Origin of the sequence: Kocuria sp. PD6 (assembly GCF_031844145.1) — a bacterium.
GTDB classification, from domain to species: domain Bacteria; phylum Actinomycetota; class Actinomycetes; order Actinomycetales; family Micrococcaceae; genus Kocuria; species Kocuria marina.
This window is the reverse complement of record NZ_JAUZUS010000004.1, coordinates 115,344-173,014: the sequence shown is the minus strand read 5'-3', so window position 1 is coordinate 173,014 and position 57,671 is coordinate 115,344. Positions and strand designations below refer to the sequence as shown.

Sequence of the window (57,671 nt, the reverse complement as noted above, 5' to 3'; positions counted from 1 at the left end):
TGATCTCCATCCGATGCAGCTTCACTGCTCCACTCCCCTGCTGCGCGCGGCGGCCACCGCGTCCGCGATCTCGTCCTGTTCCGGCCCGGACAGCCCCCGGTGCCGCACGTGGTCGTAGAACTGGGCGCACAGCTCCTCGGCACCGGCGGCTTCCGCGACCCGCGCGCTGTACGCCTGCTGGGTCAGAGTCCGGCCGCCCTCGGGTTCCCAGCGCAGTTCCACCGTGCGGGGGAACCGCGTCCTGATCCGATCCATCGCGGATGCCGGGCGGTCACGATCCGTGAGGACCACCTGACACCAGGCACCCTCCGCCGAGGTGTGCGCCGGATCCCGTAGCAACTCGTCGAGTGTCCCCCGCAGGCACGCCAGATCCATGCGCACGGCGTGGTCCAAGCCGGTGACCTCACGGACCCCGGTCTCCTGGACGTCCACGAGCCACGCTCCCTTGGGGTGTCCGGCCTCGGAGAAGGAATAGGCCACGGGCGAGCCGCTGTAGCGCACGGCGTCCGCGACTCGCTGCCGGCGGTGGATGTGGCCGAGCGCCGTGTAGTCATGACGGGCGAAGACCTCCGCCGGGACGGTGCCGAGGCCCCCGGAATCGACGACGCGCTCCGAATCCGTGGGTTGCGCCCCCGTCACGAACGCGTGCGCCATGACGACGGACGGGATGTCGCCTCGTTCTTTCCTGTCCGCATCGATGCGCTCCATCACTGTGCCCAGCACGGCCTGGTGCGTGGGTGCACAGTCGAGCGACAGCGCGGCCGCGCGCGGTTCGATGTACGGGATGCCGTACACGGCCACCGTAAAAGCCCCCGACAGAGTGGCACCGCGCGGGTCGGGGGCGGGCGGCGCCGTCGCCCGGGCGACCGTGATCGTGGAGTCCGTCGACTGCGAGAGCAGGACCGGGACGTGGGCGTCCGGCACGCGGGTCAACAGGTGGACGCCGCCGTGGGACATGATGCCGGAGCCGAAACCCAACCGCGCCGGGGAGTCGTGGTTGCCGCTCGTGAGTATCACGTACGCGCCCGCCTCGCGGATCTGCGCCAGGGTGGTGCTGAGCAGCTCCACCACCTCCGTGCGGGGCTGGGCGCGGTCGTACACGTCCCCCGAGACCAGGACCGCGGAGACACCGTGGTGCCGCACCCACTCGACGATCTCGGCCATGGCCTGCGCCTGGATGTCCAGGATGTCGACGCCGTGGAAGGTACGCCCCAGGTGCCAGTCGGAGGTGTGCAAGATCAGCATGGGGTCAATGTAACCGCGGTCTCGGACACCCACAGCGACCTCCCGCACATGTGCAGGTCACACGGCGCAGGCCCCCTGACGGTGTGATCCGCCGCGGCCGCCACCGCTTCGCTAGGCCGGCGGCGCGCCACGTGGCGGATTGTTTCTACTCGCTAGTTCCCTCTTCCACGCCGTGACCAGGGGTCATGCATGCGCATGTTCTTCGTCGTCCACAAGCTACGGCCCGGCCATGGCCCGCGCCGTCTTGCGCCTCTATGCTCTGGGGGATGTCTGGTACGTCACACAACGGTGTGGCACGAGGGGGTTCACCGGGATGCATTCACCACGACTGATCGCCACGGCCGGCCGGGGAACGACCCTCGCCCTGCTCGCAGCGCTGCTACTCACCGGGTGCGGTAACGGCTCGCCCGGAGCGGGTGGGGGTAACAGCGCCGCGCCCACGGGAGTCACTTCCGCGGGGACGACGGCGCAGCCCACGTCCCCCGCGCCGGACGCCTCCCCCGCATCCCCGACGACGCCGCAGAGCGGGTCCCCGAGCGGGTCCGACAGCGCATTGCCCGATGACTGGCGTCCGGAGGAACCCACGGTGCTGGCCACGGGCCAGAAGGTCCCGGAGGACTACGAACCCGCCACCCTGGAGCATCCGGCCCGCAATGTTCCCAAGCCCGTGATGCCCGCGGAGGCCAGGGACGAAACCGAGGCCGGCGCGCAGGCGTTCCTGAACTATTGGCTAACCGCGCAATGGTACGCGTTTCAGACGGGGAACACCTCCTACGCTCGAGAGGTGACTTCTGAGACTTGTAGCAGGTGCACAGATCAATTTTCGAGAATTACGGACAGTTACGATTCCCAGAAATGGATGGCCGGGGGAAATGAGACGTCCGAATTTCTGCCAAACTCCTTCAGGCAGCGTCCAACAGGCGAGTACACGATACCGGTTGAAGCAACGAGTTCCGGAATTTTGGTAATCAACGACCATCAGGTCGTCAGCCGACAAATGCCATACGACAGCGCGGACGCCCTGGACGTGACGTTGATGTATGAAAGTGGCCGATGGATTTACATTACCGCCTCCCCCAGGGGATCGCTATGACAACCCATACTGGATATCAAGGATCCCTCGCGATAATATTTGCATTATTTCTACTCGCGCCGACTTATATAGGCGTCAATCAGGCCACCGCAGCCGAATCGGCTGACTCTTGGGGACAGGGCTATTTCGCAGGTTTCGAAAACACCACCGCCGATGCACACGGATCACTTATCCGCATGTCCTTGGAATCCCGGCGTAATGGCGCCACAGCACCGCCGCGAGGGATCCAAGCGGGGACGAGGGGCCAGCAGCCGGCCACGGCAGAAACTAGCGATTGGGATCCGGATACCGATCCCACGTTCCAGAAGGCGCTGCGTGATCGGCTCATGTCCAACGAGGATTCAATCTTCTTCAACGCCCGCCTGATGGACACCGCTAAGAACAAAACCGTCTACGGCCTCCAAGACCCCTGCACCGACCAACGTGGGGCAGCACTCACACGGTGCCGTACCACCCAAGAATGCACCGACGACACCGGGGCCGCCGGTGTGAACATGGACATCGTCATTGGCGGGGCCAATGACAGGACCCGCGCCGCGCGCGGTACCCAACTGTGCGTCAGCAACACCCAAGCCGATCAAGCCAGCGACGACGGGTACGTGCCGCTGCCGGTGTTCACCCTCCAGGACTTCCAACAACTGGCCGTCGCCCCCGCCGCCAGTCACGTCCAACCCGCCCCGGACACCTTGAAGAACATGCACACCAATGTTTATGCGCAGGCCCAACCCCAGACCTTCACCACGACCCTGGGTGGCTACCCTGTCCAGGTGAGGGCCTACCCCGTCCAATACACCTGGTATTACGGGGACGGCACCACCCTGGGCCCCACACCCCTGACCGGGGCACCCCTACCCGACGGTGCGTGGGATGAGCCCACCGACACTTCCCACGTCTACACGACCACCGGGGACTTCACCGTGACCCTGACAACCTCGTTCTACGGGGAATACAACATCGCCGACACCGGCTGGCAACCGGTCGCCGGCTACAACCACGTCACCTCACCCCCGGTGGCGCTGAGTGTGTGGCGGGCCACCGTGCACAACGTCGCCGATGACTGCCACACCAACCCCACCGGCATCGGCTGCCCCGGCGCCGACAAATAGCCGAGTCCAGGGAAGGCCCCCACGCTCTCGAGGCCGGACATGCCCGTTAGCCCTCACAATCTCCTGAGGCACCCGGCCGACTTGATCCGTCCCGTACCCGAGGCGCCCCCAGCCCGGGCAGGCTCCCATGCCGCCCGGACCTCTCGAACGGCCCCATGCCCGAGCTGCATCACCCCGCACCGTCCTTTGCCACCCTCATAGACTGACCCCATGACCTCACCGCGCACCCCCGAACTGTTGGAACAAGACCGCGGTCTGGACGCGGCGTCGTCGTGGTATCCGTCGCTCGTGAGGAGCGTGTTCCTCGCGCCGTGGCGCGCGACCGCGGCAGAACGACCCGGCGAGGGAACCCAGCTCCTCGCGCGCACCGCGGGGGCGCTGAACGAGGTGGCCCACTGGGCGAATGACGGTCAGGCCGCGGATCCCACGGCGTGCGCGTGGCTCGCGTACTTGCGCTGGGCCATGCGCAACGGTGCGAAGCTCCCCGGCGACGCACCGCACCCGCCCGACGACGACCTGGACCACGACTACCCCCTCCTCACCGCACCGGGTGAGCACGCCGGGGACGGTTTCACCGCCTTGTCCATGGGCCGCCTGGGCGAGGTCACTCGTCCGGTCCTGCCACGTGCGGACAGCGCCGAGATCCTGGCCCGCACGCTGCCCTATGGACTGGTGCCCCACATCGGGTGGAAGTCGCTCGTGGCCCTCGCCGTGGACTCGGCCGCGATCACCCACGGCAGCGCCGAGGCACAGACCGCGGCTGTTGGTGCGGCCCTGACCGTTCACGCGGCGGGCCGTGCGCGGGGCAGTGGGGCCTCACTGCAGGACGTGGTCGAGGAAACCGGCCGAGTGGTCGCACTCATGACCCGGCCCGCGCCCCTCACCCGGGAGTTGCTCGACCTGTGCGCGGACCGATCCGCCCGGGACTCCCTGTTCGATGGGATGACGGAACCCGCGGGAGCGTTCACGCGGGCCGTGGGGGACGGAACCGCGGCGTCGTCGGCCCTGGCACTGGGGCTCGCGGCGGTGCTGTGTGCCGAGGATGCGCCGCACGCGGATAACTCGGGGGACGACGTCGCTCAGCGGGCTCTCTCGCTGCTGTCCGGTCACCCGGCGGCGAACGACGCGGCACGTACCGTCGCGGTCAGTGTTGCTGCCGCGCGCTGGGGGCTCGGCGACGCCGCACACGGCGAGGACATCGGGGAGAGCGACAACGGCTCGGTCGGCGGCAACGGCGTCGCCGGCGACGACCGCATGGCCCGGCAGGACGCCGTGGCCGACGACAACAGCCGCACCACAAAAACGGACAGCGGCACGGACACATCCGGCACCGATCCCTCCGGAACCCGCGCGGCGACCCGCCGTGAACTGCTCGCCCTGGCCGATCGCTGGCTCACCCTGTGGCGGCCGCACGCCTGAGAACCACCCCGATCGGAGGCGCGTCGCGTCACAGGGTCGCGCGCTGCAGCCTGACCCCGTAGTGCGCCGTGAGTTCGGCCATGCTGCGCGCCCCACTGCGGCGCGCGAGATCGAGCACGATCCCGGCGCACGCGAGGGAGTCGCTGAGCGCATTGTGGTGCTCCGCGACCTCCGCCCCCGCCGCGCGGGACGCCGACGGCAAAGCGTAGGAACGCAGCGTGTAGGCCGCGCGGGCCAAGCGGAGAGTGCACGCGTAGTCCCACTTCCGAGCGGTTCCGCCGCACGCCCGGTTCGCCGCCTTGATCACGCCGGTGTCGAAGACGGCATTGTGTGCCACCAGAACCGAATCCGGATCCTCCGGGCTGATGTTCTCGCACATCCAGTCCCACAGCAGGTCGAACGTGGGCGCGTGGGCGACGTCCGCGGGCCGGATGCCGTGGATCCGGACGTTGCCGGGCTCGAACCCGTCGTGGCCGAGCGGCGGACGGATGAGTGAGTACCGGGTGTCCACCACCTGACCGTCCCGGACCCGTACCACCCCCAGGGCGCATGCGGACGCAGGGCTGCGATTGGCGGTCTCGAAATCTATGGCGGTGAAACTGACGGGCACCCGATCAGGGTAGGCAACGCCTCCGACATGGCATGTCGCTCACACGGAGGCCATGGCGCGGGTCTCGTACCACGCGTCCGCCTTCTCCACGGCCTGGCGGATCTGGGCGGTGTCGAGCTCATGGTGCAGCGCGTATGCCACGGCCTGCAGCGGGAAGATCCGGGAGTGCAACTGCGCGCGCAGATAGTTCTCCTCGTCCGTGGCCTGGCGCACGCTGGACCAGCCGAACCAGAGTCCCAGGGACGCGACGTCGTACGCGGGATCGCTCATGCTCGCGTGGTCCCAGTCGATCACGCCCACCAGGTGATCGTCCTGCCACAGCATGTTGGAGCCCATGAGGTCCCCGTGCACGAGCCGCGGCGGGACGTTGTCCAGGGCCACGAGGTCCTCGATCGCATTCATGGCGCGGTCCCGGTTCCGCGGGAGCAGCAGCGGCAGCACCTGGTCCAGCAGGACGTGGCGACGGCGGTGACCGCCCCAGTGCTGACCGGGCCGGTCCAGCCACGGTTCCGCCGCGCGCGCGTCCGCATCATGTACCTGCTCGAGGACCCTGCGCAGCTCCCGCGGGTCCGCGTGCCCCGGCGGGCGGGGGCTGCCCGGGATCCACGTCATCCCCACCGCGGTGTACCGCCCGTCCTGCAGCACGGGGGTCAGGGGGCGCGGCACGGCGAAGTCGAACTCCGGTAGCCGCGACAGCGCACGGGTACGCCTGCGCACGTTCTCCCCCGAGGTCGGGTTCTTGGCGATCCGAACGCTCATCACGTGCCCCGCGTTGACCACGATGTGCGCGGACCCGCCTGCGTGCAGCTCCCACTCGGAGCGATCCACGCGCACCCTGGCCTCCGCCAACACAGCCTCGACAGCCGGAGCGAAAGGTAGGTGTCCGCACGCGAAAGTCATGGGTCAGTCCTCTGGCTCCGGTTCCAGGGGGGACGCCACTGCTGCTTCCGGCCCGTCCTGCCGCGCGGTCCCACTCGAACCCGCGAGCAGCTGCAACAAGTGCGGCAACACGGCGGCCATGGCCTCCGCACGATGGCTGATCCTGTTTTTGTGCTCTGGGCTCAACTGCGCGCAGCTGAGGCCGTCCTGGCCGTCCGGGGCGAAGATCGGGTCGTAGCCGAACCCGTTCTCCCCCGCGGGTTCGCGCAGAATGTTCCCGGGCAGCTCACCCGTGACCACGTGCTCGGCGCCGTCCGGTGCGACGACCGCGGCGGCGCACAGGAAGGAGCCGCGGCGGTTCTCGGGGGCGATGTCCCCGAGCTGGGCGAGCAGCAGCTGGAGGTTGGCGGCGTCGTCGCCGTGGACCCCGCTCCACCGCGCGGAGAAGATGCCCGGGGCGCCGCCCATGACGTCCACGCTGAGTCCCGAGTCGTCCGCGAGCGCGATGAGTCCCGTCTCCGCGGCGGCAGTGCGCGCCTTGAGCAGCGCGTTCTCCTGGAACGTAACGCCCGTCTCGACGACGTCGCTCAGCCCGGCCGTGCGCGCGTCCACCACGATCCCGGGATCCGTCAGCCCCGCGTCGCGGAGCATGGCCTGCAGCTCGCGCACCTTGCCCGCGTTCTGTGTCGCGAGCACCACGCGGGCACCGCGTACGTCATCGGCCACGGGTGGCCTCCAGGGTCTCCCGCTGGATCTCGGCCAGCTGGGCGCACCCGGCCACGGCGAGGTCGAGCAGCACGTCCAGTTCGGCGCGCTTGAACGGTGCGCCCTCGGCCGTGCCCTGGACCTCCACGAAGTCCCCCGAGCCGGTCACGACGACGTTCATGTCGGTTTCCGCGCGCACGTCCTCCACGTACGGCAGGTCCAGCATGGGAACACCGTCGATGATCCCCACGGACACGGCCGAGACCGTGTCGATGAGGGGGTTGACCCGCGGCTTGAGGATACCGTTGTCGTGGGCCCAGCGGATGGCCTCGGCGAGCGCGACGTACGCGCCGGTGATGGACGCGGTGCGCGTACCGCCGTCGGCCTGCAGGACGTCGCAGTCGAGGACCACGGTGTTCTCCCCGAGGGCCTTGAGGTCGATGATCGAACGCAGGGAGCGGCCGATCAGACGCGAGATCTCATGGGTGCGGCCACCGACCTTGCCCTTGACCGATTCGCGGGCCGAGCGCGTGGAGGTGGCGCGCGGGAGCATGGCGTACTCCGCGGTGACCCAACCCCGGCCCTCACCCTTGAGCCAGCGAGGCACGCCCTCCGTGAGGGACGCGGTGCACAGCACACGGGTGCCGCCGAATTCGATCAGGGCGGAACCCTCGGCCTGTTCGGACCAACCGCGGGTGATGGTGATGGGCCGCAGTTCGTCGACGGCGCGCCCGTCCGCTCGTACCAGCCCCGATGCGGCGGAGCCACCCTCGCCCGTGGAATTCTCGGTGGATCGTGCCGGCTCGGTAGGCGAAGTCATGGGTTTCAGCCTAGTCCCCGGTCACCGCGCTTGCCAATGCAGTGAACGACTGGTCGGTCGGCCCGGCAACGTCGTAACTCGTGGCCACGCGGGCCACCGTGACCGGACCGGAGAACGCTCCGGCGGCCTCCGCCGTGGCCGTGTCCACCGAGTTCCACACGGGCAGGTGGGTCAGCAGCAACCGACGCACACCCGCGGCGGTCGCGGTCTCTCCCGCGCGCTTGCCCGTGAGGTGGATTCCGCGCAGATGGTCCTCGCGGCCCTCCTGGTAGGCGGCCTCGCACAGGAACACGTCCGCGTCGCGGGCCGCTGCCACGAGCTCGTCGCACACGTCGGTGTCCCCCGAATACGTGAGGACTTCCGTGCCCTGGGCCCCGCGGTACTCGACGCGCAGCGCATAGGGCTCGGGGCACGGGTGGTTCACTGGGTGGGGTGTGACCGTGAACGGACCCACGGTCACGGGCTGGTTGGCCTGCCACACGTGGAAGTCGAACTCGGTGTCCATCGAGTGCTCGGGCGGCAACAGGTGCAGCTGGTTGAGGTAGCCGTGCAGCATGGACGGACCGTAGATCGGGATGCGACCGCCCTGCCATCCGCGGGGATCCCACTTCACGGCCACGTGCAGACCGCCCACGTCCACGCAGTGGTCCGGGTGCAGGTGGGAGAGCATGATCGCGTCGATCTCGTGCAGGTCGATGTGGCGCTGCAGGACACCCAGGGCACCGTTGCCCATGTCCAGCACGATGCGCCACGTGCGCCCGTGCGCGTCCTCGCCGGAGAGCAGGTAGCACGAGGCGGGGGCATCGGGCCCGGGAAAACTTCCGGTGTTACCGATCACTGTGAGGATCATGGGTGATCGCCTTTCTGGTGCCGACTCAGCGCTGAGCCGCGTGGATCGTGGCGAGGGAACCGGTGGGGTACTGCTCCGCGACGGACGCCGTGTGCCGGACGCGGACCACTTCGGGGCCCAGGAACCGTTGGGCGAGGACCTCGAAGCTCACGGGATCCCCCGTGGCCAGGAATTCGTGGTGGGGAGCGAGCTCGGGATCCCGCTCGAGGTGGTTGTCCAGCAGGCAGCGGTAGACGTCCCGCGAGGCCTCTTCCGAGGACGAGACCAGGTTCACGCTCTCGCCCATGACGTAAGAGATCACCGCCGTGAGCAGCGGGTAGTGCGTGCACCCGAGCACCAGGGTGTCTACGCTCGCGTCCTTGAGGGGCTGGAGGTAGTGCTGGGCGGTGCGCAACAGATCGGGCCCCGTGGTGACGCCGCGCTCCACGTACTCCACGAATTCGGGGCACGCCACGGACGTGATTTCGAGCTGGGGTGCGGCCGCGAACGTGTCGTCATACGCGCGCGAGCCGATCGTCGCCTCGGTGCCGATCACCCCCACCCGACCGGAGCGCGTGGTGGCCACCGCGCGGCGCACCGCGGGTTGGATGACCTCGGTCACGGGGATGTTGTAACCGCGCGTGTAACGCTCGCGCGCATCCCGCAGCACTGCGGCGGACGCGGTGTTGCACGCGATCACGAGCAGCTTGACCCCGGAGTCCACGAGGTCGTCCATGATGCGCAGGGCGTTGGAACGCACCTCGGCGATCGGCAGGGGCCCGTAGGGGCCGTGCGCGGTGTCACCGACGTAGAGGATCTCCTCGTTGGGCAGCTGGTCGATGATCGCCCGCGCCACCGTGAGCCCGCCCACACCCGAATCGAACACGCCGATGGGCGAGTTGGGATTGGGACCGGTGGGACGTTCGTGCACCTGCATACCGGAAAACTGTAGTGCTTTTCGCGCGCGCCCTCGCGCATGAGACGTGTGACCTTGGCGATCCCCGGTCACCGGGGCGGCAGGGTCTTCAGTAGCGCGTTCATGAGGGTCTCCTGAAGCCAGGAGACGAAGTTGTAGACCACACCCATGTACTGCTCCACGTCCTCGGCCCGGCCGAAGTCGGTCAGCTCGGCCACGCGCTCGGCGGCCTCGGTCGAGTCGATGTTCAGCCGGGAGGCCAGCACCAGGCGGACGTCGTTGAGCGAGCGCGCGAAGTCCTGTGCCTGCGCCACGCTCAGCACCACGGGCTGGGATTCCAGGGCCAGGGAGGACGCACGCAATGCCGCGGTCTTGCGTTCGCGCAGCGAGCGGTCCGTGAGTCGCCGGAACTCCGCGGCCTGTTCCGGGTCCGACGACGCCGCGGGCAGCAGCCTGCGCACCGCCGGGTCCGTGGGTTCGGCCACCTCCTCGTCCCAGCCGAGCAGCGCCTCGAGCGGGTCGTCGTTGCGAGCCGGTCCGTCCTCGCGCGCTGCGGGCGCCAGGGTCTCCCCCACGTCCGAGAACAGTTTCTGCAACAACCGCACCTCGGGGGCCTCGAACCGACCGACGATGCCCTTGCGCGTGCGCTTGAACCCGTGCGCCATCAGTGCTCCCCCGCCTTCTCGTACGTGGCCCACAGGCCGTAGCCGTGCAGCGAGCTCACGTGCGTCTCCGCCTCCTCGAGGGTTCCCGTGAACACGATCGAGCGGCCCCGGTTGTGCACCTCGAGCATGAGTGTGCGGGCCTTGGCGTCCGAGTAGCCGAAGTGGGCGCGGAACACGTAGACCACGTAGCTCATGAGGTTCACGGGATCGTCCCACACCACCACGTTCCACGGCACGTTCATGGCCGTGACCGCCTGCTCCTCCCGTTCGAGCACGGGGGACTCCGCCGGCGCGGAGCTCATCAGGACGGCCGGGATCCGGGCGGGGACGGCGCGGTGCGTAGTGAACATCGCCTCCATGGTAGTCACGGGGACACGGATGTGCGCACGACGGACGGCCCACTAGGCTGGCCACGTGAACGAGCACACCTATTCCTGGCACCCGCAGCCCACGTCCTTGCTGACGGACCACTACGAGCTCACCATGTTGCAGGCCGCGCTCCGGGCAGGCACCGCGTCCCGCCGCAGCGTGTTCGAGGTCTTCGCCCGCAGACTCCCCAACGGCCGCCGCTACGGGGTGTTCGCTGGGATGGGCCGGGTGCTCGAGGGGCTCGAGCAGTTCCGATTCACCGACGAGCAGCTGCGGTTCCTGCGGGACACCGCCGTGGTAGACGCCCAGACCGTGGCGTACCTGGAGAACTTCCGTTTCACCGGCCAGATCCGCGGCTACGCCGAGGGCGAGACGTACTTCCCCCACTCGCCGCTGCTGAGCGTGGAGTCCTCGTTCGCCGAGGCGTGCGTCCTGGAGACCTACATCCTCTCCGTCCTGAACTTCGATTCCGCCGTGGCCTCGGCGGCCTCCCGCATGGTGGGTGCCGCGGGAGAGCGCCCGTGCATCGAGATGGGATCGCGCCGCGCCCACGAGCAGGCGGCCGTGGCCGCGGCCCGCGCCGCCGTGGTCGCGGGCTTCGACTCGACCTCCAACCTCGAGGCCGGTTTCCGCTACGGGGTCAAGACCGTGGGCACCGCGGCCCACTCGTTCACCCTGCTGCACGACTCCGAGGAGCAGGCGTTCCGCGCCCAACTAGACGCGCTGGGTGTGTCCACGACCCTTCTGGTCGACACGTACGACGTCGAACGGGCCGTCACGCTCGCCGTCGAGATCGCGGGCAAGGACCTCGGGGGCGTACGCCTGGACTCCGGCGACCTCGTGACGCAGGCCACGTCCGTGCGCGCGCTGCTCGACAAGCTCGGCAACTCCAACACCCGGATCACGGTCACCAGCGACCTGGACGAGTACGCGATCGCCGCCCTGCGCGCCGCTCCCGTGGACGCATACGGCGTGGGCACGCGCCTCGTCACGGGCTCGGGTGCCCCCACGTCGTCGATGGTCTACAAGCTCGTCTCGCGCGAGGGCGCCTCGGGCGCCATGGAACCCGTGGCCAAGGCGTCCTCCGGCAAGAAGTCGGTGGGCGGCGAGAAGTACGCGCTGCGCCGTCGTGATCCCCAGGGCGTGGCCACACACGAGATCGTGGGCGTGTCGCACATGCCCGAGGACGACGGCGATGACCGCCCCCTGCTCGTGGACTACGTCACCGGCGGCGAGCTGCACGACGGCTACACGGGCCCCGAGGCCGTCACCCGTGCCCGGCAGCGCCACGTCGATTCCGTGGCCGAACTGCCCCGCGCGGCGCGCCGACTCTCCGAGGGCGAGCCCGTGATCCCCACCGTGATCGAACCCGGAACCGCACACTGACCAGGGAGGTAGCCATGCGCACTGCATTGCTGATCGTGGACATCCAGAACGACTTCTGCGAGGGCGGCAGCCTGGCCGTCGAAGGCGGGGCGGCGGTCGCCGCGCAGGTCTCCGAGTACCTCGAGGACCACCACGGCGACTACGTTGCCGTGGCCGCGACCCAGGACTGGCATGTTGACCCCGGGGAGCACTTCAGCGACACCCCCGACTTCGTCACGAGCTGGCCCGTGCACTGCGTCGCGGAGACCACCGGCGCTGACACGCACCCCGATCTCGACACCGAGTACGTCACGGAGTACTTCCGTAAGGGCGCATACGACGCCGCCTACTCCGGTTTCGAGGGCCTGTCCGCCCCGGACGTGGACGTCCCCATGGGGGAACCGGAGGAGGACTCCGACGAAGAACGCGTGAGCCTGGACGACTGGCTGCAGGAACGCGGCGTCGAGGCCGTGGACGTCGTCGGTCTCGCGCTGGACCACTGCGTGCTGGCCACCGCCAAGGACGCCGTGGAGGCCGGCTACGAGACCCGGGTGCTGCTGCCGCTCACCGCGCCCGTGGCAGCCGAGTCCGGTGAGCGGGCGGTCGAGGAACTCGAGGCCGCGGGCGCGGAGGTCGTGACCGACCTGGACTGAACGCCCGCCGCGCCGCCGTGCGGGCCGCGCCGCTTGGCCGCGTCGCCGCGTCGGCCGCTACGCGGCGTCGGCTACTTCCGGCCGATGAACCAGCGCTGCAACAGGGCGATCCGTGCGGTCAGCTGGTCCTCGGAGGCCTGGGCCACGGCCGGGCCTCCGCACTTGGTGCGCAATTCGTTGTGGATCACCCCGTGCGGTGTTCCGGTGCGCGCGGACCACGCGGAGACGTTCTTGGACAGCTGCGAGCGCAGGTCCTTCAGGCGGCGGTGATCCGGCACCGCGGGGGTCTGGGGTGCGTCATGGCCGCTCCGACCGTTGCGCTGGGCCGAGCGCGATTGCCGCTCCCGCAGCAGGGCCGAGACCTGGTCCGCGTCGAGCAACCCGGGGATCCCCAGGTATTCGGCTTCCTCCTCGGAACCAACCGCCGCGCCACCGCCGAAGGCGCCGCCATCGAAGAGCACACCGTGGAAGGACGCGTCCGAGTCCAGGGCCTGGAAGTTGCCCTGGGCCAGGGACGACGACGCCTTGTCCTCGCGGTTGGCCTCATCCAGCAGGTCGTCGTCCCAGCCCGTTTCCATGGGCTGGTCGAAGTCCACGACCCCCGGCATGTTCTTGGGCTTGTCCAACGCGTGGTCCCGCTCCTCCTCCATGGAGTTGGCGAGCGCCATGAGCGTGGGCACCGAGGGCAGGAACACGGACGCGGTCTCCCCGCGCTTGCGGGCGCGCACGAAGCGACCCACCGCCTGGGCGAAGAACAGCGGCGTGGAGGTGGACGTGGCGTACACGCCCACGGCCAACCGGGGCACGTCCACGCCCTCGGAGACCATGCGCACCGCGATCATCCAGCGCTTGTCGGATTCGGAGAACTCGTCGATCTTGTTGGACGCGGTCTTGTCGTCCGAGAGCACCACGGTGGGCCGCTCCCCCGTGATGGCGTGCAACTGTTCGGCGTAGGCCTTGGCGTCCTGGTGGTCCGTGGCGATCACGAGCGCCCCGGCGTCCGGGACGGTGCGCCGCACCTGCGTGAGCCGCTGATCGGCGGCGCGCAGCACGGACGGGATCCACTGCCCGTGCGGGTCCAGGGCGGTACGCCACGCGTGGGACGTGATGTCCTTGGTGAACCCCTCCCCGAGCTGGGCGGCCATCTCCTCACCGGCCGAGGTCCGCCAGCGCATCTGACCCGAGTAGGCCATGAAGATCACGGGACGCACCACGTGATCGTGCAGGGCGTCCGCGTACCCGTACGTGTAATCGGCCGTGGACCGGCGGATCCCGTCCCCGTCCTCCTCGTAGCTCACGAACGGGATGGGCGAGGTGTCCGAGCGGAACGGTGTACCCGTAAGGGCGAGCCGGCGGGTCGCGGGTTCGAAGGCCTCGCGCAGCCCGTCGCCCCAGGACAGGGAGTCACCGGCGTGGTGGATCTCGTCCATGATCACGAGCGTGCGCCCGGCCTCGGTGCGCGCGCGATGCAGCAGCGGCTTGTTGGCCACCTGTGCGTACGTCACGGCCGCGCCCATGTAGCCGCGGCCGTGCTGGCCGTCCGCGTTCTTGAAGTTGGGGTCGATCGCGAGTCCCACGCGCGCCGCGGCGTCGGCCCACTGGCGCTTGAGGTGTTCCGTGGGGGTCACCACGGTCACGCGCTGAACGGTCCCCGCGTCATGCAGCTTCTTGGCCACGGTCAACGCGAAGGTCGTCTTACCCGCACCAGGGGTCGCCACGGCCATGAAATCACGCGGTTGGGTTTGTTCGTAGCGGTGGATCGCCTCCGCCTGCCACGCGCGCAACTTGGGCGCGGTCCCCCACGCCGCCCGGTCCGGATAGGCCGGCGGGAGATCCGCCGCGGCTCCGAAAAGGGACATTTGATCGCTGTCAGACACGTGGTGCTCGTCCTCTCCGCGCGCTCGTTGGCGCGCATCCACTCCGGTCCCGTCACACGGATCGGGGGTCTCGCTCGCGCGGACGACGACGCTCGGATCGCCGTCGTACGAGGCACGGACGACGACGCCGCCCGCGCGACCCCGCACGGCAAAGGCGCCCGCTGAGCGCGGGCGCCGCCGGTGGTCCCGCCCGGCGCGGGACCTCACGAGAAGGGAAGGGTGGTCAGTTCTCGGGCTCGTCCTTGCCGGGACGCAGGCCCTGGTAGATCTCCTTGCACTCCGGGCACACGGGGAACTTCTGGGGATCCCGACCCGGGGTCCACACCTTGCCGCACAGGGCGATCACGGGTTCGCCGGACAGTGCCGACTCCATGATCTTCTCCTTCCGGACGTAGTGCGCGAACCGCTCGTGATCACCGGGTTCCTGCAGCTGCCGGGTGTCCTCGCGCTCGATCGTGGAGGTGCCACCCACGGTCTCGGGCTTCGTGCCGAACAGACCGTTGCTGATCACCCGGGAGGAGCGCACGGAAGGATCCGTGAATTCCTGGGCTTCGGTGATTTCCATGTCCCCCACTCTACCCCGCGCACCGGGCCCGGCTCACCGGTAGGCGGCCACCTCCTGGAGCAGTTCGGGCCCGCGCGCGTCCAGCCACTTACCGCCCGAACGCACGCCGATCCACAACACCACGAAGCCTTCCACGAGGCCCACGGCGAGCGCGAGCCAGCACCACACGGCGGCTCCCGTGACGAGGTACACGATCAGCAGGATCCCGGCCGGGAGCGCGAGCAGGGCCATGAGACCCATGATCACGAACTGCACCACCAGGTTGAGGATCGTGAACCCCTGAGGTGTCTTCATGGGGGACGCGCCCGGGGGCGGCGTGGGATACGTGTACCGGGCCGAGACGATCGAGACAACGCCGGCGCCACCGAGCAGGATCCCCACGCACACGCCCACCACGGCGGGCAGTGCGTCCCAGCGCTGCACGCCCGCGAGCCAGAGCACGATCGAGAGCAGCACCAGCGGCACGGCCACGATCAGCAGGGCCACCACGCGCCCCAGCCGATCCGCACGCCCGGAGACCGGTGCCAGGACGTGAAGGCTGAACGCGGTGTTGTCGTAGGAGACGTCCGCGGAGATCGCGTACGCCATGAGCAGCGACACGAACAGGGGCAGCGCCCACAGACTGAACCCCGACTCACCCGCGATGAACCAGAAGACCGCCCCGATCGCGGGGATCATGAGCAGCGACGCCGAGTAGCGCGGGTCCTTGAGCCAGTACGTGAGACACCGTGCGGCCACCGCACCCCATTGGTTCGCCGGGAACCGGTCGAACAGACCGACGCCCTCCTGCGGGCGGGACGTCCCCCGGGCGGCTCCGCCGGCGGCGTCGCCGAGGGCACGGCGCAGACCCGCACACGTAACGACCACGAGCAGGAGCAGCGTGACCAGGGAGATCGCCACTCGGGCGAGGGCCGCGAGCCAGTGACCCGACGCGACGTCGCCGGGGACCGCCCAGGTAGCACCGAGGGGGGTCCACGCGAGAACTCCCGCCCATGTGGGCAGCAGCTGCCACACCTGGCCCAGGCCGGTCGCGAACAAGGAGATGAGGGGCCCCAGCAGCACAACGAGAACCAGCACGACCATGGAGATGATCTCGTTCGTGCGCCGCCCCTTCGCGAAGTTCGCGCCCAGGGCCGTAACGCAGCGCGAACCGACGAACGCGAGCAGGGCGCCGATGATCGCGCACGGTATTGCCGCAATGAGCGCCACCGTGGAACCGCGCCACGAGAACAGCCAGCCGAGCAGGGCGATCACGGTCAGCACCCCCGGGATCCCGACGACCGCGCCCGCCACCTGGCCGGCCACCAGACCCGTGGTGCTCAGGGGGAACAGGGCGAGCCGGGAAGGGTCCAGCGTGGAGTCGGCCTTGGACGAGACCAGCGGTACGAGCCACCAGCCCACGAGCAGCAGGGAACCCAGCAGGACCGACGCGACCACCACGGTCTCGAGGGCTTCACCCCCGAGCGCGATCAACGCGGTCAGCGCCATCCCCAGGAGGAACAGTGCGTAGAGGCCACCCAGAATCGTGCCCACCAGGATCCACGTGCTGCGGGTCAGGGTGTTGATGAGCACGCGCCATTTCAGCCCGGCCAGCCGCCGGGCCTCCTCGAACGCCCCGATGCTGCGCGTGACGGGTTCACCCCCGCCGTGCGAGGGGCGCACGGAGGCGGGAACGGCGGCGTCGGGCGCGACGTCCTGTGCGGGGCCTTCTGCGAATGCGGTGTCGAGGTGGTCGGGAGCCGCGGCGTCGCGCGGGTCGTTCACTCGGGACGCAGCCACTGCAACCCCTCCCCCGCTTCGGTGCGTCCGCCCACCAAGGACACGAACCGGTCCTCGAGGGACATGCCGGCGCACACCTCGTCCATGGTCCCCTGCGCGAGGACACGGCCTTGGTCCATCACGGCCACGTGATCGCACATGCGCTGCACAAGGTCCATCACGTGGCTCGAGACCACCACGGTGCCGCCCGAATTCGTGTACTGGTGCAGCAGCGATCGGATGTTCGCGGCGGAGACCGGGTCCACCGACTCGAACGGCTCGTCCAGCACGAGCAGGCTGGGTGCGTGGATCATGGCCGCGGCCAGGGCGATCTTCTTCGTCATACCCGCGGAGTAGTCCTGCACCTGGCGCCCCGCTGCGTCCTGCAGGTCCATGGCCACGATGAGGTCCTCGGTCCGCTGCGCGACGAGCTCGCGGTCCATCCCGCGCAGCAGACCCGAGTAGGTCACGAGCTGGCGTCCCGTGAGCCGGTCGAACAGGTGGGCGCCGTCGGGCAGCACACCCATGCGTCGCTTGGCGGTCACGGGATCACGCCACACGTCCACCAGCTCGTCGCGGCTTCCCCCGCCCACGAGCACCGAGCCCGCGGAGGGGCGCAGCAATCCCGTGGCCATGGACAGCGTGGTCGTCTTGCCAGCGCCGTTACGCCCCACGAGGCCGTAGAAGGAGCCCCGCGGCACCGTGAGGTTCACATGATCCGCGGCGGGTCGGCCGGACTGGCCGTAGAACTTGGTGAGGTCCCGCACGGCGAGCGCGGGCGTCCCCGTGCCGGAGTGCGGCGCGGGGTCTCGGGGCGCGTACTGCGTGGTGGCATGGGGCGCCGCATACCCCTGGGCGGCCTCAGGGGGTGCCGCATGCTGGGGTGCTCCCTGCTGCTCGGTCGAGGGGTTGTTCGCCACGGGTCCCCCGGCGCCGGGGGCGGGCTCGCGGCGCGGGGTCGTGGGTCCGTTCACTGGGCTACTCATGTCACCAATGTACTGAGTGACCCGCGTGGCATGGCGGATTCACCGGACCTCGTCACTGTCGACCCGAGGATCCCCCAACCCTTCACCGGGGCCGCTGAACGACGCCCGTCCGGGGCCGCGCGTCGCCGCAAGGCCCACCGCCCGTACCGGTCGACTTCAGCCGCAGCCCGGACATCAGCGGCAGCCTAAAAGAGCGCCCGCATCAACTGGGCGCGCGCGGCCACCACGCGGGTATCCTCCGCCCCGACGACGTCGAAGAGGTCCACGAGGCGCGCCCGCGCGGCATCCTTGTCGTCCCCGGCCGTGGTGCGCACGAGGTTGAGCAGGCGCCGGAACGCGTCCTCCACGTGCCCACCGGAGAGGTCCAGGTCCGCGACGTCCAGAGCGGCCTGCACGTTCGTGGGATCAGCGGCCGCGGCTTCCCGCACGGCGGTCGCGTCCATCGCGCTCACGCGCTGCAAGAGGTGCACCTGGGCGAGTGCGAGCTTGGCGTCGTGGTCACCCGGGTTCTCCGCGAGCGCCTTGTTGTAACTGGCCTCCGCGCCGGCCAGGTCCCCGGCCTCGAGTTTGTCCAGGGCCTCCTGGTGCAGCGGGGGCAGGGGTTTGGGCTCGTTCGCCGCGACCGGTTCGGCCGTTCCCGTGACGCCGTTTTGCTGCGCGAGGCTTACGAGCTCGGTCAGCAGCTCACGCAACTGCTGTTCCGAGACCGTGGAGTTCACGAGCGGCACCACGCGCCCACCGAGCAATGCGAGCACGGTGGGAACGGTCTGCGCCTGGAACGCCTGCGCGATCTGCGGTTCCGCGGCGGCGTCCACGGTCCCCAGCATGAGCCGACCCCGGAACTCGTCCACGACCCGCCCGACCACGTCCACGAACGTCTCCGACTCCGGGCTCTGGGGCGCGTGCAGCACCACGACCACAGGGTACGTCGCGGACGCCTCGGCGTAGCGCTGGAAGTTCGCGGTGGTCAGCTCCACGCGATAGCTACCGGCGCCCGCGGACGCCGCCGCGGCGTCGTCGTTCGGCGCACCCGTCCGGGCACCGCCCGACGCGCCGAGATCCACGGCACCGCGCACGGACGCAGGAACCGCTTGCTCGTCCCGTGGGGGCTGCTGGTCCGGGGTGGAACGGGGGAATTCGCTCATGGGAACCTCCTTCGACGGCGAGTCCGCGACATGGGACGCGGACTCGATCGTGCGCCCTGTTCCCGGGCGCACGGACGGGTGTCTTTTGCTCCCATTATGTGCACCGGGAACGCTGGAAGTCCCGGCGGCCCAGCGTTGTACGCTTCCGGCGTGAGCACATCCCCAGGAGCGCAGGGTCGGCCCCCCGCGCGTTTCCGTCCGACCCGCCACCGCTTCGAGGTGCCGCCCGAACCCGCTGCGGGTGGAGAGCCCGTGCGGCGTGCGCCGTGGGACCACCCCGTGAACACGCGGACGCATCCCATCCAGACGGGCTTCCTGCTCACCGTGGGCGTGGGGATCGCGCTGCTGGGCTACTACGTGCTGACCAACGTGGGCGGGCTCGTGGGGTGGATCGTCACGGCCGCGTTCATCTGTCTGGGGATGGATCCCCTGGTCCGCCGGCTCGAGACCAAGGGGTTGCCCCGCGCGGTGGCCGCCGGGGTGGTGATCCTGGCCCTGGCCCTGGTGATCACCGCGTTCATCATGGTCGTGGTCCCCCGCATGATCGAGCAGGCCCAGCAACTCGTGGCCCGCGCCCCTGAGCTCGTGACCGAGTTCATGAACTCCGAGTTGTTCCAGGGCCTGGACGACCGCTTCGACATCGCCGCGTCCGTGCAACACACCACCGGGGCCTTCCAGGAACGCCTCGCCACGGACGAGAACCTACTGGGCGGGATGTTCGGTTCGGTCGTGAGCGTGAGCGGCGTGGTGATCAATGCAGTGACCGGGACGCTCATCGTCATGGCGCTGAGCCTGTACTTCCTCTTCTCGCTGCCCACGATCAAGGCCTGGTGCTATCGCCTGGCCCCCGCGAGCAAGCGCGCCCGGGTCAAGCACCTGGGCGACCAGATGACCAAGGGCGTGGGCAACTACGTCATGGGTCAGGCGTGCGTGGCACTGCTCAACGCGCTCGTCGCGTTCATCCTCATGAACGTCACGGGGGTCCCCTACGCCACACTGCTGGTCCTGTTCGTCGCGCTGCTCGCGTTCGTCCCCCTGGTGGGTGGCGTGCTCGCCGGCATCCTCGTGACGCTCATGGCCACGCTCGGCGGGTGGGACACCGCGATCCCGTTTGCCCTGTGCTACTTCGCGTACCTCCAGCTCGAGGCCTACGTGGTCTCGCCCAGGATCATGGCCCGCGCGGTGGCCGTTCCCGGCGCGGTCGCGGTGATCGCGGTGGCCGCCGGCGGTGCGCTGTGGGGCATCCTCGGTGCGCTCGTCGCCATCCCCACCGCGGCCGCGGGACTGCTGCTGGTGCGCGAGGTCTTCGTCCCGCGGCAGGACGCGCGCTGACGGCGGCGGCGACGCCGTTGTACCCCGCCGCGCCGCGTCGTCGCCCGTGCAGGTGGGGGCGCGTCGTCGTCCGAGCAGGCAGGTGCGGGCCGTCGTCCGCGGCGGCAGCTCCGTGCCGTTGCCGCCCATGCCGACGCGCGGCATCGTCGCCGGTGCACAAGAGCGCGTCAGCCAGGGGCAGCCGGACCGCTAGGCTGTCCTGGTGCGTTTAGTGATTGCAGACTGCTCGGTCCGGTACGAAGGGCGCTTGAACGCGCACCTGCCCCTGGCTCGTCGGCTCATCATGCTCAAGGCGGACGGCTCGGTGCTGATCCACTCCGACGGCGGATCCTACAAACCGCTGAACTGGATGAGCCCGCCCGCCACGATGCACGTGCGCGAACCCTCCGACGAGCTTGCCGCGGACGGTGTGAGCGAGGTGTGGGAGGTCCAGGCGGGCAAGTCCGACGACCGGCTGATCATCCACATCATGACCGTCCACTCCCAGCTCACCCACGACCTCGGCACGGACCCCGGATTGGTCAAGGACGGCGTGGAGGCCGATCTGCAGCGGTTGCTCGCCGAGCAGATCACCCTGCTCGGGGACGGGTTCTCCCTGGTGCGTCGCGAGTACCCCACGAGCATCGGCCCCGTGGACATCCTCGCGCGGGACGCCGGCGGGGCCACGGTGGCCGTGGAACTCAAGCGCCGCGGTGACATCGACGGCGTGGAGCAGCTGACCCGCTACCTCGAACTGCTCAACCGCGATCCCCTGTTGAGCCCCGTGCGAGGTGTCTACGCGGCCCAGCAGATCAAACCGCAGGCCCGTGTCCTCGCGCGCGACCGCGGCATCGAGTGCCTGACCCTGGACTACGACGAGATGCGCGGCAACGTGGACACCCAGTCCCGCCTCTTCTGATCAGCCCCCTATGCCGGAACCCGTCTGCGGATAGCGTGGGAGGAAAACGGTCATATTCTCGGACCTCGTAGTAAATCACCTGATGCCGATTGACCCTGGGACGACAGTGTGTGATGCTTGAGGTGTTCTCGCATCATGTTTGACATGCTCGCAGGAATGGTAGCGAGCGTGAAGTTCTGACTGGCGCTGTGGCACAACATCTTGTGAGCCGCATCCACAGCCTTCTCGCGGTACCGGTTCAGGTGCACAATCGTGTGCACGCACTACATACTCCAGAAGGAGATGCCCCATTATGGCTCAGGGCACCGTTAAGTGGTTCAACGCAGAGAAGGGCTTCGGCTTCATCACGCCGGACGGCGCTGATGGCGACGTCTTCGTGCACTACAGCGAAATCCAGTCGGGCGGCTTCCGCACCCTCGAAGAGAACCAGCGCGTCGAGTTCGAGATCGGTCAGGGCCAGAAGGGCCCGCAGGCCACCGGCGTGAACGTCATCTGATATTCGCCGGACGAAACCCCCGTCGCCTTTCGAGGTGGCGGGGGTTTTCTCGCGCCCGCTGTGACGCGAGCGAGTCGCGGGGCCGGGTGAGCTGAGGGGCAGATGCCGGGACGCACAGGACGTTCGCACGCCGCGGCAATCCCACTCCACAGAATGTCAAGTGGAGCAGAAGCAGCTCAGCGCGCCAAAATCTGCTTCTGCTGAGTAGGAGCAGGGGTGTGGGTGGGCGCGGCGGGTTATCCGAGGAGCGCCGCGGGGGCGGTCAGTTCCACCTGCGCGCCATGCGGCGCTGCACCTTGGCTCCCGCTCCGGCCAGATGGTCCACGAAGTGCTCGTAGCCGCGGTCGATGTGCCCCGCCCCGGAGACCTCGGTGACCCCGTGGGCCGCCATCCCCGCGATCACGAGAGCCGCGCCGGCCCGGATGTCCATGGCTTCCACGGGAGCACCCGACAGCTTGTTCGACGGGACGCCGTCCACCCGGGCGTGATGCCCGTCCAGGCGCACACGCGCACCGAGCCGCTCAAGCTCCGCGGTGAATCCCCACCGGGCCTCGAACACGTTCTCCGTGATGATCCCACTACCCTCGGCCACCGCGTTGAGCGCCACCACGAACGGTTGCAGATCCGTGGGGAACCCCGGATAGGGCAGGGTCGAGACGTTGATGGCTTTGGGCCGCTCGGGACCGCGCACCACGAACCGCCCATCGGCGGTGTTGATCTCGCAACCCGCGCAGCGCAGCTTGGCCAGCACCACGTCCAGGTGTTCCGGTTCCGCACCCGCGATCTCCACGCGACCGCCCGTGACCGCGGCGGCAAAGGCCCACGTCCCGGCCACGATGCGGTCCGGGACCGTGCGGTGCGTGACCGGGTGCAGCCGCGGGACCCCCTCGACCATGATCGTGGTGGAACCGAGCCCCTCGATCCGTGCACCCATGGCCTGCAGCATCCGGCCGATGTCCACGATCTCCGGTTCGCGGGCCACGTTGTCCAACACCGTGACGCCCCGGGCGGTCGTGGCCGCGGTCATCAGATTCTCGGTGGCCCCCACGGAGGGGTAGCCCAGTCGATAGGTCGCACCCGTCAGACCGTCCGGTGCACTAGCTCGCAGGAACCCGCGTTCGATGGTCAGCCGGGCCCCCATGGCCTCGAGTCCCGCGCGATGCATATCCAGGCCCCGGGTTCCGATCGCGTCCCCGCCCGGCAGGGCGACCTCGGCCTGGAGGCAGCGCGCCATGAGCGGGCCCAGCACGGAGATGGACGCCCGCATGGCCCGCACGAGGTCGTAGTCGGCCTGGTGACCGAGCTCCTCCGGGACGTCGATGGTCACGCTGTGCGCCGAGGGCTCGTACGAGACCTCGCACCCGAGCCGGCGCAACAGCTCCGCCATGATCGTGACGTCCTGGATCTCGGGGACGTTGGTGATCGTGGAACGGCCCGTGGCGAGCAGCGCCGCAGCCATGAGCTTGAGCACACTGTTCTTGGCGCCGTACACGGGCAGCTCACCGTTGACCTTCGTGGGCCCGTGTACTTCGATCTTCTCTTCCATGCATTCTCCTCGATCACGAGTACGGGACAGTCCGCCGTGACACCTGGGCCAGCGCACCACGGTAGGCGAACGACGTCGACCCCCGCACCCGAAGGCACGAGGGTCGACGTCGACCGGTCACGCGGTACCGCTCAGGCGGAACGCGCCTCCGAATCCAGGGAGACCTCGTCCGCAACCACCGTGACACGGTTGTTGTCCACGGAGACGAACCCGGAGTCGATGCTGCCCACGAGACGGTCGCCGTCCACACGGTCGATGGCGAACTCCCCCGGCTTGAGCAGCCCCGCCATGGACTCGTGTCCCGGCATGATGCCGATGTCGCCCTCGGTGGTGCGTACCCGCACGAGGCGCGCGGTACCCGTCCAGATCTTGCGATCCAGGGCGACGATTTCCACGATGAGTTCGGCCATGATTACTTCTCGCCCGTCTCGGCCTTGATCTCGTCCCAGCGCCGCATGACGTCGTCCAGGCCGCCGACGTTGTAGAACGCCTGCTCGGGGACGTTGTCCAGCTCGCCGTCGCAGATCTTGCCGAAGGCTTCGACGGTCTCCTCGAGGGGAACCGTGGAGCCCTCCACGCCGGTGAACTGCTTGGCGGTGTAGGTGTTCTGGGACAGGAACTGCTCGATGCGGCGGGCGCGGGAGACCACGACCTTCTGCTCCTCGGAGAGTTCTTCGACACCGAGGATCGCGATGATGTCCTGCAGTTCCTTGTTCTCCTGCAGGATCCCCTTGACGCGGGTGGCCACGTCGTAGTGGGTCTGGCCCACGTACTGCGGGTCCAGGATGCGGGAGGTCGAGGACAGCGGATCGATCGCGGGGTACAGACCACGCGAGGCGATCTCACGCGAGAGCTCGGTGGTCGCGTCCAGGTGCGCGAACGTGGTCGCGGGAGCCGGGTCGGTGTAGTCGTCAGCGGGCACGTAGATGGCCTGCATGGACGTGATGGAGTGACCACGGGTCGAGGTGATGCGCTCCTGGAGCACACCCATCTCGTCCGCGAGGGTGGGCTGGTAGCCCACGGCGGAGGGGATCCGGCCCAGCAGCGTGGAGACCTCGGAACCGGCCTGCGTGAACCGGAAGATGTTGTCGATGAACAACAGCACGTCCTGGTTCTGCACGTCGCGGAAGTACTCCGCCATGGTCAGACCGGTCAGGGCCACGCGCAGACGCGTTCCGGGCGGCTCGTCCATCTGGCCGAACACCAGGGCGGTGTCCTTGAGAACGCCTGCCTCCTCCATCTCGACCCACAGGTCGTTGCCCTCACGGGTACGCTCACCAACGCCGGCGAACACGGAGGTACCGCCGAAGTTGCGGGCCACACGCGTGATCATCTCCTGGATCAGCACGGTCTTGCCCACGCCCGCGCCGCCGAAGAGGCCGATCTTACCGCCCTTGATGTAGGGGGTCAGCAGGTCGATGGACTTGATGCCCGTTTCCATCATCTCGGTGCTGCCCTCGAGCTCCGCGAAGGACGGGGCCTTGCGGTGGATGGGCCAGCGCTCCTGGATGTCCAGCTCGGAGGTGGGCAGGTCCAGCGCGTCACCGAGTACGTTGAAGATGTGGCCCTTGACCACGTCACCCACGGGCACGGAGATGGGGGCGCCCGTGTCCTGCACGGGGGTCCCGCGCACCAGACCGTCGGTCTGCTGCAGGGAGATCGCGCGCACCACGTTGGTGCCCAGGTGCTGTGCCGTCTCGAAGGTGATCCGGCGGGGCTGGCCGTTGAACTCGTAGTCCGCGGTCAGCGCATTGTAGAGGTCGGGGACCTGGTTCTCGGGGAACTCGACGTCGACCACGGGCCCGATCACCCGGGCGATGCGGCCGGTGGCACCTTCCGAGACCGGCTGGGTGGCCTGGTCGTTGATTGTGGCAGTCATTTCTCTCACTTCGTTTCGGCTGGCAAGGGCGGGCAGCGCGGGCTACAGTGCCTCGGCGCCACTGACGATTTCGGTCAACTCGGTGGTGATCTCGGCCTGGCGGGCGTTGTTCATCAAGCGCGTGTACTTCTTGATGAGCTCGGTCGCGTTGTCCCCGGCGGCCTTCATGGCGCGCTGGCGGGATGCGAGCTCGCTCGACGCCGCGTGGCACAGGGCGGAGTAGATCCGCGCCTTCACGTACCGGGGCAGGATCTGGTTGAAGAGCTCCTCCGCGTTCGGCTCGAACTCGAAGTTGTTCTGCGTCTCTTCGAGGGCCTCGTAACGCTCGGAGATCTCGTCCCCGAGGTCGTTCGCGTCCACGACCTCCAGGGGCAGCAGGCGCAACACCCGGGGCTCCTGGTTCACCATGGAGTTGAACTGCGTGTACACGAGCAGCACCTCGTCCACGCCACCGTCCTCGTACGGGGCGTTGATGTCGCGCATCAATTTGTCCGTGAGTTCCTCGGCGCGCTCGGTCGTGGCGTTGTCCGTGTTGCCCGTCCAGAAATCGTCGTAGTCACGGTGCCGGAAGTCGAAGTACGCCTTGGCCTTGCGGCCCACGAGGTACACGCGCGCTTCCTTGCCCTGCGAACGCAACAGCTCGAGCAACTCCTCCGTGCGCTTGAGCACGTTGGAGGAGTAGGACCCCGCGAGCCCGCGGTCCGACGTGAACACCAGGACGGCCGAACGCCGCACATCGTCGGGGACGGTGGTCAGGGGGTGGGAGATGTTGTGCTGCGTGGCGATCTGGGAGACCGCGCGGGTCAGCGCATTGGCGTACGGGTACGCGGCTTCGAGACTCTGACGGGACTTGTTGATGCGCGAGGTCGCGATCATCTCCATCGCCTTGAAGATCTTCTTCATCGACGACGTGGACGCGATCTTCTGTCGGTAGACCCGAATCTGCGCTCCCATGAAATTTCCTTTCGGCACCGCCGTGGTGCGCCGGATCCCGGCGCACCACGAGAACGGTTACTTCTTGACGATCGTTTCCTGGTTCACAGCGGTCGCGCCCAGGGACTCGTGCTCCTCGACCCCGGCCTCGATCCCGTGCTTGGAACCGTGGAAGTCCCGTTTGACCTCGGCCACGGCCGTCTTGAGCGCCTCGACCGCGTCGTCCTCGAGCTTGCCCGTGGAGTTGATCGAGTCCATCACGTTGGTCGTGCGCCGGACCTGGTCCAGCAGCGCGCGCTCGAAGTCCGCGACGTTGGCGACGTCGACGTCGTCGAGCTGGCCCGTGGTACCGGCCCAGATGGACACGACCTGGTCCGCGACGGGGTACGGCGTGTACTGGGGCTGCTTGAGCAGCTCCATGAGCCGCTCACCGCGGATCAGCTGCTGACGGGACGCGGCGTCCAGGTCCGAGGCGAACATGGCGAACGCCTGCATGGATCGGTAGGACGCGAGGTCCAGTTTCAGCGTGCCGGAGACCTTCTTCATGGCCTTGACCTGCGCGGCACCGCCCACGCGGGACACCGAGATGCCCACGTCCACGGCGGGACGCTGGTTGGCGTTGAACAGGTCCGACTGCAAGAAGATCTGGCCGTCGGTGATGGAGATGACGTTGGTCGGGATGAACGCCGAGACGTCGTTCGCCTTGGTCTCGATAATGGGCAGACCGGTCATGGAGCCCGCGCCCAGCTCGTCGGAGAGCTTGGCGCAACGCTCGAGCAGGCGCGAGTGCAGGTAGAAGACGTCACCCGGGTACGCTTCACGTCCCGGCGGGCGGCGCAGCAACAGCGACACCGCACGGTAGGCCTCGGCCTGCTTGGAGAGGTCGTCGAACACGATGAGCACGTGCTTGCCGCCGTACATCCAGTGCTGACCGATCGCGGAACCCGAGTAGGGGGCCAGGTACTTCAGACCGGCGGACTCGGACGCGGGAGCGGCCACGATCGTGGTGTACTCCAGGGCGCCGTTGTCCTCGAGGGTCTGGCGCACCGCGGCGATCGTGGAGGCCTTCTGACCGATGGCCACGTAGATGCAGCGCACCTGCTTGTCCACGTCACCGGACTCCCAGTTGGAGCGCTGGTTCAGGATGGCGTCCACCGCGATCGCGGTCTTACCAGTCTGGCGGTCACCGATGATCAGCTGACGCTGGCCACGCCCGATCGGGATCATGGCGTCGATGGCCTTCATGCCGGTCTGCAGCGGCTCGTGCACCGACTTACGCATGGTCACGCCCGGAGCCTGCAGCTCCAGTTCGCGGCGACCCTCGGTGGCGATGGGTCCGAGATCGTCCAGGGGCTCGCCCAGGGGGTCCACGACGCGGCCGAGGTAGCCCTCGCCCACGGGCACCGACAACACCTCGCCGGTGCGGTGCACCTCCTGGCCTTCCTCGATGCCCTGGAAGTCACCGAGCACCACGACGCCGATGTCGCGGGTGTCGAGGTTCAGGGCCAGGCCCAGCACCCCGTTCTCGAACTTGAGCAACTCGTTCGCCATGACGGAGGGCAGGCCCTCCACATGCGCGATACCGTCCGCGGCGGACGACACGCGTCCGACTTCTACTCGTTCCACATTGCCGGGATCGTAGGACGCCGCGAACTCATTCAGCGCACTACGGACCTCATCGGCATTGATGGTCACATCGGCCATCTACTGTCCCTGCTCTCTACGTCTTGTGATCATCGCTCGAGCCATGACCACGGTTGTACTTGTCGCGATGCGTTGCCCCCTCGCCGTGCGGCCGCCTCAGCGGTCGGGGGGCAACGTGACGAGATGCCGGCATCGACCGACTCCCCGCGATCCCCGCTGCGCGCGGGGATCAGGCTGCGATCCGCTGCTGCAACTGTTCCAGCCGGTGGGTCACCGATCCGTCGATGACCTCCTCGCCCACCTGCACCCGCAGGCCACCCACCAACGACGGGTCCACCTCCGTGGTGAGCTTCAGGTCCCGTCCGTACAGCCGGTTCAGACCCTGGCGCAGTTTCTCCGTCTGGTCCTCCCGGAGGGGACGAGCCGTGGTGATCCGCGCGATCCAGCGCTGCTGACGGTCCGCGACCCACTCGGCAAAGTGCCCGAGCAGGCGACCGGGTAGTGCGCCCCGGGGTTCGCTCGCCGCGCGTTCGATCAGCAAGGACACCTCCTCCGAGCTCGTCGTCATGAGACGACGGGCCAGGGTGACCTTGGCCTGCGCGCTCGCGCGCGAGTCCGAGAACGCGTTCTGCACCTCGGTGGAGTGATCCAGTACGGACTTGAACCGGATCAGTTCGTCCACGAGGGTCTCGAGCGCGTTCACGCCGCCGCGGTTCTCGGCGGACGCGGCCGCGAACAACACGGCCGTGCGTTCGATCCCGTCACCCAGCTGGCGCTCGGTGGCGCTGCGCTGGGATGCGAGTTCGGCGACGACGTCCACGGCCACCTCGTGCGCGCGGCCGTCGAGCAGCGTGTGCACGAACCGGGCGCGGTCCTCTGCGGGCCGGGAGGGATCCGTGAGAGCGCGGCGCAGTGCGCCGTTCTCGTCCACGATGTCCAGGATCTCGAACAGCTGGTGTGCGATCTCGGGACTCGCGGCAGATGCCCAGCGGTCAACGTCCACGGAGAGCGGACGATAGGGTTCGTTCGATGCTTCTGCCATTACCGTGCAGCTCCCGTGCGACCTTGCTCGGCCTCGAGATCAGCCAGGAAACGATCGACCACGCGGTTGGCGCGATCGTCGTCGTTCAAGGACTCCCCGACGATCTTGGACGCGAGCTGTGTTGCCAAAGTGCCCACCTCGTCACGCAGTGAGACCACAGCGGCCGCACGCTCGGCCTCGATGGCCTTGTGCGCGTTCTCGGTGATCCGCGCGGATTCGAGGTTGGCGCGATCCTTGAAGTCCGCCAGGATCTTCTCGCCCTCGGAGCGAGCTTCCTCACGAATCTTCTGGGCCTCGAGCCGGGCACTTTCGAGCTGCTGGTTGTACTCGTCGCGAGCGGCCTTGGCCTCGGCCTGAGCAGCCTTGGCCTTGGCCAGTCCACCCTCGATGGCGTCAGCGCGGTCCCTGAAGACCTTCTCGAACGCCGGGACGATGAACTTGTACGCGATGAAGAGCAGAATTGCGAACCCCACAAAGGTAATCAGCATTTCCCAGCCGTTGGGGAGCAGAGGGCTCTGCCCCTCTTCAGCTGCCAACACCATTGCGTTCATGAGCGCGATTCCTGTTCTCTAGTTAGGGCGAGTGCGAAAGGGAGAGCCCTTAGAGCAGCGCCAGGACGAAGCCCAGAATGGCGAGCGCCTCGACCACGGCGAAGCCCATGAACAGCATGGGCTGGATCACGCGCTGAGACTCGGGCTGACGGGCCACGGACTGCATGTAAGCCGCGAAGATGAGACCCACACCGATGCCACCGCCGATGGCAGCGAGACCGTAGCCAATAACGCTGAGCGAACCTTCCATTATGGATATTTCCTTTCTGGGTGCCCGCTGGAGCGGGCCGTGGTGCCATTACGGGAAACCGTGAATGGTCGATGGTCACGTGAGCGGCCCGGAGGTCGCGCTCCTTCGTGGGGCTAGTGCCCCTCCTGCAGTGCGCCCTGTACGTACACGGCGAACAGCAGGGTGAAGATGTAGGCCTGCAGGATCTGGATCAGAACCTCCAGGAAGTAGATGAACAGTCCGAGGACCAGACCGAAGATCGAGCCGCCGATGCCCAGGGCGCCGCCCACCTCGGTGGCGAGGTACGCCATGAAGGCCGCCGCGACCATGATGGCCATGTGGCCGGCGAACATGGTGGCGAACACACGCAGTGCGTGGGTCACGGGGCGGATGATCATGTTCGAGAGGAACTCGAGCGGGATCAGGATGAGGTACAGGACCTTGGGGACGTTCGGCGGCATGGTCATCTTGGCCATGAAGTGGCCCAGACCGTGGCGCTTGATGCCGACCCCGACCCACACGACGTAGGCGATGGCCGCGAAGACGTACGCGGTGCCGGGGTGCGAGAACGTGGGCAGCTGCAGGACGGGGATGGACCCGAAGAGGTTGTTCACCAGGATGAAGAAGAAGAAGGTGAACAGCAGGGGCACGAACGGGCGGAAGTCCTTCTCGCCGATGATGTCGCGACCCAGGTGGTTACGCACGAGCCCGTAGCCCATCTCACCCAGGTACTGGCCCTTGGTGGGGACCAGCGCTCGCCGCCGCACCACGTACATGAAGAACGCGGCGATCAGAACCACCGACAACAGGATCAGCAACGAGTGCTTACCGAGGGCGAAGGAACCCACTTCGAAGAACGGGGGCAGATGCGCATCTTCCGTGGACGGGGCCACGAATTCGGCCGGAATCCTCAGGGCGGGGTTCAATACGGGTCCTTTCTGCGGTATCCAGACCGGTCACACTCTGGGCTCGGGGCCCATGCCGGATGACTTCTTCGTCTCCGACGGGGTCTTTTGCGGGGCGGTACTGCGGTTCAAGGCGTCCCTCATATGAAGATAACCGAGGTACACCCCGGCGGCCGCCCCGGAGACAGCTCCCGCGATCACAATCCACCGAGTTCCCAGTAGGTGATCCAGGAACCAGCCTACCAAACTCCAAAACACCGCACCGACCACGATGTACAGCAGGACCGCGATCCCACCACCCAGACCGCCACGTTCCACGAGCTCCCCCGCGGTGTGGAGGGTTTCCTTGCGCGCGTTGTCCCGCATGCGCGTTGACATCCCCCGCAGGTCCGTGGGGCGCCGGTCTCCCGGCTCGTTCGGTGCGGAACTCATGGCGTTCGCCTTTCGTGAGTGGGTCGGTCGTGCCCCGCCCGGCCGCCACTCGAGTCACGGGCGGGAGGGACGGACGGGGCGGCAGCGGCGTCGTCGTGGGCGTGTTCGACGGCCGACGACGCCGCGTGGGGTGCGGGCTCGGGCGCGTCCTGCCGGGTGACACCGCGGGTCAGCACGGTGAAACCGGCCAGGGCGAGTACGAGACACACCAGGACGGTCACGGCGAACACGCGCGGGGCGAGCCACGGCGGGGCCCCCAGGAACAGCAGGAACCAGCCCAGCACGAGCACCTTGAGGAGGTACAGCGCGGCGAGCGCGGGAGCCGTGGCCGCCGGTGCCACGCGGTACATCTGAGCCGCCACGAGGGCGGTGGCTGCGGAGCTGACCGCGATGATCCCCGCCCCGAGCAGCGCCGAGCGCGGTGCCGGGAGCATGTCCACGACGGCTGAAAGTGTAAGCAGAATCACACCCAGGATCAGGAACATGACGGCCCCGGCCCGCACACCCCGGGCGTAGGAAGGGGGTCGGGAGCGGGCGGCGTCGTGCGCGGCGGATTCCGCCGACGAACGCGGAGCGCGGTCAAGGGTCACGGGTGCAGACTCCGTGCGGTGCTCCGGGCGCGGTCGAGCAGCACCGGGGACACGAGGTACAGCACGATCACGAGCACCACGGCCACACCGGCGAGCACGGAACCCGTGCCCGCGGCCCGCAGACCGTAGAGGGAGATCAGACTGACGCACGCCGTGGCGGTCGTGACCACCGCGGCGGACTGCACGTGGGACAGGCCCACGTCCGTGAGGCGCTGGTAGACGTGCTGCCGGTGCGGTGTGTACCAGACCTCCCCGCGGCGGATCCGCAGCACGAGCGTCACGGCGGTGTCCGCGAGGTAGACCAGCAGCGGGGACAGCAGGTACTCCACGTAGACGCCCGAGAGGAACGCGCCGATCGCGATCGCGGCGATGGCACCGCCCAGGACGTAGGAGCCGACGTCGCCCAGGAAGACCGTGCCGCGCCCCAGGTTCCACGGTAGGAAGCCCAGGAACGCACCGGCGAGCGCGAGGCCCGCGCACACCATCCACGGCATCCCGTTTGCCGCACCGGCCCACGCGTAGAACAGCCCCACCACGCCGCCGTGCAGCCCGGAGATCCCATTGATACCGTCCATGAAGTTGGCGATGTTGACGTAGGCCACGGTCGCGAGCACACCCACGGGCCACCACCACGCGGGGATGCCCAGGGCCACGATCATGGCGGCGGTCCCGAGCGCGCCCACGAGGACCTGCATGCCCAACCGGACTCCGATGGACACGCCGCGGTAGTCCTCGGCCCAGCCCAGGGCCGCGCTGGCCGCGGTCATGGCGAGCACGGACAGGGCGAGCGAGCGGTCCACGGGGATCAGACCGAACCCCAGGGACAGCCCGTACGTAAGGATCAGGGCGATGGCCACCGCGAGTCCCATCCCGCGCAGTACGGGCCGCGAGTGCGAGGACCGGTCGGACGGGATGTCGATCACGCCCCACCGGCGTAACAACGGCTTGACCGCGAACGGCAGGATCACTGAGAGCACGAAGGCAGCGGCGAGTGTCCACGGGGCGAGGGCCAACAACAGGTTCAGCGCCTGGCCGTCCGTGAGAGTGGCGGGGCCGGTGTCGACCGCGGGGGCCGTGGGTACGCCGTGGGCGGGCAGGAACGCGGTGGACACGAGGACGGTGCTCATGCGTGGCGCCTCCAGCCCGTGTGTCCCTCGGCGGCGTCGCCGTCCGCACCGTCAGCGTCCGCGTCCTCGGCGCGGGGTCCGGTGGCCGGGGCGCACTCGGCGGCGCGCGGCACGGAGAAGTCCGTGACCTTGGGCTGGGTGCTCACCACGACCTGCGGGATGGACCCCGTGAACATCATCCCGCCGCGCACCTTCCACACGTGACGGTCCAGGTTCGCGGGATCCAGGCGCTCGGCCTTGGCGTGGGAGATCTTGGGGTGGAAGGGCCGCTCGTCGGTCTCACCCGTGCCGATGAGGTCCTCGTGCAGCTTCTCACCGCGGCGCAGCCCGGTGATCTCGATGCTGATGTCCTCGCGCCCGGACATCGACCGCAACCGGCGGGCGATGTCCAGGATCCGCACGGGCTCCCCCATGTCCAGGATGAGTACCTCTCCCCCGTGCGCGATCGCACCGGCCTGGATCACGAGCTGACACGCCTCGGGGATGGTCATGAAGTACCGGGTGGCATCCGGGTGGGTCACGGTGATCGGCCCGCCCTGGCGGATCTGTTCCGCGAACAGCGGCAGCATGGACCCGCGCGAACCGAAGACGTTGCCGAAGCGCACGGACGCGTAGCGCTTGCCCGTGCGGTCCCCCATCCACGCGGTGAGTTTCTCCGCCACGCGCTTGGAGTGACCGAGCGCCGTGGTGGGGTTGGCGGCCTTGTCCGTGGAGATGTTCACGAACACGTCCACGTCCACGGCGGCCGCGGCGCTCAACACGTGCAGCGAGCCCATGACGTTGGTCTTCCACGCCTCGTCCGGGTACTGCTCGAGCAGGGACACGTGCTTCAGCGCCGCAGCGTGGAAGACCACCTGGGGCCGGCGGTCCTGGAACACCCGGGTGAGCGCGTCCGGATCGCGGATGTCACAGAGCACGGTGTCGTTGCCGTCCAGCAGGCCACGCCCGGTGATGGAGATCTGGGTGGCCTGCAATCCGGATTCGTCACGGTCCAGCATGATCAGCTCGGCGGGTTCGAAACCCACGAGTTGGCGGCACAGTTCCGAACCGATCGACCCACCCGCGCCCGTGACGAGCACGCGCTTGCCGGTCACGTACCCCGCAATGGCCTCCACGTGGATGTCCACGGGCCGCCGTCCGATGAGGTCCTCCATGGAGATGTCACGAAGGTCCACGCTCTGGTTTGCGCCGGTGAGCATCTCGGTCAGGGGCGGGACGGTCATCACGCGAGTCCCGGTGCCCTCCACGGCTTCCGAGACGCGTTGCATGGTGCGGGGGTCCACGTCCGCGACGGCCACGATCAGCACGCCGGCACGCGTGTGCTCCAGGACGGACGCGGCGTCGTGCAGCGTGCCCATGACCGGGACGGAAGAGATGCGCAGGTGCTTCTTGGCGGGGTCGTCGTCGAGCAGGGCCACGGGCAGGAAACCGGAGGCGGGATCCTGCATCATGCGGTGTACCAGGAACGTGCCCAGCGCGCCCGCACCGAAGATCACCACGTTCTGCGCCTGCTCACCCGGCTTGGCCGTGGATTCCTGGTACATGCGTTTGAGGTAGCGGAACGCGGCCATCAGCAGGCACGCGAACGGGAACGCGATGAACCCCAGCGAGCGCGGGATCCACAGGGCCACACCGAAGACCAGCAGGACGGCCTCGAGCAGTGCCGTGACGATCACGGTCACGACCACGAGCAGCTTGGCCTCCTCGAAACTGCCGAACGAGTACCGGCCCTTGTAGAGGGCGAACGAGAAGCCCACGAGCAGTTGCAGCACAACCGCCACCACGCACGTGATGATCACGCCCCCCACGGAGATGAGCTCCACGTTCATCTCGAACCGGAGGAACGCCGCGACCCACAGCGCCACGATCCACGCGACGGAATCCAAGATCATCTGGATCCACAGCCACGCGACCGGTTTGTCCGCTCGGGGGGTGGGGCTTGCGGGGGTGACCATGCAGTCGTAGTCCTTTCGGGTGCGGGTCAGTCGCGGTGACCCACCATGAGCCGGTACGCCGTTTCCCGTACCCTCAGGGGGACGAATCGGTAGCCGCCGCGCACCATGACGTTCACGGCCCATTGTAGGAACCCCACGTGGCCCAGGGTGCGCAACCGGTGCTGCAACGTCAGTTCGGCCCGCAGCACGCGGTACCCGCCGCGGCGTTCGTAGGAGCCCGCGGAGACGCGATAACCCACGAGCGGTTCCGCCACGTTGCGCACGTCCGCGCCGGCATGGAGCATGCGCGTCCACAACCAGTAGTCCTCGGCCATGGGGACGTCCTCGTAACCACCCACGGCGAGCGCGGCACTGCGGCGCAGCACGACCGTGGGATGGGAGATGGGGTTGCGGTATCGGCTCACCGCGGCGATCCGCGCGGCCCCCACGGGGGCTGTGCGCAGCGCGACGGGCCGAGTCTCGTCGTCGCCGATCTCGTGCATGGACGCACCCACGAGGTCCGCGCCGTCCTCGATCAGGGGCAGTTGCCTCTCGAACCGGCGGGGGTAGGAGACGTCGTCCGCGTCCGCGCGCGCGACGACGTCGTACGCGCACCGCGGCAACGCAACGGTCAGCGCCTGGGCGAGGCCACCGTTCTCCGGGATCCGCAGCACACGGACGGGGATCGGGGATTCTTTCGCGAGCCGCTCGAGCTCCGCCGTGACCGACGCCGACACCGGACCGTCCTGGACGAGCAGCACCTCCGCGGGCGGGCGGGTCTGCTCCACCGAATTAGACTCCACCGCGCGCCGGATCCGCTCGGCGGTGTCCGCGGCGTACACGGGGATCAGCACCGAGAACCGGGCCGGCAGTTGCGCAGGGGTCAGCGGGTCAGCGAGGGCCACCGAAACCACGTCCGCGCATGCCGTTGCCGTAGAGCCGCGCCCACCGCACCAGTCCGGGCAGGTCACGGTGGCGCGCGTAGTGGGCGGGGTAGCCGATCGCGTCCGCGACCAGTTGCACCACGCGCTTGTAACGCCACGAGACGTATCCGCGGTTACGGAAGAAGTGGCGCTGCTTGAACTCCCCCGGCGGGATCAACACCTGCAGCTTGCCGGGGATCACCACGTGTTCCTCGGCCCAGCCCGGCGGGTGGGACACGGCCGTGGTCGTGACCGTGCCGAACGGCAGCCCACTCTTGCGCAGGCGCACGAGGAAGTCGACCTCATCCCCGCGCAGGAACAGTTTCAGGTCCGGCAACCCCACCCGGAAGAACACGGACTCGTCCATGAGCGCACCGTTGAAGAAATTGGCGTAGGAATCGATGAAGCCCAGCGGTTCCAGGTCCGCGCGACGGTGGGTGATCCCACCGTCCAAGCGGAACGGGAACGCGAGGGCGTCGTGGTCCTGGGGCGCCACGATGAGCGGCGACACCACGGCGAGCCCCCGCTCGCGCGCTGTTTCGCGCAGGGTGTGTAGGCACTCGGGGTCCTCGGGATGGGCGTCGTCGTCCATGAGCCACACCTGGTCCGCGCCGCTCGCGAGCGCCGTGAGGATGGCGAGCGCGAATCCGCCCGCCCCGCCCAGATTGGCCACGGAGCGGCGGTAGTGCAGCGTGAAGGCTCCCCCGATCCGCTCCCCCAGCGCGGCCTCGTCCAGGGCAGTGCGCCCGGCGTCCACGAGACACAGACTCGCGATCGGGTCGGTCTGGACGCGCAGCGCGTCGATCAGCGCCGCGACGTCCTCGGGGCGGTCCTGCGTGACGCACGCGACGCTCACGTTCGCGTCCGGACGGTCGCTCGCCCGCGCGGTGGATTCGGTCATGGCGCCCCCGGGACGACTCGTGATGTGCAAGGAAGATGTGCTCGACCGCGGCGCACGCGCAGCCGCTCGCGCGGGCGCCCGGCACGCCGGTGAACTCCGGGAGTCTATCAACGCGTACCTTGACGCCACCTCGACGTCACCCGCACGGGTGATGTGCCGCGCTGACGACCACGGGCTGACCACCAAGAACGGGTCCGGGGCGCTACCGTACGATGAAGACACCATCACAGGAGGAGACACAACAGTGACGGCTCACAGCTGGCGCGTTCTCGGGGCCACGGGGTTCATCGGTTCCGCCATCACCACTGCCCTGCAGACCCGGAACATCCCGGTCACCCCGGTGGCCACCCCCCGACTGGCCTCGCCCGCGACCACGGTGCACCACCTCATTGAGCACGCGCACCGTCTCGAGTCCGTGATCGACTACCTGGCCGATTCCTTCGCCGGCGCGGACGTGGTGGTCAACGCCGCCGGTCTGGCCGCCCCCGATCAGACGCACCAGCAGTCCCTGACCGGGGCTAACGCGCTGCTTCCCGTCCTCGTGGCGCTCGCCGCCCACCGCACGGGCGTGCGCCGGGTGATCCACATGAGCTCCGCGTCCGTGCAGGCGGACGCACCCGTGCTGGACGAGTCCATACGCACCGCACCATTCTCCCCCTACTCCTTCTCCAAGGCCCTGGGCGAGTCCGCGCTCTACCGGTTGCGCTCCCAATGGCGCGAGGAATCCGGCGCTCCGCAGTTGAGCGTCATCCGCGCGACGTCCGTGATGGGCAGCGGGCGGCGCACCACGCGCATCCTCGCACGGTTCGCGTCCTCGCCCCTGAGCTCGGTCGCCGGGGACGGCTCCGCCCCCACCCCCGTGACCTCCGTGACCGCCCTCGCGCAGTTCACGGTGGCCGTGGGCGAGTTCCCTGAGGTCCTGCCCCCCGTGATCCTGCAACCGTGGGAGGGCGCCACGACCGGTTCCGTGCTGCGCGACGCCGGACGCCGCCACCCCCTGCAGCTGCCGTCCTGGGTGTGCCGGGCGGTGATCGCGACCGCGCGCACGGCCTCGGCCGCTGCCGGTTACCGCTACGGCGGGCTCATCCGCCGCCTGGAGGTCACGTGGTTCGGCCAGCGCCAGGTCCCCGGGTGGGCCCACGAGAACGGTGTGCTCCCCGAGCCCCACGTGCAGGAGGTGCTGCGCCAGGCGCACCTCGCGCTGGGTCGCTGAGCCGCGCGTTGGGTTCTTCGCAGCGCGGCCGCGCCCGGTCCGGAGCACTCCCGCGCTGACAGAACGATCCCCGCACCGTACCCGACATGGGATGGTGCGGGGATCGTCTCGTCAAGGCGCCTGTTGTTCAGGCCCCGTGGTTCTCGGGTTCCCCGGCGACGAGCCGCTGCGCCTCCTCCATGCTCAGTGCCCCGGTCCCGTCCCAGCGCGGCTCGGTGTCCGGTGTGCGTTCCCGTCCCTGGTCCACGAACGGACGGGCCTCCGCGGGGGAACTGCGGACCAGGTCGGCCACGAGGTCCTCGTCCGCGGGAGTCGAGCCGTCCGAGAGGGTCGCGTCCTCGCCGAACGATTCCGGTGCATTCGCTTCGGGATTCTGACGCGCGGACTGTGTCGACGCCGCGGCGTCGTCGTCCGAGACCGCCGCGCCAGCACCGCCGGCTGCAGCGGCCGCCTCCGGGCTCTCACCGGTCGCCGGAGCTGCCGGTTCGGTGCCGCCGTCCACGTTCGGGACGACCTCGCGCAGCCGCGCCAGCGTGATCGCGCCGTGGCGCAGCACCACGGGCGTCTCCCCCGTGCAGTCCACGATGGTCGAGGCCACGTCCTGCGCACCGGCGGGGACCTCACCCGCGGGCCGCGGACCGTCGTCGAGGTAGAGCGCCACGCGGTCCTGCAGCATCTCGCGGGCCTGCTCGGCGGTGCGTGCGGCGGGCATCCCCGTCCGGTTGGCGGAGGACACGGCCATGGGACCCACGCGTTCGAGGACCGCGCGGGTCACGGCGTCGTCGGGAACGCGTAGCGCCACTGTCCCATGGGTCTCCCCCAGGTCCCAGCCCAGGGTGGGCTGGGCCCAGCAGATGATCGTGAGGGCGCCGGGCCAGAACGCCTGCGCGAGCGCGCGGGCGTCGTCGGAGATCTGGTCCGCGAGGCCGTCGATCACCTCGGGGCGGGCGATCAGCACGGGCGGGGGCATTTCCCGCGTGCGGCCCTTGGCGCCCAGCAGTCCCTGGACACCGGGCGCCGAGAACGCATCGCAGCCGATGCCGTAGACGGTGTCCGTGGGCAGCACGAGGCATTCGCCGTCCGCGACGACGCCCGCGGCCTCGGTCACGGCCGCTTCGAGTTCCTGCGGGGTCCCGCAGGATCGGATCTCACTCACGAGCAACTCCTCTGCTGACGTGTTTCGTGTTCTTCCCGTGCTCCGCGCACCCGGCCGTCCCGTTCACGGTACGTCTCCCGGCACGACGGCGCTGCGGCGCCCCGGTCTCTCAGCCCCCCGACCCCGGCAGCGTGGCGGTCGTGGCCCGCGGGCGGTCGGTCAGGTCATGGTGCGTGCGGATGTCCCGGAACCCCCGGTCCTCGAGGGCGCGGGCGACGGCCGCGACCTGGGACTCGGCGTGTTCCATGACGAACGAACCGCCCGGACGCAGGATCCGCACGGCGGTGTCCATCGCGGCGCACGGGAACGTCATCCCGGTCTCGTCCCCGCCGTACAGCGCCGTGGGTGGATCGTAATCGCGTACCTCGGGATCCTCCGGGATCTCACCGTCCGGGACGTAGGGTGGGTTGGTCACGACCACGCAGAACCGCCCCGCCGACTCGACCGTGACATCGCGGTAGTCGGATTCGAGCAAGCGCACGCGGGAGCCCGCCAGATTGCGCCGGGTCCATTCCAGTGCGGCCGGTTCGCGTTCCACGGCGGTGACCCTACTCGCGGGATCCTCGCTCGCCACGGCCAGGGCTATCGCGCCACTGCCCGTCCCGAGGTCGATGACCCCCGGGTGGGTCTCGCCGGCCCCGCGCCATACGCGCACCAGATCCAGGGTCAATTGGACGAGCAGTTCGGTCTCCGGGCGGGGGACGAAGACCCCGGGACCCACCGCGAGCTCGAGCTTACGGAACGGGGCCGTGCCCGTGATGTGTTGCAGGGGCTCACGCCGTGCGCGGCGTTCCACGAGGTCGCGGTACCCGTGCGGTTCCGGCGCGCCCAGGATGGCCCGCGCTTCGGTGTCCCCGCGGCCCAGGCCCAGCGTGTGGGCGGCGAGCAACACGGCGTCGACGTCCGGGGAGGCCACACCCGCGCGAAGCAACCGGGACCGGCCCCACGCGATCGCCTGGGCGAGAGTCGTGGCCACGGGAAGTTACTTCCCGCCCGCGGACCCGTGCTGCGCGGAGTCCTGACCCAGTTGTTCCAACCGGTGCTTCTCGTCCAGTTCCACGGCGGAGGCGATCACGGGTTCCAATGCGCCGTCCAGGACGTGGTCCAGGTTGTAGGCCTTGTACCCGGTGCGGTGGTCCGCGATGCGGTTCTCGGGGAAGTTGTAGGTGCGGATGCGTTCCGAACGGTCCACGGTGCGCACCTGCGACTTGCGGGCCGCGGCGTTCTCGGCGTCGATCTGTTCCTGCTGGTGCGCGAGCAACCGGGCGCGCAACACGCGCATGGCCGCCTCACGGTTCTGCAGCTGGGACTTCTCGTTTTGCATGGACACCACGATGCCCGTAGGGACGTGCGTGATCCGCACCGCGGAGTCCGTGGTGTTCACCGACTGCCCACCCGGACCCGAGGACCGGTAGACGTCGATCTTGAGGTCGTTCTGGTTGATGTCGATCTCGTCCGGCTCGTCCACCTCGGGGAAGACCAGCACCCCCGCAGCGGACGTGTGTACGCGCCCCTGGGACTCGGTCACGGGCACCCGCTGCACGCGATGCACCCCGCCCTCGTACTTGAACCGGGCCCACGCGCCCTCGGCCGGATCGGAGGAGGACCCCTTGACCGCGAGCTGGACGTCCTTGTAGCCGCCCAGTTCGGTGGGGGTTGACGAGAGGATCTCGGTCTTGAGCCCGGACTGTTCCGCGAAGCGCATGTACATGCGCAGTAGGTCCCCGGCGAACAGGGCGGATTCGTCCCCGCCCTCACCCGCCTTGACCTCGAGGATCACGTTGCGGCCGTCGTCCGGGTCCCGCGGGATGAGCTTGCGGCGCAGTTCCTCGCGCGCCACGACGAGCTCGTCCTCAAGGGGCTTGACCTCCGCGGCGAGTTCGGGATCCACGCTCCCGAGCTCGCGCGCAGCGCCCAGGTCCTCGGAGATGCGTTCCACCCGGCGATGCGCCTCGACGATGCCGTTGAGTTCGGAGTAGCGCCGACCCAGTTTCCTGGCTTTGCTCGCGTCCGCGTGGACGGCGGGATCCGCCAGGGCGCGCTGGAGCTCGGCGTGCTCATCCAGCAGCGGCTGAACGGGGTCGGACATACGGTGCTCTCCTGGGATCGACGGGTGGAACGCGGTGCTCGCGGGTTCCTAGTGACCGGCCAGCGTGGTCTTCTGGACCTGCAGCAGGAACTCGGTGTTGGACTGGGTATCCCGCAGCTTGCTCGTGAGCAGTTCCAGGGCCTGCTGCTGTTCCAGACCGGAGAGCACGCGGCGCAGCCGCCACATGATCTTGATCTCGTCTGCGGACAGCAGGTTCTCCTCACGGCGGGTACCGGAGGAATTGACGTCCACGGCCGGGAAGATCCGCCGGTCCGCGAGCTGGCGGGACAGGCGCAGTTCCATGTTGCCCGTGCCCTTGAACTCCTCGAAGATGACCTCGTCCATCTTGGACCCGGTCTCCACGAGCGCGGTCGCGAGGATGGTCAGCGAGCCACCGTTCTCGATGTTGCGCGCGGCGCCGAAGAACTTCTTGGGCGGGTACAGCGCGGCGGAGTCCACACCACCGGAGAGGATGCGGCCGGACGCCGGTGCCGAGAGGTTGTACGCGCGGCCCAGGCGGGTCATGGAGTCCAGCAGGACCACCACGTCCATGCCCATCTCCACCAGGCGCTTGGCCCGCTCGATCGCGAGCTCCGCGACCGTGGTGTGGTCGTCCGCAGGCCGGTCGAAGGTCGAGGCGATGACCTCACCCTTGACCGTGCGCTGCATGTCCGTGACCTCTTCGGGGCGCTCGTCCACGAGCACCATCATGAGGTGGACCTCGGGGTTGTTGGTCGTGATCGCGTTGGCGATCGACTGCAGCATGAGCGTCTTACCGGCCTTGGGCGGGGAGACGATCAGACCGCGCTGGCCCTTGCCGATCGGGGCCACGAGATCCACCACGCGGGGACCGATCTTCTTGGGCTCGGTCTCCAGGCGCAGCCGCTCCTGGGGGTACAGCGGGACGAGCTTGTTGAACTCGACCCGGTCCTTGTTCTCCTCGGGCTTGCGGCCGTTGACCGTGGTCAGCTGCACGAGCGCGGAGAACTTCTGGCGCGAGTTGTTGTGTTGTTCGCCCTCGCGGGGAGCACGGATGGCGCCCACGATCGCGTCGCCCTTGCGCAGGTTGTTCTTCTTGACCTGGGACAGGCTCACGTACACGTCCGAGGGGCCGGGCAGGTAGCCCGAGGTGCGCACGAACGCGTAGTTGTCGAGCACGTCCAGGATGCCCGCCACGGGCAGCAGGACGTCGTCCTCGGTGATCTCGACGTCGTCCACGTCCGGACCGTTGTGCCGGTTGCGCCGGTTGCGCCGCTCGTTGCGGTCGTTTCGATCGTTACGGTCGTTGCGATTGCGGTTGCGCCGGTTGCGGCGGGAGTTACCCTCACCGTCGTTGTTGCGATCGTTGTTGTTGCGGTTGCGCCGGTCGTTGCGGTTCTGGTTGTCCTGACCGCCGTCCTTGGGGTCACCGGAATCGTTGGAACCGCCTTGGCCCTTGGAGTCACGGCGGTTGTCCCGGTCCTGACCGTTGTCCTTGGAATCCTTCTGGTGGTTGGCGTGGCGGGAACCGTCCAACTGACCCTGCTTGTTCTCGCGCCGGTTCTCGTCCTGGGACGAGCCGTTCTGCTCGGACTTCTCGTTCCGGCGACCGCGCTGGTTGCGCTGGCCGCGCCCGGACTCGTTGCCGGAGTCGTCAGAGCCCTGGGCGGAGTCCTGCCCGGACTCGTCCCGGCCCTTCTCCGCCTGGTCCTTGTCCTGCTGGTTCTGGGCGGAACGGTCCTGGCCGGAGCGCCCGTGCTCACCGGTGCCGCTGGCCGTGGCGCGCCGGGAACGGCGCGAACCGCTCTGCCGCGGGACGTTCTGTTCGCCGTTCTCGCCCTCCGAGCCCTCCTGGGGCTTCGAGGAGGAGTCCGATGACGCCGCGTCCGCGGACGCGGCGGCCGGAGCGTCGTCGGCGGAGGACGACCGCGGAGCGTCGGAGGAGTGGCGCTGGGAGGCCTTGCGAGCGGTCTGCTCGATCTTGGCCTCCACGGCTTTGTCGCGCTCGGCGACGGCGCCCCCGCGCTGGTGGGCCTCGATGGCCTCGACCAGCAGGGACTTGCGCATGCGGCGCGCGCCGGTAATGCCCAACTGGGCCGCGAGGGCCTGCAGCTGCGCGAGTTTGAGCCCGGACAGACCGGTGCTCTGGGCGTTCGAGGTGTCCGTTCCCTGTTCGGGGGCGGTGGTTTCTGTCACGAAGCTTCCTTCTGACTCGATGAGGGTTGCGGCACTCAGATCGCCAGCAACCCGACGATGATGGTGTGGGCCACCCGCGGCGGGCCACGAAAGTGCGCGCCGGAGGCGCGCGTCATCAGCAATGAAGTCCCCCGAATCTCCCGCGGAGCCGGGACGCCACATTACAGAGGTGGCTGGTCTACGCGGAAGAGGATCGCAGAGAGGCGACGCGGTCGAACACCTGCGTTGAGGAACTGCGCACGAGGCTCGGCTGCGGGGCTGCACTGTCCGGCACGGACGCGAACCCGGGGCCTATTGCGTGGATACGCTCACTTTAGCACCCTCTTCGGGCACCCGCAGGACATGAACACGCCACGTCACCGTTCGCCCCTGGTACTCGTGCGCCGACGACGCCGCGTCCGCCGCGATCTCCTCGATCGCCGCAGCCACGCGCCCAGCGTGCTCCGCGCCGTTCGCGAGCGTGAGCACGGTGGGGCCCGCACCCGAGATCAGGGCGGCGTGACCGAGGTCGCGCAATCGGGTCATGAGCTCGCAGCTCGGTGCCATGGCCTGTGCACGGTAGGGCTGGTGCAGCAGGTCGAACGTCGCAGGCACGAGCAGCTCGGGCCGTTCGCCCAGGGCCGCAACCAGAAGCGCCGCGCGGCCGGCGTTCACGGCCGCCGTGCGATGCGCGACCATCTCCGGCAGCAGCCCGCGGGCCACCGACGTGGCGACTTCGAAGTCGGGCACCGCGACCACGGGGACCACGTCCGGGTGCACGCGCACGGGCACGCTGTGGAAACGGCCTTCGTCCTCGTACGAGATCGTCAGACCACCCAGCAGGGTGGGGGCCACGTTGTCCGGGTGTCCCTCCATGTGGGAGCACACCTGCAGCACCGCATCCGGTGAGAGCCGGTGGGACGCGGGGAGCAGCGCGTTGGCCGCGAGGACACCGGCGACCACCGCGGAGGCCGAGGAGCCCATGCCCCGGCCGTGCGGGATCGCGTTGTGGGCGCGCAAGCGCAGCGGGGGCAGCTCACCGGCCCCGGCGGCGTCGAACGCGGCCTGCATGGCACGGATCACCAGGTGCTCGGGACCGCGCGGCACGCCCGCCGCGCCCTCCCCCGAGAGGTCGAACTCGAGTCCGCGCTCGATGCGCGTGAGCGTCACGGTGTCGTAGTGACCCAGCGCGAGACCGAGCGAGTCGAAGCCCGGGCCCACGTTGCCCGTGGAGCCGGGGACCCGCACGCTCACGGTGGTACCCACGGGCGTGATGGCGCCCGGCACGTTCCCGGTGCGGGGTGCGCTGTCGGTGTCGGGCGCGTCGGTGCGGGTGGCGTGCAACGGTGCGTTATTCACGGCGGAGCCGGTCATTCCAGGCCGAGGGCCGAGGCCACGGAGACCACGTCGAAGGCCACGCGCTTGGGCTCGGCGGCCGTGGGGTCCTCGGCCTCGGCGCCCTTGATCGCCCACTGGGGGTCCTTCAGGCCGTGGCCCGTGACGGTCACCACGATCGTCGCGTCCGTGGGTACCTCCCCGGCCCGGGCCTTCTTGAGCAGACCCGCCACTCCGGACGCGGAGCCCGGTTCCACGAACACGCCCTCGCGGGACGAGAGCCAGCGGTGGGCCTCGAGGATCTCGACGTCGCTCACGGAGTCGATGAGCCCTCCGGACTCGTCACGTGCGGCGATTGCCGTGTCCCAGGACGCGGGGTTGCCGATCCGGATCGCGGTCGCGATGGTCTCCGGTTCCGTCACGGGATGGCCCAGCACGAGAGGTGCGGCACCCTCCGCCTGGAAGCCCCACATGGCGGGGGTGCGGGTGGACACCGCAGGCAGGGTCTCACCCGAGGTGGCCGGGGTCTCCTGCGCGTACTCTCGGTAGCCCTTCCAGTACGCCGTGATGTTCCCGGCGTTGCCCACGGGCAGCACGTGGATGTCCGGGGCGTCGCCCAGTGTGTCCACGACCTCGAAGGCCGCGGTCTTCTGACCCTCGATCCGGTACGGGTTCACGGAGTTGACCAGGAAGACCGGGTAGGACTCGGAGAGCTTGCGCGCGACCTCCAGGCAGTTGTCGAAGTTGCCGTCGATCTGGATGATGTCCGCGCCGTGGGCCACGGCCTGGGACATTTTGCCCATGGAGATCTTGCCCTCCGGCACGAGCACCGCGCTGCGCATCCCGGCCTGCTTGGCGTACGCCGCCGCGGACGCGGACGTGTTGCCGGTGGACGCGCACACCACGGCCTTGGCCCCGGACTCCTTGGCCTTGGTGATGGCCATGGTCATCCCGCGGTCCTTGAACGAACCGGTGGGGTTCATGCCCTCGAACTTGAGCCACACCGTGGAGCCCGTGAGCTCGGACAGCGCCCGCGCCTGGATCAGAGGGGTGCCACCCTCTCCCATGGTGATGACCTCGGTCTGCTTGGTGACCGGCAACCGGTCCTTGTACTCGTTGATGACGCCCTGCCAGACGTGTGCCATGCCGCGTGCTCCTCGGTTCGACTCGTGGCCCCGCGCCGCGTGGTGCGCGGGGCGCTCAAGAATTATTCTCCGGCTTCCACCGGTGTGACGGACACGATGTCCCGCACCACGTCCAGCTCGCGCAGGGCCGCGACCGTGGCCATGAGGGACGCGTGTCGGCCGCTGTGCGTCACGAGCCGCAGCTGGGACATCCCGGGGGCGTCCGGGTCCTCAATCTGCAGCATCGTGGAGATCGAGACCCCGTGGTCCGCGAACACCTGGGCCAGTTGCGCGAGCGCACCCAGTCGGTCCGTGACGGCCACCGTGATGGACAGCCGCGTGGTGGCGTCGTCCATGCTCACGGCGGGCAGCGCCGCGTAGGCGTTGAGCGGGATGCCCTGAGCTCCCAGCGCGATCGCGCGCGCCGCGGAGACGAGGTCGCCCAGCACCGCCGACGCCGTGGGGTGACCACCCGCGCCCTGTCCGTAGAACATGAGGGAACCCGCGTTCGCGGCCTCCACGAACACCGCGTTGTACGCGCCGTGCACACCCGCGAGCACGTGGTCGCGCGGGATCATCACGGGGTTCACGCGCAGATTCACGCCGTCACCGCAGCGCTCGCCCACGGACAGCAGCTTGATCACGTACCCCGCCTCGCGGGCGGCCGCGACGTCCTGCGCCGTGATGCCCGTGATCCCCACGCAGTGCACGTCCGCGATCGTGTAGGTCGAGTGGAACGCGAGGGACGCGAGCACGGCGGCCTTGGCGGCGGCGTCGTGCCCCTCGACGTCCGCGGTGGGGTCCGCCTCGGCGTAGCCGAGCTCCTGAGCCTGCGCGAGGGCGTCGTCGAACGCGGCCCCCGTGGTGTCCATCTGGTCCAGGATGAAGTTGGTGGTCCCGTTCATGATGCCCAGGAAACGGTTGACCCGGTCCCCCGCGAGCGAGTCGCGCATGGGGCGCACGATGGGGATCGCGCCGGCCACCGCGGCCTCGTAGGACAACTGGGCGCCCGAGGCCGCCGCGGCGTCGTGCAGTTCGCGCCCGTGCTCCGCGAGCAGCGCCTTGTTGCCCGTGATCACGGACTTCCCGGCGTTCAGGGCACGCAGCACTCGCGTGCGCGTGGGTTCGATCCCGCCGGTCAGCTCCACCACCACGTCCGCAGCGTCGATCACCGCGTCCACGTCCGTGGTCAGCAGTTCCGCGGGCAGCTCCGTGTCCCGCGGGGCCCGCGGGTTGCGCACGGCCACGCCGCTCAGCTCCAGGCGCACACCGCTGCGCAGGGCCAGCTCGTGGGCGTGGTTGAGCAGCACGCGGGCCACCTGGGAACCCACGGTGCCAGCACCCAACAGGCCCACTTTCAGCACGGGCGTCTCGCGGTCGGTTGCGGGTGAAGTGTTCATGGCTCCTGGTGTTCTGTTGGGGGCTTGCTGTCGGGGCGTGTCAGTGGGTGGGGCCGCGCCCCGCGGGCGGTCGCGGCCCGGTGGGCACGGCGGGGCGGCGTCCGGCGCGGTGGCGGGGTACGACGTCGCTCGCGCCCCTCGACCGCGCCGGCCGGCTCACACCCCGGTGTCGCGGGCGAGCAGATCCGTGAGGGACTCGCGGCGCACGATTTCGCGGGTGTCCCCGTCCGGTGCGACCGCCACGATCCCGGGGCGGGGCAGCCAGTTGTAGTTGCTGGACAGGGACCAGCAATACGCGCCGGTCACGGGCACCACGAGCAGGTCACCCGCGGTGACGTCCCCGGGGAGGTAGACGTCCCTGACCACGATGTCACCGGACTCGCAGTGCTTGCCGACCACGCGCGAGAGCACGGGCGTCTCCTCGGACACGCGGTTGGCGAGCACGGCGGTGTAGTCGGCGTCGTAGAGCACGGGACGGGCGTTGTCGCTCATGCCGCCGTCCACGGACACGTACCGGCGCTGCACGCCCGGGCTGACCGTGACCGTCTTGACGGTGCCCACCGTGTAGACCGTGCACCCGGAGGGTCCGGCGATGAACCGGCCCGGTTCGAAGGACAGGTGCGGGGCGGGCAGGTCCGAGGACTCGAGCACGGAGGCGAGCAACGGGGCGAGGTCCGCGGCGATCGCGGCGACCTCGCGCGGACTGTCCGCGGCGGTGTACGCCACACCGTGGCCGCCACCCAGGTCGATCTCGGGCAGCGTCACGTCCCAGCGCTCGGCCACGGTCTCGCGCAGCGCGAAGACGCGCTCGGCGGCCTGACCAAAGCCCTCCGCCGCGAAAATCTGGGATCCGATGTGGCAGTGCAGCCCGCGCAGGTCCAGTGCATCGGAGGCGTCAACGCATGCAGCCACGGCCACGAGTGCGGGAGAGTCCTCCCCCTCCTGCACCGGGTTCAGCGAGAGTCCGAACTTCTGGTCCTCGTGGGCGGTCGCGATGAACTCGTGCGTGGACGCGTGCACCCCCGGGGTCACGCGGATCATCACGGGCGCGCGGGTGCCGCGGTCGCGGGCCAGCCGTGCCACGAGCTCGATCTCGGCGAGCGAGTCCACGACGATGCGTCCCACGCCCACCTCGAGGGCCCGGTCGAGTTCCTCCGCGGACTTGTTGTTGCCATGCAACGCGATCCGGCCCGGGGCCACACCCGCGGCGAGCGCCACGGCGAGTTCCCCGCCGGAGGCGGTGTCGATATTGAGGCCCTCCTCCGTGGCCCACCGCGCCACGGCGGTGTTCAGCAGGGCCTTGGAGGCGTAGTAGACCTCGAGTTCCACGCCGAGAGGATTCAGGGCGGCCTCGAACGCCTCGCGGAAACCGCGGGCGCGGTCCCGGAAGGTCCGTTCAGAGACCACGTAGCTCGGGGAACCGTGGCGCGCGGCGATCTCGGTCACGGGCACGGAATCCACGGTGACGCACCCCGTGTCATCCCGGGCGTACTGGGACGTGAAGACCACGGGGTCCAGTGCCGCGGGGTCCGCGGGGACCTGCAGCCAGGCCGGGGCGAGCGGGTGGGCGGGAGCGAGTTCGGTCATGGGATCACATCCTTTCGGGAGCGGAGACGCCCAGCAGGTCCAGCCCGTTGGCGAGGACCTGGCGCACGGCGTCGTTGAGCCACAGGCGGGTGTGGTGGACGGGCGCCACGGGGTCGTCGCCCTGCGGGGTGACCCGGCACGCGTCGTACCAGCGGTGGTACGCCCCGGCCAGGGCCTCGAGGTGGCGCGCCACGCGGTGCGGTTCGCGCAGGGCCGCGGCCTGGGCGACGACGGACGGGTACTGTCCGAGCGCGGCCAACAGGTCCGCTTCACGCGGGTGCTCGAGCAGGGACGCGTCGAACCGGGCGGCGCCGGCCTCGTCCGTGTGCGCGACACCGGCGGCGTGGGCGTTGCGTTCCACAGCGCACGTGCGTGCGTGGGCGTACTGGACGTAGAAGACCGGGTTCTCGTTGGAGCGCTTGGTCAGCACGTCCAAATCGATGTCGATGTTGGAGTCCACGGAGTAGCGGGTCAGCGAGTACCGCGCGGCGTCCACGCCCACGGCCTCCACGAGGTCCTCCATGGTCACCACGGTGCCCGCGCGCTTGGACATCCGCACCGCGGTGCCGTCCTTGACCAGGTTGACCATCTGACCGATCAGCACCTCGACGGCGTCCGGGGAGTCCCCGAGCGCGGCCGCGGCGGCCTTGAGCCGGGCCACGTAGCCGTGGTGGTCCGCGCCGAGCATGTAGATGCACAGGTCCGCGCCACGGTCCCGCTTGTTCTTGAAGTAGGCGATGTCCCCCGCGATGTACGCGGCGTGACCGTCCGACTTGATGACCACGCGGTCCTTGTCGTCCCCGTGGTCGGTGGAGCGCAGCCACCACGCTCCGTCCTCGAAGTACAGCGCGTCCGAGGAACGCAGCTGGTCGAGCAGCGTCTCGACCTGGCCGTCCTCGAACAGCGAGTTCTCGTGGAAGAAGACGTCGAAGTCCACGCCGAAATCGTGCAGCGAGGATTTGATCTGGGCGAACATCAGTTCCACGCCCGCGGCGCGGAAGACCTCCTGCGGGTCCTCGGACTCCAGGGCGTCCGGGTGCTGGGCCAGGACCTCGTCCGCGATCTCGGAGATGTACTGCCCGCCGTAGCCGTCCTCCGGGGCGGCCTCCCCGCGGGCGCGGGCCAGCAGGGAACGGGCGAAGCGGTCGATCTGGTTGCCGTGGTCGTTGAAGTAGTACTCCCGCACGACCGAGGCACCCTGCGCATCCAGGATCCGGGCCAGGGAGTCACCCACGGCGGCCCACCGCGTGCCACCCAGGTGGATCGGACCGGTGGGGTTCGCGGAGACGAACTCGAGGTTGATGGTCGTGCCGGACAGGGTGTCCGCGGTCCCGAAGGCGCGCCCCTGTTCCACGATCGACTGCGCGAGCTCACCGGCCGCGGCGGCGTCGAGCGTGACGTTGAGGAAGCCCGGACCGGCGATGTCCACGGTCTTCACACCGGGGACGGCCGACAGGCGCTCGGAGAGGATCTGCGCGACGTCCCGGGGGGAACGGCCCACCTTCTTGGCCACCTGCATGGCCACGGTGGTGGCCCAGTCCCCGTGCTCACGGTTCTTGGGTCGCTCCACCTTCGCGTGCGGGAGTTCGGCGCCGTCCACCGGGGTCAGTTCACCGGCGGCCACGGCGTCTTGCAGGCATGCGGACACGGCGGAGGAAAGTTCTTCAGGAGTCACTGTGCCAGTGTAACGGCGCGGGAGCACCCCGCTCGATCCGCGTCGATTGGTGCGCCCGCGCGACCTGGTAGTATCGTCGAGTTGTCGTCGCGGGCCTCGTTCTCGGGTCCTGTGACACCGCACGCCCGCGTAGCTCAGTGGATAGAGCGTCTGCCTCCGGAGCAGAAGGTCGTAGGTTCGAATCCTGTCGCGGGCACCACGAATGCCCTCCCCTCGGGGAGGGCATTTTCGCGTTTCGGGGACCCCCACGCCCTACGGGGCCGGCACCCGGATCGTGGGTGGTTCGAGCTAGCGGGTCAGCGGTGACCGCGGCGCTGCTGGCGGGTCCTCAGGTGGGGGTTCAGCTCGAGCGGGTCGTACTCATTGACCACGGAGTCGCTGCCGTAGTGCTCTTCGAGCAGTTGGTCCTCCTCCACCGGGCGGGGTGGAGCCGTGCGCCGCAGCACGACCCCCACGATCGTGAGCAGGCCACCCGCCGCGAGGGTTCCGAAACCCACCGCAATCATGGTCCACCCGCGAGTGTTCAAGGGCTCCCCGCCGTGGTCCGCCGCGGCCCGGCTCATGGCCACGAGTGCCTCCGGGAGGGTGAAACAACACACGAACAACAAAAGCAGCCCCACCGCGGTGATGACGGACGTGAAACGTTGTCTGCGGTGGGGCTGCTTCATAAGATCAATGGCCTTCCGGTGACACCCCCGGAGCGGAGGAACCACCCGTTGGGGCGCCGTGGGCGGGGGCACCCCGGGACGGGGCACCGGCCGGTTCGGCGCTGCGAGCTGTCTCCAGAAGCGTAGCGTCATCCAGTGCGGGTTCGCCCGTGGTCGCTTGCAGCGTGCGGAACTCGGCGAGCAGGTCCGCCACGGTGGCCTCGGCCTTCTGCTGCGCGTCCAGCTCGAAGAGGATGCGACCCTCGTGCATCATGATGAGCCGGTTGCCCAGCCGCAGGGCCTGGTCCATGTTGTGCGTGACCATGAGCGTGGTCAGGTGACGCTCGTTCACGATCCGCTCGGTGATCTCCGTGACGTGCTGCGCACGCTGGGGATCCAGTGCGGCCGTGTGCTCGTCCAGTAACAAGATCTCGGGTGCGGAGAACGTGGCCATGAGCAGGGACAGCGCCTGGCGTTGGCCGCCGGACAGCAACCCCACCTTGGCCCCGAGCCGGTGCTCCAGACCCAGTTCGAGGGTCTTGAGCTCCTGCTCGAACTCGTGGCGTCGGGCGCGGGTGACGCCACGCGCGAGACCACGGGAGCGACCGCGGCGCTGCGCGATGGCCATGTTCTGCTCGATGCTCAGGGTGGGCGAGGATCCTTTCATGGGGTCCTGGAACACCCGGGAGATCCACGTGGCCTTGCGGTGTTCGGGAAGCCGCGTGACGTCCCGGTCCCCCACCATGATCCGGCCGCTGTCCGGGATGATCGTCCCGGACACCGTGTTGAGCAGGGTGGACTTGCCCGCACCGTTGGAGCCGATGACCGTGACGAAGTCCCCGGGGTTGACCGTGAGGCTCACCCCGTTCAACGCCACGCGTTCGTTGACCGTCCCGGCGAAGAACGTCTTGCGCACGTCCTGTATGTTCAGCATCCGATCACGCTCCCGTTCGTCCGGACACACCGGCGTCCACGGTGCGCCGGGCGCGGGATCGCACGTCCGCCTGCACCGCTTGCGCGGCCCTGAGGGTGCGGTGGCGCTTCCACCGCTTGTACACGCCGAGCTGTGGCAGCACGAGCGCGATCACCACGAGCACCGCGGAGATCAGCTTCATGTCCGAGGGGTTCAGTCCCGCCTGCAGCGCCACGGTGATCACCAGGCGGTACAGCACCGAGCCGAGGATCACCGCGAGCGTGGCGATCACCACGGTGCGCGTGCCGAAGATGCCCTGGCCGAGGATCACGGAGGCGAGGCCCACGACGATCATGCCGATGCCCATGCCGATGTCCGCGAAGCCCTGGTACTGCGCGATCAGGGCACCGGACAAGCCCACGAGGGCGTTGGACAGGCACAGACCGAGGATCTTCTGCCGGTCCGTATTCACCCCGAAGGAACGGATCATCTCCGGGTTGTCACCCGTGGCCTGCATGGCCAGGCCGGCGTCCGTGTACAGGAACCAGTCCAATGCGAGCTTCACGAGCAGCACACCGACCAACAACAACAACACTCCCACGACCGTCCCCTGCAGCCCGGCCTCGCGCAGGGGCGTGAAGACGGTCCCCTCGCGCAACAGCGCGAGGTTCGCCTTGCCACCCATAAGCCGCAGGTTCACGGAGTACAGGGCGGTCATGGTCAGGATGCCCGCGAGCAACCCGTTGATCCGCGCCTTGGTGTGCAGCAGCGCGGTGATCAGTCCGGCGAAGGCGCCGACCACGAAGCCCACGACGGTCGCAAACCACGGGCTGCCGCCGTGCAGGATCACCATGGCCGCGGTGGCCGCCCCGCTCGTGAAGGACTGGTCCACGGTCAGGTCCGGGAAGTCCAGCACGCGGAACGTGAGGTACACGCCCAGGGCCATGATCGCGTAGATCAGCCCCAGTTCGATTCCAGCGATCACCGGCGTTACTCGATGACCTGGTCGGCCTGGTCCCGCAGGCTCTGCGGGATCTCCACGCCCATGGCCTTGGCGGCCTTGGCGTTAATGATGAGCTTGGTTTCTTTCTGGGACTCCACGGCCATCTCGCCGGGCTTGGCGCCGTCCTTGAGGATGCGCACCGCCATCTCACCGGTCTGCTTGCCCAGGTCCGTGTAGTTGATCCCCTGGGTTGCCAGGGCACCGCGCTCCACGGAGTCGCCCTCACCCGCGATCAACGGGATCTTCTTGGCCTCCGCGGCGGAGATCACGGCCTCGAGCCCGGCTACGACCTTGTTGTCGGTGGGCACGTAGATGGAGTCGGTGTCGAAGGACTCGGCGGCCTGGGCCACCTCAGCCGTGGTGGTCACGGTCTTCTCCTCAACCTTCAGACCCTCGGCCTGCGCGGCCTTCTTGGCCTCGTCCACCTGCACCTGGGAGTTGGTCTCACCGGAGCTGTAGATGATGCCCACGGACTTGGCGCCAGACTTGAGCTTCTTGATGAGCTGGATCTGCTCGGCCACGGGGTTCATGTCCGTGGTGCCGGTGACGTTGGCGCCGGGCGCATCCATGGAATTCACGAGCCCCGCGTCCACGGGATCGGTCACGGCGGTGAACAGGACGGGCTTGTCCGTGACGGCCTGGGCCAGGGACTGGGCGGACGGCGTGGCGATGCCCAGGATCAGATCGTCGTTGGAGGACGCGAAGTTGGAGGCGATGTTGGTCGCGGTGGCCTGGTCGCCGGAGGCGTTCTGCACGTCCAGGGTCAGGTTCTCACCCTCCGTGTAGCCGCCGTCCTTGAGGGCCTGCACGAAACCTTCGCGGGCGGCGTCGAGCGAGGGGTGCTCCACGAACTGCGAGATGCCCACGGTGACCTTCTTGGTCTCACCGGACTGCCCACCGTTGTCGGATCCGCAACCCGTGAGCAGCAACGCCGCGGTGGTGGCCACGGCGGCGACCGGGAGTAAACGCTTCATGACGGGTAATTCCTTTCCCCGAGGATCAATGATGAGTGGATATTATCTAACAATCGGTCGAAAAAGAGACGCAGCTCACATGTGCGGACAATCGGGCGCGTCGTCGGGCTCCCGCAGCGGCCCGTGGGCGCGTGTCGGCCGGGGCCCGTAGACTCTTCCGTTGACATGACTGAGCCCCGCATCCAGCCCCGCATCGTGTACCCGGACGACCTCCCCGTCAGCGCGCGCCGGGAGGACATTATGGCCGCGATCCGCGATCACCAGGTCGTGGTGATCGCGGGTGAGACCGGTTCCGGCAAGACCACCCAGCTGCCCAAGATGTGTCTGGAGCTGGGTCTGGGGGACGGCGGTCTGATCGGTCACACCCAGCCGCGCAGGATTGCGGCGCGTTCGGTGGCCGAGCGCATCGCCCATGAACTCGGGCAGCGCGTGGGCGACACCGTGGGCTACCAGGTGCGCTTCACGTCCGAGGTGGGCAAGGACTCGCGGATCAAGCTCATGACGGACGGCATCCTGCTGGCCGAGATCGGCCACGACCCGCAGCTGTCGCGCTACAACGCGATCATCATCGACGAGGCCCACGAGCGCTCCCTCAACATCGACTTCCTGCTGGGCTACCTCAAGCGACTGCTCCCCCAGCGCCCGGACCTGAAGGTCGTCATCACGTCCGCGACGATCGACCCGCAACGCTTCGCCGAGCACTTCGTGCTGGCGGACCCGCAGCACCCGGACGCCGATCCAGAGCCCGCCCCGATCATCGAGGTCTCCGGGCGCACCTACCCCGTGGAGATCCGCTACCGACCACTGGCCCAGGAGCGCAGCGGGGACGGCGGCGAGGACGAGGACAACACCGGCGACGGGCTCGTGGACGAGGACCGCGACCCGATCGACGCCGTGTGCGACGCCGTCGTGGAACTCTCGCGCGAACCCCGCGGGGACATCCTCGTGTTCTTCGCGGGCGAGCGTGAGATCCGGGACGCCCAGGACGCGCTGCACAAGGTCATCGACTCGCACCGCTCCCTGGCCGGGACCCAGATCCTGCCGCTGTTCGGGCGGCTGTCCATGGCCGAACAGAACCGCGTGTTCGCGCCGTCCTCGCACCGCCGGATCGTGCTCGCGACCAACGTGGCCGAGACCTCGCTCACGGTCCCGGGCATCAAGTACGTGATCGACCCGGGCACCGCCCGGATCTCCCGGTACTCGGCGCGCACCAAGGTCCAGCGCCTGCCCATCGAGCGCATCTCCCAGGCGTCGGCGCGGCAGCGCGCGGGGCGCTCGGGGCGTACGTCCGACGGCGTGTGCATCCGGTTGTACTCCGAGGAGGACTTCGAGTCCCGGCCGGAGTACACGGACCCGGAGATCCTGCGCACGAACCTCGCTGCGGTCATCCTGCAGATGATCTCGGTGGGCGTGGTGGAGCAACCCCACGACATCACCCAGTTCCCGTTCGTGCAGAAACCCGATGCGCGCGCGGTCAAGGACGGCGTGGTGCTGCTGCGCGAACTCGGTGCCCTGCGCTCGGGCGCGGCGGACGCGGGCGACGACGCGGCGTCGTCGTCCGCGCGTGACGGGCACCGGGGGCGGCGCTCGCGGTCCGGGCGCCACCGCGGTCGGCAGAGCGGACCGCGGGGTCCGCTGACCCGCACGGGCGAGGTGCTCGCCGCGCTGCCGGTGGACCCGCGACTGGGCCGGATGATCGTGGAGTCGCAGCGCCGGGGGTGCGTGCGCGAGGTGCTCGTGCTCACGGCCGCGCTCACGGTGCAGGACCCGCGGGAACGCCCGCTCGAGAAGCGCCAGGCGGCGGACGAGTTCCACGCGCGCTTCCGCGACAAGACCTCCGACTTCCTGTCCTACGGTCTGCTGTGGCAGTACCTGCAGGAGCAGCAGAGCGAGCTGTCCTCGTCCCAGTTCCGCAAGCTGTGCCGACGCGAGTACCTGAACTTCCTGCGGATCCGCGAGTGGCAGGACCTCTACGCGCAGTTGCGACAGATCGCACGCCAGGTGGGGATCGATGCCGGGGCGTCCCGGGAGATCGACGTCGCCTCGCACCAGGAGGCCGTGCACAAGAGCCTGCTGTCCGGGCTGCTGAGCAACATCGGCGTGCGGGACGAACGCACGCGCGAGTACCGCGGCGCGCGCGGGACCAAGTTCGCGATCTTCCCGGGCTCGGCCCTGTTCAAGACGTCCCCGGACTGGCTCGTGTCCGCGGAGCTCGTGGAGACCTCCCGATTGTGGGCGCGCACCAACGCGGCGATCAAGCCCGAGTGGGCCGAGGAGATCGCGCCGCAGCTCGTCAAGCGCAGCTACTCTGAACCCCACTGGTCCCGTTCCCGCGGAGCCGTGATGGCGTACGAGAAGGTCACGCTCTACGGGCTGCCCGTGGTGTCCGAGCGGCCCGTGTTGTTCTCCCGGATCGATCCCGAACTCTCCCGGGAACTGTTCATCCGCCACGCGCTCGTGGAGGGCGACTGGCAGACCCGCCACACGTTCGTCAAGCGCAATCGCAAGGCCCTGGCCCAGGTCGAGGAGCTCGAGAACCGCATGCGCCGCAAGGACCTGCGCGTGGACGACCAGGTGCTGTTCGACTTCTACGACGCGCGCGTGCCCGCGGACGTGGTCTCCCAGCGGCATTTCGATGCGTGGTGGAAGAAGGCCCGCCAGCGGGACGAGCACCTGCTGGACCTCACTCCCGAGGACCTGATCGCGCCCGAGGTCGCGGAGCTGGACACGGCCTCCTTCCCGCGGTCCTGGACCGTGGCATCCCCGGACGGCGAGCTGAGTCTGGACCTGGACTACGAATTCGCGCCCGGGGCGGAGACCGCGGACGGCGTCACGGTGCGGGTTCCCGTGCTGTTCCTGGACCGCCTGGCCCCCGAGCAGTTCGAATGGCACATCCCCGGGCTGCGTGTGGAGCTCGTGACCGCGCTGATCAAATCGCTGCCCAAGGCCGTGCGGCGCAACTTCGTGCCCGCCCCGGACACCGCCGTCACCGCCGTGAAGCACCTGGACGCCGAGTTCGATCCGGCCCGCGATTCTCTCCTGGAGTCCCTGGCCACCGTTCTGCGGCGGTTGCGGGGCCACCCCGTCCAGGCCTCGGACTTCCACCCGGAAGCCCTGCCCGCCCACCTGCGCATGCGCTTCGAGGTGCGCGACGCCCGCAACTCGGTACTGGGCCGGGGCGACGACCTCACGGAGCTCAAACAGCGGTTGCGGCCCAAGGTCCGCGCGGCGCTCGCCGAGTCCCTCGGGGGCGCTGCGGCCCAGCTGTACGACGCCGCTCGGGGCAGCACCGAGGGTTCGGCCTCCTCCGGTGACGACGCCGCCGCGGCCCGTCGCGGTCGCGGCAAGCGGGGCTCGGCGCGACCGGTCCCAGGGACTTCCCCCGGATCCGGCGCACCCCGGGCCGCCTCGCTGGAACGCACCGACCTCACGGCGTGGCCCGAACCCGATCCTCCGCGCCGCGTGGAGACGACCGTGGCGGGTCAGACGGTCACGGGATACCCCACACTCGTGGCGGTGCGGGACACCGATGCTTCGCAGCCACCCCGCGTGGACCTGCGGATCCTGAGCGACGCGGAGGAACAGCGCGCCGCGCAACGCGACGGCGTGATCGCCCTGCTGCACCGGACCCTGCCGTCCGTGCACCGCTATGTGGTGGACCACCTGAGCCAGAAGGAACGGTTGATCTTCACCCAGAACCCCCACGGTTCGGTCGAGGCGCTCATCACCGATTGCACGATCGCCGCGATCGACCGGCTGGTACCCGAGGAGCCGCCGTTCACGCGGGACCAGTTCCGGGCGGTCGCAGAGCACGTACGCGCCGAGCTGATCGACACGGTCTTCGCCGTCACCGCGCTCGTGACCACCGCGCTCACCGAGTCCAACACCGTGCGCAAACGGTTGAAGAAACCCGGGTCACTCGGGGCGGTCGCCGCGTTCAAGGACATGTCCGAGCAGCTCTCCCGCTTGATCCATCCCGGCTTCGTGGCCCGCACCGGGTGGCGGGCCCTGCAGCACGTGCCGCGCTACCTCGC

54 protein-coding genes and 1 tRNA gene (2 of these 55 cut by a window edge) are annotated in these 57,671 nt (G+C 69.0%); 12 read left to right on the top strand and 43 right to left on the bottom strand.

The annotated features are described in order from the left end of the window. Positions 1–25: the beginning of an SMC family ATPase gene (locus Q9R22_RS05245; protein WP_311254112.1), read on the bottom strand. 3,263 nt of this gene lie to the left of the window's left edge; 25 of the gene's 3,288 nt are visible here — the first part of the coding sequence; the start codon lies at positions 23–25; its stop codon lies off the left edge, out of view. Then, positions 22–1,245 carry an exonuclease SbcCD subunit D gene (locus tag Q9R22_RS05240; RefSeq protein WP_131332688.1) on the bottom strand — a complete coding sequence of 408 codons (1,224 nt, stop codon included), beginning with the start codon at positions 1,243–1,245 and terminating at the stop codon, positions 22–24. Before Q9R22_RS05240 ends, Q9R22_RS05245 begins: the two co-directional genes overlap by 4 nt. A 586-nt stretch (positions 1,246–1,831) precedes the next feature. Between Q9R22_RS05240 and Q9R22_RS05235 the strand changes: the two genes are divergently transcribed. The 3 genes from Q9R22_RS05235 to Q9R22_RS05225 all read left to right on the top strand — a co-directional run bounded on the left by Q9R22_RS05235 (position 1,832) and on the right by Q9R22_RS05225 (position 4,863). Next, on the top strand, positions 1,832–2,338 hold the full coding sequence (locus tag Q9R22_RS05235; protein WP_165489779.1) for a DUF6318 family protein: 507 nt from the start codon (positions 1,832–1,834) through the stop codon (positions 2,336–2,338). Beyond that, the gene (locus tag Q9R22_RS05230) at positions 2,335–3,444 is read left to right on the top strand and encodes a PKD domain-containing protein (protein WP_242670651.1); all 1,110 of its coding nucleotides are present in this window, start codon (positions 2,335–2,337) and stop codon (positions 3,442–3,444) included. The genes Q9R22_RS05235 and Q9R22_RS05230 overlap by 4 nt, the downstream gene beginning before the upstream one ends. Positions 3,445–3,654: 210 nt before the next feature. After that, positions 3,655–4,863: an ADP-ribosylglycohydrolase family protein gene (locus Q9R22_RS05225; protein WP_207387887.1), complete on the top strand. Its 1,209-nt coding sequence runs from the start codon at positions 3,655–3,657 to the stop codon at positions 4,861–4,863. 28 nt (positions 4,864–4,891) lie between these two features. Here the strand turns inward: Q9R22_RS05225 and Q9R22_RS05220 are convergent, their stop codons facing one another. The 8 genes from Q9R22_RS05220 to clpS form a co-directional block, all read right to left on the bottom strand. Further along, positions 4,892–5,473, bottom strand: coding sequence for a 3'-5' exonuclease (locus Q9R22_RS05220; RefSeq protein ID WP_131332686.1), 582 nt, complete (start codon positions 5,471–5,473; stop codon positions 4,892–4,894). Between the two features lie 39 nt (positions 5,474–5,512). Beyond that, positions 5,513–6,373, bottom strand: coding sequence for a phosphotransferase family protein (locus Q9R22_RS05215; RefSeq protein WP_131332685.1), 861 nt, complete (start codon positions 6,371–6,373; stop codon positions 5,513–5,515). Between the two features lie 3 nt (positions 6,374–6,376). After that, on the bottom strand, positions 6,377–7,078 hold the full coding sequence (gene rdgB / locus Q9R22_RS05210) for an RdgB/HAM1 family non-canonical purine NTP pyrophosphatase (protein ID WP_311254111.1): 702 nt from the start codon (positions 7,076–7,078) through the stop codon (positions 6,377–6,379). Beyond that, entirely contained in the window at positions 7,068–7,877 is an 810-nt protein-coding gene (gene rph / locus Q9R22_RS05205) for a ribonuclease PH (protein ID WP_085106331.1), read from the bottom strand. The genes rdgB and rph overlap by 11 nt, the downstream gene beginning before the upstream one ends. A 10-nt stretch (positions 7,878–7,887) precedes the next feature. Beyond that, positions 7,888–8,727 carry an MBL fold metallo-hydrolase gene (locus tag Q9R22_RS05200; protein ID WP_131332683.1) on the bottom strand — a complete coding sequence of 280 codons (840 nt, stop codon included), beginning with the start codon at positions 8,725–8,727 and terminating at the stop codon, positions 7,888–7,890. A gap of 25 nt (positions 8,728–8,752) precedes the next feature. Next, positions 8,753–9,643 (bottom strand): glutamate racemase, encoded by an 891-nt coding sequence (gene murI / locus Q9R22_RS05195; RefSeq protein ID WP_098054744.1) that lies wholly within the window; start codon positions 9,641–9,643, stop codon positions 8,753–8,755. A gap of 68 nt (positions 9,644–9,711) precedes the next feature. Further along, positions 9,712–10,287, bottom strand: a complete 576-nt coding sequence (locus Q9R22_RS05190; RefSeq protein ID WP_064845706.1) for a DUF2017 domain-containing protein — start codon at positions 10,285–10,287, stop codon at positions 9,712–9,714. Continuing rightward, a complete protein-coding gene (gene clpS / locus Q9R22_RS05185; protein WP_179861274.1) occupies positions 10,287–10,589 on the bottom strand; it encodes an ATP-dependent Clp protease adapter ClpS in 303 nt (100 codons plus the stop codon). Before clpS ends, Q9R22_RS05190 begins: the two co-directional genes overlap by 1 nt. A gap of 112 nt (positions 10,590–10,701) precedes the next feature. On the opposite strand from clpS, the gene Q9R22_RS05180 reads away from it, so the two are divergent. Further along, on the top strand, positions 10,702–12,042 hold the full coding sequence (locus Q9R22_RS05180) for a nicotinate phosphoribosyltransferase (protein WP_085106334.1): 1,341 nt from the start codon (positions 10,702–10,704) through the stop codon (positions 12,040–12,042). A 14-nt stretch (positions 12,043–12,056) separates the two neighbouring features. Continuing rightward, positions 12,057–12,674, top strand: a complete 618-nt coding sequence (locus tag Q9R22_RS05175) for an isochorismatase family protein (RefSeq protein ID WP_131332682.1) — start codon at positions 12,057–12,059, stop codon at positions 12,672–12,674. A gap of 71 nt (positions 12,675–12,745) precedes the next feature. Here the strand turns inward: Q9R22_RS05175 and Q9R22_RS05170 are convergent, their stop codons facing one another. Then, positions 12,746–14,533 carry a DEAD/DEAH box helicase gene (locus Q9R22_RS05170; protein WP_098054752.1) on the bottom strand — a complete coding sequence of 596 codons (1,788 nt, stop codon included), beginning with the start codon at positions 14,531–14,533 and terminating at the stop codon, positions 12,746–12,748. Between Q9R22_RS05170 and Q9R22_RS05165 the strand changes: the two genes are divergently transcribed. After that, the gene (locus Q9R22_RS05165) at positions 14,534–14,716 is read left to right on the top strand and encodes a hypothetical protein (protein ID WP_131332681.1); all 183 of its coding nucleotides are present in this window, start codon (positions 14,534–14,536) and stop codon (positions 14,714–14,716) included. It abuts the gene before it with no gap. Positions 14,717–14,774: 58 nt separating this feature from the next. On the opposite strand, the gene Q9R22_RS05160 is transcribed toward Q9R22_RS05165, so the two are convergent. From Q9R22_RS05160 to Q9R22_RS05145, 4 genes are all read right to left on the bottom strand, one after another. After that, complete coding sequence (locus tag Q9R22_RS05160; protein ID WP_082943205.1) at positions 14,775–15,116, bottom strand: DUF3039 domain-containing protein; 342 nt, start codon at positions 15,114–15,116, stop codon at positions 14,775–14,777. Between the two features lie 33 nt (positions 15,117–15,149). Further along, positions 15,150–16,895, bottom strand: a complete 1,746-nt coding sequence (locus Q9R22_RS05155) for a hypothetical protein (RefSeq protein WP_241180778.1) — start codon at positions 16,893–16,895, stop codon at positions 15,150–15,152. Continuing rightward, positions 16,877–17,860, bottom strand: coding sequence for an ABC transporter ATP-binding protein (locus Q9R22_RS05150; RefSeq protein WP_131332680.1), 984 nt, complete (start codon positions 17,858–17,860; stop codon positions 16,877–16,879). The genes Q9R22_RS05155 and Q9R22_RS05150 overlap by 19 nt, the downstream gene beginning before the upstream one ends. Before the next feature lie 185 nt (positions 17,861–18,045). Beyond that, complete coding sequence (locus tag Q9R22_RS05145) at positions 18,046–19,005, bottom strand: tetratricopeptide repeat protein (protein ID WP_064845712.1); 960 nt, start codon at positions 19,003–19,005, stop codon at positions 18,046–18,048. Positions 19,006–19,155: 150 nt separating this feature from the next. Here Q9R22_RS05145 and Q9R22_RS05140 point away from each other — a divergent pair, with 150 nt between their 5' ends. The 3 genes from Q9R22_RS05140 to Q9R22_RS05130 all read left to right on the top strand — a co-directional run bounded on the left by Q9R22_RS05140 (position 19,156) and on the right by Q9R22_RS05130 (position 21,731). Further along, entirely contained in the window at positions 19,156–20,337 is a 1,182-nt protein-coding gene (locus Q9R22_RS05140; protein WP_242670648.1) for an AI-2E family transporter, read from the top strand. 202 nt (positions 20,338–20,539) lie between these two features. Beyond that, a complete protein-coding gene (gene nucS / locus Q9R22_RS05135; RefSeq protein ID WP_064845713.1) occupies positions 20,540–21,235 on the top strand; it encodes an endonuclease NucS in 696 nt (231 codons plus the stop codon). 292 nt (positions 21,236–21,527) lie between these two features. Beyond that, positions 21,528–21,731 (top strand): cold-shock protein, encoded by a 204-nt coding sequence (locus Q9R22_RS05130; protein WP_131332679.1) that lies wholly within the window; start codon positions 21,528–21,530, stop codon positions 21,729–21,731. Positions 21,732–21,993: 262 nt separating this feature from the next. Here Q9R22_RS05130 and murA read toward each other — a convergent pair whose 3' ends face one another. From murA to Q9R22_RS05055, 15 genes are all read right to left on the bottom strand, one after another. Next, on the bottom strand, positions 21,994–23,277 hold the full coding sequence (gene murA / locus Q9R22_RS05125) for a UDP-N-acetylglucosamine 1-carboxyvinyltransferase (RefSeq protein WP_131332678.1): 1,284 nt from the start codon (positions 23,275–23,277) through the stop codon (positions 21,994–21,996). Between the two features lie 131 nt (positions 23,278–23,408). Beyond that, positions 23,409–23,687: a F0F1 ATP synthase subunit epsilon gene (locus Q9R22_RS05120; RefSeq protein ID WP_064845716.1), complete on the bottom strand. Its 279-nt coding sequence runs from the start codon at positions 23,685–23,687 to the stop codon at positions 23,409–23,411. 2 nt (positions 23,688–23,689) lie between these two features. Beyond that, entirely contained in the window at positions 23,690–25,156 is a 1,467-nt protein-coding gene (gene atpD, locus Q9R22_RS05115) for a F0F1 ATP synthase subunit beta (RefSeq protein WP_035964656.1), read from the bottom strand. A gap of 42 nt (positions 25,157–25,198) precedes the next feature. Continuing rightward, positions 25,199–26,110 carry a F0F1 ATP synthase subunit gamma gene (locus Q9R22_RS05110; RefSeq protein WP_131332677.1) on the bottom strand — a complete coding sequence of 304 codons (912 nt, stop codon included), beginning with the start codon at positions 26,108–26,110 and terminating at the stop codon, positions 25,199–25,201. 57 nt (positions 26,111–26,167) lie between these two features. Next, a complete protein-coding gene (gene atpA / locus Q9R22_RS05105; protein WP_064845322.1) occupies positions 26,168–27,793 on the bottom strand; it encodes a F0F1 ATP synthase subunit alpha in 1,626 nt (541 codons plus the stop codon). Positions 27,794–27,962: 169 nt separating this feature from the next. Next, positions 27,963–28,736, bottom strand: coding sequence for a F0F1 ATP synthase subunit delta (locus tag Q9R22_RS05100; protein ID WP_231885432.1), 774 nt, complete (start codon positions 28,734–28,736; stop codon positions 27,963–27,965). A 38-nt stretch (positions 28,737–28,774) separates the two neighbouring features. After that, positions 28,775–29,326: a F0F1 ATP synthase subunit B gene (locus tag Q9R22_RS05095; protein WP_064845325.1), complete on the bottom strand. Its 552-nt coding sequence runs from the start codon at positions 29,324–29,326 to the stop codon at positions 28,775–28,777. A 49-nt stretch (positions 29,327–29,375) separates the two neighbouring features. After that, positions 29,376–29,576, bottom strand: a complete 201-nt coding sequence (gene atpE / locus Q9R22_RS05090; protein WP_035964663.1) for an ATP synthase F0 subunit C — start codon at positions 29,574–29,576, stop codon at positions 29,376–29,378. Positions 29,577–29,689: 113 nt separating this feature from the next. Next, positions 29,690–30,481: a F0F1 ATP synthase subunit A gene (gene atpB / locus Q9R22_RS05085; RefSeq protein ID WP_064845326.1), complete on the bottom strand. Its 792-nt coding sequence runs from the start codon at positions 30,479–30,481 to the stop codon at positions 29,690–29,692. Positions 30,482–30,511: 30 nt separating this feature from the next. Further along, entirely contained in the window at positions 30,512–30,892 is a 381-nt protein-coding gene (locus Q9R22_RS05080; RefSeq protein ID WP_207387886.1) for a hypothetical protein, read from the bottom strand. Beyond that, positions 30,889–31,482, bottom strand: coding sequence for a hypothetical protein (locus Q9R22_RS05075; RefSeq protein WP_131332676.1), 594 nt, complete (start codon positions 31,480–31,482; stop codon positions 30,889–30,891). Before Q9R22_RS05075 ends, Q9R22_RS05080 begins: the two co-directional genes overlap by 4 nt. Beyond that, positions 31,479–32,609 (bottom strand): glycosyltransferase family 4 protein, encoded by a 1,131-nt coding sequence (locus Q9R22_RS05070; protein ID WP_165489778.1) that lies wholly within the window; start codon positions 32,607–32,609, stop codon positions 31,479–31,481. Before Q9R22_RS05070 ends, Q9R22_RS05075 begins: the two co-directional genes overlap by 4 nt. After that, entirely contained in the window at positions 32,606–34,564 is a 1,959-nt protein-coding gene (locus Q9R22_RS05065) for a nucleoside-diphosphate sugar epimerase/dehydratase (RefSeq protein WP_242670646.1), read from the bottom strand. Before Q9R22_RS05065 ends, Q9R22_RS05070 begins: the two co-directional genes overlap by 4 nt. Positions 34,565–34,590: 26 nt before the next feature. Beyond that, a complete protein-coding gene (locus tag Q9R22_RS05060; protein ID WP_064845331.1) occupies positions 34,591–35,448 on the bottom strand; it encodes a glycosyltransferase in 858 nt (285 codons plus the stop codon). Continuing rightward, positions 35,435–36,367 (bottom strand): glycosyltransferase, encoded by a 933-nt coding sequence (locus Q9R22_RS05055; RefSeq protein ID WP_131332675.1) that lies wholly within the window; start codon positions 36,365–36,367, stop codon positions 35,435–35,437. The genes Q9R22_RS05060 and Q9R22_RS05055 overlap by 14 nt, the downstream gene beginning before the upstream one ends. 244 nt (positions 36,368–36,611) lie before the next feature. Between Q9R22_RS05055 and Q9R22_RS05050 the strand changes: the two genes are divergently transcribed. After that, positions 36,612–37,580: an NAD(P)-dependent oxidoreductase gene (locus tag Q9R22_RS05050; RefSeq protein WP_131332674.1), complete on the top strand. Its 969-nt coding sequence runs from the start codon at positions 36,612–36,614 to the stop codon at positions 37,578–37,580. Positions 37,581–37,707: 127 nt separating this feature from the next. On the opposite strand, the gene Q9R22_RS05045 is transcribed toward Q9R22_RS05050, so the two are convergent. The 9 genes from Q9R22_RS05045 to argS all read right to left on the bottom strand — a co-directional run bounded on the left by Q9R22_RS05045 (position 37,708) and on the right by argS (position 50,100). Continuing rightward, entirely contained in the window at positions 37,708–38,736 is a 1,029-nt protein-coding gene (locus Q9R22_RS05045) for an L-threonylcarbamoyladenylate synthase (RefSeq protein WP_131332673.1), read from the bottom strand. Between the two features lie 109 nt (positions 38,737–38,845). Further along, positions 38,846–39,712, bottom strand: a complete 867-nt coding sequence (gene prmC, locus Q9R22_RS05040) for a peptide chain release factor N(5)-glutamine methyltransferase (protein WP_131332672.1) — start codon at positions 39,710–39,712, stop codon at positions 38,846–38,848. A gap of 6 nt (positions 39,713–39,718) precedes the next feature. After that, positions 39,719–40,825: a peptide chain release factor 1 gene (prfA, locus tag Q9R22_RS05035; protein ID WP_064845335.1), complete on the bottom strand. Its 1,107-nt coding sequence runs from the start codon at positions 40,823–40,825 to the stop codon at positions 39,719–39,721. Positions 40,826–40,873: 48 nt separating this feature from the next. Then, complete coding sequence (gene rho / locus Q9R22_RS05030; protein WP_131332671.1) at positions 40,874–43,000, bottom strand: transcription termination factor Rho; 2,127 nt, start codon at positions 42,998–43,000, stop codon at positions 40,874–40,876. Positions 43,001–43,291: 291 nt separating this feature from the next. Then, positions 43,292–44,254: a homoserine kinase gene (gene thrB, locus Q9R22_RS05025; protein ID WP_231885434.1), complete on the bottom strand. Its 963-nt coding sequence runs from the start codon at positions 44,252–44,254 to the stop codon at positions 43,292–43,294. Positions 44,255–44,349: 95 nt separating this feature from the next. Next, entirely contained in the window at positions 44,350–45,459 is a 1,110-nt protein-coding gene (thrC, locus tag Q9R22_RS05020; protein WP_064845337.1) for a threonine synthase, read from the bottom strand. A gap of 62 nt (positions 45,460–45,521) precedes the next feature. Continuing rightward, positions 45,522–46,838 (bottom strand): homoserine dehydrogenase, encoded by a 1,317-nt coding sequence (locus Q9R22_RS05015; protein ID WP_131332670.1) that lies wholly within the window; start codon positions 46,836–46,838, stop codon positions 45,522–45,524. Between the two features lie 156 nt (positions 46,839–46,994). Continuing rightward, a complete protein-coding gene (gene lysA, locus Q9R22_RS05010) occupies positions 46,995–48,425 on the bottom strand; it encodes a diaminopimelate decarboxylase (protein WP_131332669.1) in 1,431 nt (476 codons plus the stop codon). 4 nt (positions 48,426–48,429) lie between these two features. After that, positions 48,430–50,100 (bottom strand): arginine--tRNA ligase, encoded by a 1,671-nt coding sequence (gene argS / locus Q9R22_RS05005; protein WP_165489777.1) that lies wholly within the window; start codon positions 50,098–50,100, stop codon positions 48,430–48,432. Between the two features lie 123 nt (positions 50,101–50,223). On the opposite strand from argS, the gene Q9R22_RS05000 reads away from it, so the two are divergent. Then, positions 50,224–50,299, top strand: a tRNA-Arg gene (locus tag Q9R22_RS05000). A 97-nt stretch (positions 50,300–50,396) separates the two neighbouring features. Here Q9R22_RS05000 and Q9R22_RS04995 read toward each other — a convergent pair. The 4 genes from Q9R22_RS04995 to Q9R22_RS04980 are packed head-to-tail and all read right to left on the bottom strand — an operon-like array spanning position 50,397 to position 53,637. Next, entirely contained in the window at positions 50,397–50,768 is a 372-nt protein-coding gene (locus Q9R22_RS04995) for a hypothetical protein (protein ID WP_131332668.1), read from the bottom strand. 4 nt (positions 50,769–50,772) lie between these two features. After that, positions 50,773–51,681 (bottom strand): ABC transporter ATP-binding protein, encoded by a 909-nt coding sequence (locus Q9R22_RS04990; protein ID WP_131332667.1) that lies wholly within the window; start codon positions 51,679–51,681, stop codon positions 50,773–50,775. 4 nt (positions 51,682–51,685) lie between these two features. Further along, positions 51,686–52,645 carry an ABC transporter permease gene (locus Q9R22_RS04985; protein WP_311254110.1) on the bottom strand — a complete coding sequence of 320 codons (960 nt, stop codon included), beginning with the start codon at positions 52,643–52,645 and terminating at the stop codon, positions 51,686–51,688. Between the two features lie 5 nt (positions 52,646–52,650). Then, a complete protein-coding gene (locus Q9R22_RS04980; protein WP_064845344.1) occupies positions 52,651–53,637 on the bottom strand; it encodes an ABC transporter substrate-binding protein in 987 nt (328 codons plus the stop codon). Between the two features lie 165 nt (positions 53,638–53,802). On the opposite strand from Q9R22_RS04980, the gene hrpA reads away from it, so the two are divergent. Next, positions 53,803–57,671 carry the 5' portion of an ATP-dependent RNA helicase HrpA gene (gene hrpA / locus Q9R22_RS04975; RefSeq protein WP_131332665.1) on the top strand. 259 nt of this gene lie beyond the right edge of the window, so 3,869 of the gene's 4,128 nt are visible here — the first part of the coding sequence; its start codon is at positions 53,803–53,805; its stop codon lies beyond the right edge, outside the window.

Bases quoted from the DNA above. Each gene is read 5' to 3' on its own strand.
- Q9R22_RS05150 (WP_131332680.1), bottom strand. From the start codon at position 17,860: ATGAGTAGCCCAGTGAACGGACCCACGACCCCGCGCCGCGAGCCCGCC.
- prfA (WP_064845335.1), bottom strand. From the start codon at position 40,825: ATGTCCGACCCCGTTCAGCCGCTGCTGGATGAGCACGCCGAGCTCCAG.
- clpS (WP_179861274.1), bottom strand. From the start codon at position 10,589: ATGAGCTCCGCGCCGGCGGAGTCCCCCGTGCTCGAACGGGAGGAGCAG.
- Q9R22_RS05240 (WP_131332688.1), bottom strand. From the start codon at position 1,245: ATGCTGATCTTGCACACCTCCGACTGGCACCTGGGGCGTACCTTCCAC.
- Q9R22_RS05055 (WP_131332675.1), bottom strand. From the start codon at position 36,367: ATGACCGAATCCACCGCGCGGGCGAGCGACCGTCCGGACGCGAACGTG.
- murI (WP_098054744.1), bottom strand. From the start codon at position 9,643: ATGCAGGTGCACGAACGTCCCACCGGTCCCAATCCCAACTCGCCCATC.
- Q9R22_RS05215 (WP_131332685.1), bottom strand. From the start codon at position 6,373: ATGACTTTCGCGTGCGGACACCTACCTTTCGCTCCGGCTGTCGAGGCT.
- Q9R22_RS05145 (WP_064845712.1), bottom strand. From the start codon at position 19,005: ATGAGCGAATTCCCCCGTTCCACCCCGGACCAGCAGCCCCCACGGGAC.
- Q9R22_RS05230 (WP_242670651.1), top strand. From the start codon at position 2,335: ATGACAACCCATACTGGATATCAAGGATCCCTCGCGATAATATTTGCA.
- Q9R22_RS04995 (WP_131332668.1), bottom strand. From the start codon at position 50,768: ATGAAGCAGCCCCACCGCAGACAACGTTTCACGTCCGTCATCACCGCG.
- Q9R22_RS05095 (WP_064845325.1), bottom strand. From the start codon at position 29,326: ATGAACGCAATGGTGTTGGCAGCTGAAGAGGGGCAGAGCCCTCTGCTC.
- Q9R22_RS05130 (WP_131332679.1), top strand. From the start codon at position 21,528: ATGGCTCAGGGCACCGTTAAGTGGTTCAACGCAGAGAAGGGCTTCGGC.
- Q9R22_RS05175 (WP_131332682.1), top strand. From the start codon at position 12,057: ATGCGCACTGCATTGCTGATCGTGGACATCCAGAACGACTTCTGCGAG.
- murA (WP_131332678.1), bottom strand. From the start codon at position 23,277: ATGGAAGAGAAGATCGAAGTACACGGGCCCACGAAGGTCAACGGTGAG.
- Q9R22_RS05110 (WP_131332677.1), bottom strand. From the start codon at position 26,110: ATGGGAGCGCAGATTCGGGTCTACCGACAGAAGATCGCGTCCACGTCG.
- rph (WP_085106331.1), bottom strand. From the start codon at position 7,877: ATGACTTCGCCTACCGAGCCGGCACGATCCACCGAGAATTCCACGGGC.
- Q9R22_RS05080 (WP_207387886.1), bottom strand. From the start codon at position 30,892: ATGAGTTCCGCACCGAACGAGCCGGGAGACCGGCGCCCCACGGACCTG.
- atpA (WP_064845322.1), bottom strand. From the start codon at position 27,793: ATGGCCGATGTGACCATCAATGCCGATGAGGTCCGTAGTGCGCTGAAT.
- Q9R22_RS04980 (WP_064845344.1), bottom strand. From the start codon at position 53,637: ATGAAGCGTTTACTCCCGGTCGCCGCCGTGGCCACCACCGCGGCGTTG.
- Q9R22_RS05160 (WP_082943205.1), bottom strand. From the start codon at position 15,116: ATGGAAATCACCGAAGCCCAGGAATTCACGGATCCTTCCGTGCGCTCC.
- Q9R22_RS05170 (WP_098054752.1), bottom strand. From the start codon at position 14,533: ATGTCCCTTTTCGGAGCCGCGGCGGATCTCCCGCCGGCCTATCCGGAC.
- Q9R22_RS05120 (WP_064845716.1), bottom strand. From the start codon at position 23,687: ATGGCCGAACTCATCGTGGAAATCGTCGCCCTGGATCGCAAGATCTGG.
- Q9R22_RS04990 (WP_131332667.1), bottom strand. From the start codon at position 51,681: ATGCTGAACATACAGGACGTGCGCAAGACGTTCTTCGCCGGGACGGTC.
- atpD (WP_035964656.1), bottom strand. From the start codon at position 25,156: ATGACTGCCACAATCAACGACCAGGCCACCCAGCCGGTCTCGGAAGGT.
- Q9R22_RS05065 (WP_242670646.1), bottom strand. From the start codon at position 34,564: ATGGTCACCCCCGCAAGCCCCACCCCCCGAGCGGACAAACCGGTCGCG.
- Q9R22_RS05225 (WP_207387887.1), top strand. From the start codon at position 3,655: ATGACCTCACCGCGCACCCCCGAACTGTTGGAACAAGACCGCGGTCTG.
- thrC (WP_064845337.1), bottom strand. From the start codon at position 45,459: ATGGCACACGTCTGGCAGGGCGTCATCAACGAGTACAAGGACCGGTTG.
- lysA (WP_131332669.1), bottom strand. From the start codon at position 48,425: ATGACCGAACTCGCTCCCGCCCACCCGCTCGCCCCGGCCTGGCTGCAG.
- Q9R22_RS05070 (WP_165489778.1), bottom strand. From the start codon at position 32,609: ATGAGCACCGTCCTCGTGTCCACCGCGTTCCTGCCCGCCCACGGCGTA.
- Q9R22_RS05190 (WP_064845706.1), bottom strand. From the start codon at position 10,287: ATGGCGCACGGGTTCAAGCGCACGCGCAAGGGCATCGTCGGTCGGTTC.
- Q9R22_RS05015 (WP_131332670.1), bottom strand. From the start codon at position 46,838: ATGAACACTTCACCCGCAACCGACCGCGAGACGCCCGTGCTGAAAGTG.
- atpE (WP_035964663.1), bottom strand. From the start codon at position 29,576: ATGGAAGGTTCGCTCAGCGTTATTGGCTACGGTCTCGCTGCCATCGGC.
- Q9R22_RS05200 (WP_131332683.1), bottom strand. From the start codon at position 8,727: ATGATCCTCACAGTGATCGGTAACACCGGAAGTTTTCCCGGGCCCGAT.